The organism is Streptomyces sp. NPDC059906 (assembly GCF_042730645.1).
GTDB classification, from domain to species: domain Bacteria; phylum Actinomycetota; class Actinomycetes; order Streptomycetales; family Streptomycetaceae; genus Streptomyces; species Streptomyces rubrogriseus.
In genome coordinates, this window is record NZ_JBHWKU010000006.1 from 1 (window position 1) to 56035 (window position 56035).

At 72.8% G+C, this 56035-nt stretch carries 51 protein-coding genes and 5 pseudogenes (1 of these 56 cut by a window edge); 26 read left to right on the forward strand and 30 right to left on the reverse strand.

Annotation, left to right across the window (positions count from 1 at the left end; translation table 11 throughout):
- The 3 genes from ACFV9J_RS11520 to ACFV9J_RS11530 form a co-directional block, all read right to left on the reverse strand.
- Positions 1-1613, reverse strand: a 1613-nt coding sequence (locus ACFV9J_RS11520) for an MDR family MFS transporter (RefSeq protein ID WP_385353558.1), incomplete at its 3' end; no start/stop codon positions are given.
- A 94-nt stretch (positions 1614-1707) separates the two neighbouring features.
- Positions 1708-2349: a TetR/AcrR family transcriptional regulator gene (locus ACFV9J_RS11525; protein ID WP_385352928.1), complete on the reverse strand. Its 642-nt coding sequence runs from the start codon at positions 2347-2349 to the stop codon at positions 1708-1710.
- A gap of 83 nt (positions 2350-2432) precedes the next feature.
- Complete coding sequence (locus ACFV9J_RS11530; RefSeq protein WP_385352930.1) at positions 2433-3017, reverse strand: rhodanese-like domain-containing protein; 585 nt, start codon at positions 3015-3017, stop codon at positions 2433-2435.
- Positions 3018-3116: 99 nt separating this feature from the next.
- On the opposite strand from ACFV9J_RS11530, the gene ACFV9J_RS11535 reads away from it, so the two are divergent.
- Positions 3117-3395, forward strand: a complete 279-nt coding sequence (locus ACFV9J_RS11535; RefSeq protein ID WP_003978241.1) for a metal-sensitive transcriptional regulator — start codon at positions 3117-3119, stop codon at positions 3393-3395.
- A gap of 39 nt (positions 3396-3434) precedes the next feature.
- Here ACFV9J_RS11535 and ACFV9J_RS11540 read toward each other — a convergent pair whose 3' ends face one another.
- Positions 3435-4178, reverse strand: a complete 744-nt coding sequence (locus ACFV9J_RS11540) for a sulfite exporter TauE/SafE family protein (protein WP_385352934.1) — start codon at positions 4176-4178, stop codon at positions 3435-3437.
- Entirely contained in the window at positions 4175-5557 is a 1383-nt protein-coding gene (locus ACFV9J_RS11545; protein ID WP_385352936.1) for a rhodanese-like domain-containing protein, read from the reverse strand. Before ACFV9J_RS11545 ends, ACFV9J_RS11540 begins: the two co-directional genes overlap by 4 nt.
- A gap of 447 nt (positions 5558-6004) precedes the next feature.
- On the opposite strand from ACFV9J_RS11545, the gene ACFV9J_RS11550 reads away from it, so the two are divergent.
- A complete protein-coding gene (locus ACFV9J_RS11550; protein ID WP_385352938.1) occupies positions 6005-8395 on the forward strand; it encodes a phosphoketolase in 2391 nt (796 codons plus the stop codon).
- Positions 8392-10767, forward strand: coding sequence for a glycoside hydrolase family 65 protein (locus tag ACFV9J_RS11555; RefSeq protein ID WP_385352940.1), 2376 nt, complete (start codon positions 8392-8394; stop codon positions 10765-10767). The genes ACFV9J_RS11550 and ACFV9J_RS11555 overlap by 4 nt, the downstream gene beginning before the upstream one ends.
- A 39-nt stretch (positions 10768-10806) precedes the next feature.
- On the opposite strand, the gene ACFV9J_RS11560 is transcribed toward ACFV9J_RS11555, so the two are convergent.
- Positions 10807-11265 (reverse strand): hypothetical protein, encoded by a 459-nt coding sequence (locus tag ACFV9J_RS11560; protein ID WP_385352942.1) that lies wholly within the window; start codon positions 11263-11265, stop codon positions 10807-10809.
- Positions 11266-11547: 282 nt separating this feature from the next.
- On the opposite strand from ACFV9J_RS11560, the gene ACFV9J_RS11565 reads away from it, so the two are divergent.
- Positions 11548-11832, forward strand: coding sequence for a hypothetical protein (locus ACFV9J_RS11565; protein WP_356855840.1), 285 nt, complete (start codon positions 11548-11550; stop codon positions 11830-11832).
- A gap of 20 nt (positions 11833-11852) precedes the next feature.
- Here ACFV9J_RS11565 and ACFV9J_RS11570 read toward each other — a convergent pair whose 3' ends face one another.
- The 8 genes from ACFV9J_RS11570 to ACFV9J_RS11605 form a co-directional block, all read right to left on the reverse strand.
- Positions 11853-13115: an arginine deiminase gene (locus tag ACFV9J_RS11570; RefSeq protein ID WP_385352945.1), complete on the reverse strand. Its 1263-nt coding sequence runs from the start codon at positions 13113-13115 to the stop codon at positions 11853-11855.
- A 64-nt stretch (positions 13116-13179) separates the two neighbouring features.
- Complete coding sequence (locus ACFV9J_RS11575; protein ID WP_385352947.1) at positions 13180-14634, reverse strand: basic amino acid/polyamine antiporter; 1455 nt, start codon at positions 14632-14634, stop codon at positions 13180-13182.
- Between the two features lie 73 nt (positions 14635-14707).
- Complete coding sequence (locus ACFV9J_RS11580) at positions 14708-15472, reverse strand: sulfite exporter TauE/SafE family protein (RefSeq protein ID WP_385352949.1); 765 nt, start codon at positions 15470-15472, stop codon at positions 14708-14710.
- 13 nt (positions 15473-15485) lie between these two features.
- A complete protein-coding gene (locus ACFV9J_RS11585) occupies positions 15486-16256 on the reverse strand; it encodes a GntR family transcriptional regulator (RefSeq protein WP_385352951.1) in 771 nt (256 codons plus the stop codon).
- 100 nt (positions 16257-16356) lie between these two features.
- Entirely contained in the window at positions 16357-17220 is an 864-nt protein-coding gene (locus tag ACFV9J_RS11590) for a DMT family transporter (RefSeq protein WP_385352953.1), read from the reverse strand.
- A 98-nt stretch (positions 17221-17318) separates the two neighbouring features.
- Entirely contained in the window at positions 17319-18215 is an 897-nt protein-coding gene (locus ACFV9J_RS11595) for a hypothetical protein (protein ID WP_385352955.1), read from the reverse strand.
- Between the two features lie 155 nt (positions 18216-18370).
- On the reverse strand, positions 18371-18658 hold the full coding sequence (locus ACFV9J_RS11600) for an SCO0607 family lipoprotein (RefSeq protein WP_385353560.1): 288 nt from the start codon (positions 18656-18658) through the stop codon (positions 18371-18373).
- 124 nt (positions 18659-18782) lie between these two features.
- Complete coding sequence (locus tag ACFV9J_RS11605) at positions 18783-20129, reverse strand: helix-turn-helix domain-containing protein (RefSeq protein WP_385352957.1); 1347 nt, start codon at positions 20127-20129, stop codon at positions 18783-18785.
- A 131-nt stretch (positions 20130-20260) separates the two neighbouring features.
- On the opposite strand from ACFV9J_RS11605, the gene ACFV9J_RS11610 reads away from it, so the two are divergent.
- Positions 20261-21436, forward strand: a complete 1176-nt coding sequence (locus tag ACFV9J_RS11610) for a GDSL-type esterase/lipase family protein (protein WP_385352959.1) — start codon at positions 20261-20263, stop codon at positions 21434-21436.
- Positions 21437-21467: 31 nt separating this feature from the next.
- On the opposite strand, the gene ACFV9J_RS11615 is transcribed toward ACFV9J_RS11610, so the two are convergent.
- Both ACFV9J_RS11615 and femY read right to left on the reverse strand, forming a co-directional pair.
- Positions 21468-22169 (reverse strand): type 1 glutamine amidotransferase, encoded by a 702-nt coding sequence (locus ACFV9J_RS11615; RefSeq protein ID WP_385352961.1) that lies wholly within the window; start codon positions 22167-22169, stop codon positions 21468-21470.
- A 43-nt stretch (positions 22170-22212) separates the two neighbouring features.
- A complete protein-coding gene (gene femY, locus ACFV9J_RS11620; RefSeq protein WP_385352963.1) occupies positions 22213-23334 on the reverse strand; it encodes a peptidoglycan bridge formation glycyltransferase FemY in 1122 nt (373 codons plus the stop codon).
- A gap of 270 nt (positions 23335-23604) precedes the next feature.
- Here femY and ACFV9J_RS11625 point away from each other — a divergent pair.
- A pseudogene (locus ACFV9J_RS11625) lies at positions 23605-24609 on the forward strand (Ku protein).
- A 14-nt stretch (positions 24610-24623) separates the two neighbouring features.
- Here the strand turns inward: ACFV9J_RS11625 and ACFV9J_RS11630 are convergent.
- From ACFV9J_RS11630 to ACFV9J_RS11640, 3 genes are all read right to left on the reverse strand, one after another.
- The gene (locus ACFV9J_RS11630; RefSeq protein ID WP_385352965.1) at positions 24624-25472 is read right to left on the reverse strand and encodes an RNA polymerase sigma factor SigF; all 849 of its coding nucleotides are present in this window, start codon (positions 25470-25472) and stop codon (positions 24624-24626) included.
- 129 nt (positions 25473-25601) lie between these two features.
- A complete protein-coding gene (locus ACFV9J_RS11635) occupies positions 25602-26531 on the reverse strand; it encodes an anti-sigma factor RsbA family regulatory protein (protein ID WP_385352967.1) in 930 nt (309 codons plus the stop codon).
- A complete protein-coding gene (locus tag ACFV9J_RS11640) occupies positions 26528-26881 on the reverse strand; it encodes a hypothetical protein (RefSeq protein ID WP_385352969.1) in 354 nt (117 codons plus the stop codon). Before ACFV9J_RS11640 ends, ACFV9J_RS11635 begins: the two co-directional genes overlap by 4 nt.
- Before the next feature lie 182 nt (positions 26882-27063).
- Between ACFV9J_RS11640 and ACFV9J_RS11645 the strand changes: the two genes are divergently transcribed.
- Positions 27064-27420 (forward strand): PRC-barrel domain-containing protein, encoded by a 357-nt coding sequence (locus ACFV9J_RS11645; protein ID WP_003978264.1) that lies wholly within the window; start codon positions 27064-27066, stop codon positions 27418-27420.
- Between the two features lie 64 nt (positions 27421-27484).
- Here the strand turns inward: ACFV9J_RS11645 and ACFV9J_RS11650 are convergent, their stop codons facing one another.
- Together ACFV9J_RS11650 and ACFV9J_RS11655 are read right to left on the reverse strand one after the other, a co-directional pair.
- Positions 27485-28048 (reverse strand): Dps family protein, encoded by a 564-nt coding sequence (locus ACFV9J_RS11650; protein ID WP_159323769.1) that lies wholly within the window; start codon positions 28046-28048, stop codon positions 27485-27487.
- Positions 28049-28142: 94 nt separating this feature from the next.
- Positions 28143-28748, reverse strand: a complete 606-nt coding sequence (locus tag ACFV9J_RS11655) for a flavodoxin family protein (protein WP_385352972.1) — start codon at positions 28746-28748, stop codon at positions 28143-28145.
- A 44-nt stretch (positions 28749-28792) separates the two neighbouring features.
- Here ACFV9J_RS11655 and ACFV9J_RS11660 point away from each other — a divergent pair, with 44 nt between their 5' ends.
- The 3 genes from ACFV9J_RS11660 to ACFV9J_RS11670 all read left to right on the forward strand — a co-directional run bounded on the left by ACFV9J_RS11660 (position 28793) and on the right by ACFV9J_RS11670 (position 31443).
- Positions 28793-29533 (forward strand): class I SAM-dependent methyltransferase, encoded by a 741-nt coding sequence (locus ACFV9J_RS11660; protein ID WP_385352974.1) that lies wholly within the window; start codon positions 28793-28795, stop codon positions 29531-29533.
- Between the two features lie 214 nt (positions 29534-29747).
- Positions 29748-30539 carry a hypothetical protein gene (locus ACFV9J_RS11665; RefSeq protein ID WP_385352976.1) on the forward strand — a complete coding sequence of 264 codons (792 nt, stop codon included), beginning with the start codon at positions 29748-29750 and terminating at the stop codon, positions 30537-30539.
- A gap of 181 nt (positions 30540-30720) precedes the next feature.
- Complete coding sequence (locus ACFV9J_RS11670) at positions 30721-31443, forward strand: FAD binding domain-containing protein (RefSeq protein WP_385352978.1); 723 nt, start codon at positions 30721-30723, stop codon at positions 31441-31443.
- Between the two features lie 29 nt (positions 31444-31472).
- On the opposite strand, the gene ACFV9J_RS11675 is transcribed toward ACFV9J_RS11670, so the two are convergent.
- Complete coding sequence (locus ACFV9J_RS11675) at positions 31473-32315, reverse strand: lysozyme (protein WP_385352980.1); 843 nt, start codon at positions 32313-32315, stop codon at positions 31473-31475.
- Between the two features lie 82 nt (positions 32316-32397).
- Positions 32398-33258 (reverse strand): PhzF family phenazine biosynthesis isomerase, encoded by an 861-nt coding sequence (locus ACFV9J_RS11680; protein ID WP_385352982.1) that lies wholly within the window; start codon positions 33256-33258, stop codon positions 32398-32400.
- 85 nt (positions 33259-33343) lie between these two features.
- Here ACFV9J_RS11680 and ACFV9J_RS11685 point away from each other — a divergent pair, with 85 nt between their 5' ends.
- The 6 genes from ACFV9J_RS11685 to ACFV9J_RS11710 all read left to right on the forward strand — a co-directional run bounded on the left by ACFV9J_RS11685 (position 33344) and on the right by ACFV9J_RS11710 (position 39061).
- Positions 33344-34231, forward strand: a complete 888-nt coding sequence (locus ACFV9J_RS11685) for a LysR family transcriptional regulator (RefSeq protein ID WP_385352985.1) — start codon at positions 33344-33346, stop codon at positions 34229-34231.
- Positions 34232-34509: 278 nt separating this feature from the next.
- Positions 34510-36237 carry a sensor histidine kinase gene (locus tag ACFV9J_RS11690; RefSeq protein ID WP_385352987.1) on the forward strand — a complete coding sequence of 576 codons (1728 nt, stop codon included), beginning with the start codon at positions 34510-34512 and terminating at the stop codon, positions 36235-36237.
- A 173-nt stretch (positions 36238-36410) separates the two neighbouring features.
- On the forward strand, positions 36411-36830 hold the full coding sequence (locus tag ACFV9J_RS11695; protein ID WP_003978274.1) for a roadblock/LC7 domain-containing protein: 420 nt from the start codon (positions 36411-36413) through the stop codon (positions 36828-36830).
- Positions 36827-37183 carry a DUF742 domain-containing protein gene (locus ACFV9J_RS11700; protein WP_385352989.1) on the forward strand — a complete coding sequence of 119 codons (357 nt, stop codon included), beginning with the start codon at positions 36827-36829 and terminating at the stop codon, positions 37181-37183. The genes ACFV9J_RS11695 and ACFV9J_RS11700 overlap by 4 nt, the downstream gene beginning before the upstream one ends.
- A complete protein-coding gene (locus ACFV9J_RS11705; RefSeq protein WP_385352991.1) occupies positions 37164-37802 on the forward strand; it encodes an ATP/GTP-binding protein in 639 nt (212 codons plus the stop codon). Before ACFV9J_RS11700 ends, ACFV9J_RS11705 begins: the two co-directional genes overlap by 20 nt.
- Positions 37799-39061, forward strand: a complete 1263-nt coding sequence (locus ACFV9J_RS11710) for a cytochrome P450 (RefSeq protein WP_385352993.1) — start codon at positions 37799-37801, stop codon at positions 39059-39061. Before ACFV9J_RS11705 ends, ACFV9J_RS11710 begins: the two co-directional genes overlap by 4 nt.
- Before the next feature lie 18 nt (positions 39062-39079).
- Here ACFV9J_RS11710 and ACFV9J_RS11715 read toward each other — a convergent pair whose 3' ends face one another.
- Both ACFV9J_RS11715 and ACFV9J_RS11720 read right to left on the reverse strand, forming a co-directional pair.
- Complete coding sequence (locus tag ACFV9J_RS11715) at positions 39080-40303, reverse strand: cytochrome P450 (RefSeq protein WP_385352995.1); 1224 nt, start codon at positions 40301-40303, stop codon at positions 39080-39082.
- A gap of 92 nt (positions 40304-40395) precedes the next feature.
- Positions 40396-40560, reverse strand: a pseudogene (locus tag ACFV9J_RS11720) (FCD domain-containing protein); the annotation flags it as partial.
- Between ACFV9J_RS11720 and ACFV9J_RS11725 the strand changes: the two are divergent.
- A pseudogene (locus tag ACFV9J_RS11725) lies at positions 40554-40757 on the forward strand (phosphogluconate dehydrogenase C-terminal domain-containing protein); the annotation flags it as partial. The pseudogenes ACFV9J_RS11720 and ACFV9J_RS11725 sit on opposite strands and share 7 nt — an antisense overlap.
- A gap of 5 nt (positions 40758-40762) precedes the next feature.
- Here the strand turns inward: ACFV9J_RS11725 and ACFV9J_RS11730 are convergent.
- Positions 40763-42310: pseudogene (locus tag ACFV9J_RS11730) on the reverse strand (IS200/IS605 family accessory protein TnpB-related protein).
- Positions 42311-42356: 46 nt separating this feature from the next.
- Here ACFV9J_RS11730 and ACFV9J_RS11735 point away from each other — a divergent pair.
- Positions 42357-42566 (forward strand): annotated as a pseudogene (locus ACFV9J_RS11735) (phosphogluconate dehydrogenase C-terminal domain-containing protein); the annotation flags it as partial.
- Between the two features lie 58 nt (positions 42567-42624).
- On the opposite strand, the gene pepE reads toward ACFV9J_RS11735, so the two are convergent.
- Together pepE and ACFV9J_RS11745 are read right to left on the reverse strand one after the other, a co-directional pair.
- Positions 42625-43356 (reverse strand): dipeptidase PepE, encoded by a 732-nt coding sequence (pepE, locus tag ACFV9J_RS11740; RefSeq protein WP_385352997.1) that lies wholly within the window; start codon positions 43354-43356, stop codon positions 42625-42627.
- 38 nt (positions 43357-43394) lie between these two features.
- Positions 43395-44228 carry an IclR family transcriptional regulator gene (locus tag ACFV9J_RS11745; RefSeq protein WP_385352999.1) on the reverse strand — a complete coding sequence of 278 codons (834 nt, stop codon included), beginning with the start codon at positions 44226-44228 and terminating at the stop codon, positions 43395-43397.
- Positions 44229-44382: 154 nt separating this feature from the next.
- Here ACFV9J_RS11745 and ACFV9J_RS11750 point away from each other — a divergent pair, with 154 nt between their 5' ends.
- The 4 genes from ACFV9J_RS11750 (at position 44383) to ykgO (ending at position 48288) form a co-directional block, all read left to right on the forward strand.
- Complete coding sequence (locus ACFV9J_RS11750; RefSeq protein WP_333751011.1) at positions 44383-45336, forward strand: DUF1177 domain-containing protein; 954 nt, start codon at positions 44383-44385, stop codon at positions 45334-45336.
- Positions 45337-45338: 2 nt separating this feature from the next.
- Positions 45339-46742, forward strand: a complete 1404-nt coding sequence (locus ACFV9J_RS11755) for a cytosine permease (protein ID WP_385353002.1) — start codon at positions 45339-45341, stop codon at positions 46740-46742.
- On the forward strand, positions 46739-48067 hold the full coding sequence (locus ACFV9J_RS11760) for a M20/M25/M40 family metallo-hydrolase (RefSeq protein WP_385353004.1): 1329 nt from the start codon (positions 46739-46741) through the stop codon (positions 48065-48067). Before ACFV9J_RS11755 ends, ACFV9J_RS11760 begins: the two co-directional genes overlap by 4 nt.
- A 98-nt stretch (positions 48068-48165) precedes the next feature.
- Positions 48166-48288, forward strand: a complete 123-nt coding sequence (gene ykgO, locus ACFV9J_RS11765) for a type B 50S ribosomal protein L36 (protein ID WP_383619566.1) — start codon at positions 48166-48168, stop codon at positions 48286-48288.
- Between the two features lie 89 nt (positions 48289-48377).
- Here ykgO and ACFV9J_RS11770 read toward each other — a convergent pair whose 3' ends face one another.
- A complete protein-coding gene (locus ACFV9J_RS11770) occupies positions 48378-50270 on the reverse strand; it encodes a DEDDh family exonuclease (RefSeq protein WP_385353007.1) in 1893 nt (630 codons plus the stop codon).
- Between the two features lie 164 nt (positions 50271-50434).
- On the opposite strand from ACFV9J_RS11770, the gene ACFV9J_RS11775 reads away from it, so the two are divergent.
- Together ACFV9J_RS11775 and ACFV9J_RS11780 are read left to right on the forward strand one after the other, a co-directional pair.
- Positions 50435-51508 carry a polyprenyl synthetase family protein gene (locus ACFV9J_RS11775; protein WP_385353009.1) on the forward strand — a complete coding sequence of 358 codons (1074 nt, stop codon included), beginning with the start codon at positions 50435-50437 and terminating at the stop codon, positions 51506-51508.
- A 180-nt stretch (positions 51509-51688) separates the two neighbouring features.
- Positions 51689-53122 carry a WGR domain-containing protein gene (locus ACFV9J_RS11780; protein ID WP_385353011.1) on the forward strand — a complete coding sequence of 478 codons (1434 nt, stop codon included), beginning with the start codon at positions 51689-51691 and terminating at the stop codon, positions 53120-53122.
- 36 nt (positions 53123-53158) lie between these two features.
- On the opposite strand, the gene ACFV9J_RS11785 is transcribed toward ACFV9J_RS11780, so the two are convergent.
- The gene (locus ACFV9J_RS11785; protein WP_385353013.1) at positions 53159-54259 is read right to left on the reverse strand and encodes a DUF475 domain-containing protein; all 1101 of its coding nucleotides are present in this window, start codon (positions 54257-54259) and stop codon (positions 53159-53161) included.
- A gap of 132 nt (positions 54260-54391) precedes the next feature.
- On the opposite strand from ACFV9J_RS11785, the gene ACFV9J_RS11790 reads away from it, so the two are divergent.
- The gene (locus tag ACFV9J_RS11790) at positions 54392-54847 is read left to right on the forward strand and encodes a Fur family transcriptional regulator (RefSeq protein WP_003978301.1); all 456 of its coding nucleotides are present in this window, start codon (positions 54392-54394) and stop codon (positions 54845-54847) included.
- Positions 54848-54876: 29 nt separating this feature from the next.
- Positions 54877-56035, forward strand: partial view of a catalase/peroxidase HPI gene (gene katG, locus ACFV9J_RS11795; RefSeq protein ID WP_385353016.1) — the 5' portion only. It continues 1064 nt past the right edge of the window; the window shows 1159 of its 2223 coding nt (coding positions 1-1159); it begins with the start codon at positions 54877-54879; the stop codon falls past the right edge of the window.

Here is a 56035-nt window from a genome sequence, read left to right on the forward strand (position 1 = left end):
TGGCCATCCCCATCACCACCGCCGGCAACCTCACCGGCATCCCGGCCGAGGACGTCGCCGCGGTGGTCGGCAGGCAGAGCGGGGCCCTCGCCGGACTCCTCGGCCAGGCGCTCCATGCCGCTGGTGGTCTTCAGCGGCTTCTCCTTGATGAACACGACGGCGACCAGCGCGAGCACCGCGAACGGCGTGGCGACGAGGAACAGGTCGGCCGTGGCGACGGCGTAGGCGTGCTCGACGATCGTCCGCAGCGGGCCGGGCAGCGTGGACATGTCCGGGACGCTGCCCTCGCCGGAGCCACCGCCACCGGGGGCGGTGATACCGGCGTTGCCGAGTCCCTTGGCCGTCTCGTCGGCGACCCGGTTGGCGAGGATCGCGCCGAGGACGCTGACGCCGATGGTGCCGCCCATGCTGCGGAAGAACGACAGCACCGAGGTCGCGGCGCCCAGGTCGGCGGCGGGCACGTCGTTCTGGGCGGCCAGCACCAGGTTCTGCATCAGCATGCCGACGCCGACACCCAGGATCGCCATGTAGAGGCTGAGCAGGCCGAAGTTGGTCTTCGCGTCGATCGTGGCCAGCAGCGCCAGGCCGACGGCCATGATCACCGCGCCCGCCACCAGGTACCGCTTCCACTTGCCGGTCCGGCTGATCACCTGTCCGGCGACGGTGGAGGACACCAGCAGGCCGAGGATCATCGGCAGGCTCATCAGGCCCGCGACGGTCGGCGACTTGCCCAGGGAGATCTGGAAGTACTGCGAGAGGAAGACGGTCCCGCCGAACATGGCGACACCGACCAGGAGGCTGGCGACGGTGGTCAGGGTGACCGTGCGGTTCTTGAAGATGCCGAGCGGGATGACCGGCTCGGCGGTGCGGGCCTCGACGAACACCGCCGCGACCAGCAGCAGTACGCCGCCGCCCGTGAGGACACCGGTCTGCCAGGACGCCCAGTCGAACTCGTTGCCGGCCAGCGACACCCAGATGAGCAGGGCGCAGACACCGGCGACGATCAGGAAGGCGCCGAGCCAGTCGATGCGCACCGCGCGCTTGGTCGTGGGCAGGCGCAGGGTGCGCTGGAGCAGGGCGATGGCGAGCAGCGCGAACGGCACGCCGATGAAGAAGCACCAGCGCCAGCCCAGCCACGAGGTGTCCACCAGGACACCGCCGACCAGCGGTCCGGCCACGGTGCCCACCGCGAAGACGGCGCCGAAGATGCCGGCGTACTTGCCCAGCTGGCGGGGCGGGATGACGGAGGCCATCACGACCTGCGCGAGCGCGGTCAGACCGCCCGCGCCGATGCCCTGCACGACCCGGCTGAAGATCAGCAGCCCCACCCCGTGCGAGAAGCCGGCCAGCAGCGAGCCGACCACGAACATGCTCAGCGACAGCTGGAGCAGCAGCTTCTTGTTGAAGAGGTCGGACAGCTTGCCCCACAGGGGCACCGTCGCGGTCATCGCGAGCAGCTCGGAGGTGACGACCCACGTGTACGACGACTGGCTGGCGCCCAGGTCGGCGATGATCGTGGGCAGCGCGTTGGCCACGACGGTGCCGGCCAGGATCGCGACGAACATGCCGGCCATCAGGCCCGACATGGCCTGGAGTATCTGCCGGTGGGTCATCGAGGTGGGAGGCGCGTCGGCGGGCGCCTGGGTAGCGGTCACGGCATCTCTTTCGTGTGGTGGGTCCTGATGGGTCGCGAGCCCGGCGCGGAGGCTACGCGGACGGTGCCGGGAGACCGGCGGCGAGGAGGGTGAACACCTCGTGGAAGACGTCGAGGAAGGCGGCTTCCTCCTGGTGGGCGGACCAGTGGTCCATGCTGGTGCGCACCGCGGCGCCCGCCACCGCGGCCAGCAGTCGCGGGTAGAGCCCCGGCCCGTCCCCGCCCGTGTCGCCGTCCCCGCGCAGGCGCAGGGCGATGGCGTCGGCCAGGTCCGCCTCGGCCGCCATGTGGGCCCCGACGCCGCGCGCCAGCAGGTGCGGTGAGGCGTGCAGGACCTCGGCGTGCAGCCGCCACAACTCGTGCTGCTGTTCCGCCTCGGCCAGTTCCGCCGCCATGGCCTCGCGCAGGGCTGCCAGCGGGGAGAGATCGGCCGGTGCTTCCAGGACGGCGCGCCGCATGCGTGCGCCCGCGTCCGCGTCGATGACCACGAAGGCCTCGTCGCGGCTGTCGAAGTAGTTGAAGAAGGTGCGCACGGACACCCCGGCCGCGGCGCTGATCGCCTCGACGGTGACCTTCTCCGCCCCGTGTTCGGCGGCGAGACGCACCGCGGCCTCGGCCAGAGCGGCACGTGTGGCCCGCTTCTTCCGCTCCCGCAGACCGCCCCCCGCGGCACCCTTCTCCGTCATAAGTTGCATGGTATGCAAAGATGCACGGCATGCAAAATTGGCGGGCGTCGACCCCTTCGTGAGGGATCGGCGCCCGCCGCCACAGGTGTGCCTCAGGCCGCCAGCCGCGCCAGCGTCTCCTCGAAGGACGCGACGTCCCCGGTGGGCCGGTTGTGCGGCAGCCGGGCCAGTGCCGCGGCCATGCCGCAGGTGTTGGTCACTCCGGAGAAGACCAGTCCCGCGCCTATCGCGCCGGACAGCCAGTGCGCGGGGCGCCAGAAGCGTCCGGCCACGAAACCGGCGGCGACGAGCGACCCGGCCGCGAGGCGCACCTGCCGGTCCATGGGCCACGGCGTACGCGCCCCGGCCGGACGGTCGACGGGGTGACCGGCCGCCGCCCAGGCGTTCGTGCCGCCGTCGAGCGTGGCCGCCGCCACGTTCCGCGCCGCCAGCTGGGCGCAGCCCGTGGCGGACCGGTTCCCGGAGGCGCACACGAGCAGCAGCGGCCCGCGCGCGGCGGCCGCCGCCAGGGCGCCGGCGGCCTCGTCGAGGCGCTCCAGCGGAACGTTGTGGGCGCCGGGCAGGTGGCCGCCGGAGTACTCGCCGGGGGAGCGGACGTCGACGACGGTGAACTCGGCCAGGCGGGCCGCCGCCTGCCCGGTGGTCAGCGCGGTGGCGGTTGCTGCGGGGGTGATCACGGAGCGAGACCTTTCTCGTTGTTCGTCCCCCCGCGCGGTAGGATACCCGCGGGGGTATGTGGGGTTCGGTGAGGTATCGGGTGGAGGAGAGGGAGAAGCGTGGAGCTCGACATGTCGGCCGACGAACTGAAGTCGGCGCTGAACCGGCTGCGGCGTGCCCAGGGCCAGCTCGCGGGAGTCATCCGGATGATCGAGGAGGGCCGCGACTGCGAGGACGTGGTCACCCAGCTCGCCGCCGTCTCCCGCGCCCTGGACCGGGCCGGGTTCTCGATCATCGCCACGGGGCTGCAGCAGTGCATGACCAGTGACGACCCCGAGGTGCGCGACTCGGCACAGATGCGGGCCCGGCTGGAGAAGCTCTTCCTCTCCCTGGCCTGACCCGCCCCGGGCCCGGTGCGCAGCGGGGCGCCCGCCGGGTCACAGCACCGCCGTCGCGCCCATCGCCACGGCCACGGCGAGCAGCACGGCACCGAAGACGCGCCGCAGCGTCCCGGCGGAGACCTTCGCGGCCAGCCGCCTGCCGTCCCACGCGCCGAGGACCGCGGCTGCCAGGAACGGCAGGAGCAGGGTGAGGTCCAGGTGTACGGCGGTGTACGCCCGGCCCGCCAGGGCCACCAGCGCGTTCGCCCCGACCACCAGCAGACTCGTGCCCACCGCCGCGCTCATCGGCACCGCGAGGACGGTCACCAGCGCCGGTACCGCGAGGAAGCCGCCGCCGACCCCGAGGAACCCGGTCACCGCGCCGAGCCCGGCCCCGGCCCCGACCGCCCGGGCCCCGGACACGGTGCCGTTCCCGCGCGGTGTGCGCCGGTGCAGCATGTGCAGTCCGGCCAGGGCGGCCACGGCCGCGAACAGCAGCGTCAGCACCGCCGCCGGGACCCGCGCGGACAGTGCGCCCGCCCCGGCGGCGGGCAGCACACCAGCGGCCGCGAACAGCAGCCCGGCCCGCCACCGCACGTCCCCCGCCCGCGCGTGCGCGACCAGCGCGGTGACCGACATGACGACCACCACCACGAGGCTCGCGGTGGTCGCCGCCGCCGGGGTGAAGCCGAGCAGGTAGACGAGTGCGGGCACGGTGAGGATGCTGCCGCCCGCCCCCAGCGCGCCCAGGGACACACCGGCCGCGGCACCGGCCAGCAGTGCGAGGATCAGCGGCGTCATGCGGCGGTGGCGTCCGAGGGCGTCACGAGCGGGAGGCCCGCCCCGGCCGCCGCGGCGAAGCCGTCGTCGATCGCGACCACCTCGCGCCCGGCGGCGTCCAGCACGGACGCGGCGACCGCCGCCCGCATCCCGCCCGCGCAGTGCACCCACACCGTGCCCGGCGGCACCTCGTCCAGGCGCCGGTGGATCTCGTGGACCGGCAGGTGCACGCTGCCCCGGACCCACCCCTGGGCGCGTTCGGCGTCGCGGCGCACGTCCACGACGACCACGTCCGCACCGTCCCGCCGCGCCGCGGCCAGCTCGGCGAAGGCGGCCCGCCGGAACGAGGCCGGCCGCTCCCCCTGTGCGACCCAGTCGGCCGGGGAGCCCACCGCAGCCGCGGCCGGGAGGTCGATGCCCACCCGGGCCAGCTCGCGCTGGGCGCGGGCCAGGTCCTCGGCGCCGTGCGCGAGCAGCGTCACCGGCTTGCCCCAGGGGATCAGCCAGGCCAGATACGTCGCGAGCTGTCCGTCGACCTCGAAGTTGACCGACCCGGCGACGTGACCGGCGGCGAAGGCCACCCGGGAGCGCAGGTCCACGACCCACTCGCCCGCGGCCAGACGCCGGGCTATCTCGTCCGCGTCCGCGCGGCGGGGCTCGGTCAGGTCCAGGGGAGCGGGCCCCTCGCTGTTCACCGGCGCCATGTGCGCGTAGTAGGCGGGCACGTCGTCCAGCCCGGCCAGCAGCTCGCGGACGAAGGTCTCCACGTCCTGGACGAGCGCCGGGTTGGCGGCCCTCTCGGCGCCGATCGTGCTGTGCTCGCCGCCGGTGGCGGTGGCGGAGCAGAAGCTGCCGAAGCCGTGCGTGGGCAGCACGCTCACCGCGTCCTCGAGCCGGTCCGCGAGACGGTGCGCGGAGGCGTGCTGCGCGCGGGCCAGCTCCTCGGTCAGCCGGGGCTCCACGAGGTCGGGCCGGCCCACGGTGCCGATCAGCAGCGAACCGCCGGTGAAGGCGGCCACGGCCCGCCCCGCCTCCTCAAGGACGTACGACGTGTGGTGCGGGGTGTGGCCCGGGGTGGCCACCGCGCGCAGCTCCAGCCCCGCGTCGACCGGCTCCACGTCGCCGTCGGCCACCGCGACGCGCGCGTACGCCACCTCGGCCCCGGCCGGCACCAGATAGCGCGCGCCGGTGAGACGGGCCAGCTCCAGACCGCCGGTGACGTAGTCGTTGTGGACGTGGGTCTCGGCGACGACGGCGATCCGCACCCCGCGCCGGGCGGCCGCGGCGATGACACGGTCGATGTCCCGCGGCGGGTCCACGACGACGGCCGCGTCGGGACCGCCCGCCAGATAGCTGCGGTTGCCCAGTGACCCGGTCTCCAGGACGTCGACAAAGAACACGGCACGCTCTCCTTCCGGAATTACCCCCTGGGGTATCTCTCCCGGCCACCGTAACAGATATACCCAGGGGGGTATCCTAGCCGTCTGCTCACGCAGTCCACCCGTGCCGTCGCGGACCGAGTGCGCCGCCACTGCGGGCCGGTGCCGCCACGTTCGGGCAACTCCGGTGTACGACGCCGAAGTTGGGGTACCCGGCGCCTCGGCACGGTCGGCACCGGGGTCGGCGCCGGTGACGGCCGTGCTGTTCTCGTCGCGCACCGCCGCCCGCCACCCCTAGGGACCGCCGCCCGCCACCCCGCGGCACCGGCGCTCCGTGACCCGTTCGGAACACCACGTGACCCGAACGGCCCTCTCGGGTACCCGCCCGGTCGGCGCAGGGTTGGGATGTGCACGGGCACCCCGTGCCCGCGCGCCCCGACCGGCTGTCCCGACACGGAAGGACCACCGATGTCCGTCGACACGCAGCAGGCGCCCACCGAACTCACCGACGAGGAGCTCGCCGGCCTGGACGCCCACTGGCGCGCCGCGAACTACCTCGCCGTCGGCCAGATCTACCTGATGGCCAACCCCCTGCTGGCCGAACCCCTGCGCCGCGAGCACGTCAAGCCGCGCCTGCTCGGCCACTGGGGCACCTCACCCGGCCTCAACCTGGTCCACACCCACCTCAACCGGGTCATCAAGGCCCGCGACCTCGACGCCCTGTGCGTCTGGGGCCCCGGCCACGGCGGGCCCGCCGTGCTGGCCAACGCGTGGCTGGAGGGCTCGTACACCGAGACCTACCCGGACATCACCCGGGACGCGGCCGGCATGGCCCGGCTGTTCAAGCAGTTCTCCTTCCCCGGCGGCGTACCGAGCCACGTGGCGCCCGAGACGCCGGGCTCCATCCACGAGGGCGGCGAGCTGGGCTACGCGCTCTCGCACGCCTACGGCGCCGCCTTCGACCTCCCGGACCTGGTGGCCGCCTGCGTGATCGGCGACGGCGAGGCGGAGACCGGCCCGCTGGCGACGTCCTGGCATTCCAACAAGTTCCTCGACCCGGTGCACGACGGCGCCGTCCTGCCGATCCTGCACCTCAACGGCTACAAGATCGCCAACCCGACGGTGCTCGCCCGACTCCCCGAGACCGAGCTGGACGAACTCCTGCGCGGCTACGGCCACGACCCGATCCACGTCACCGGCGACGAACCCGCCGCCGTCCACCGCGCGACCGCCCGCGCCATGGACACCGCCCTGGATCGCATCGCCGCGATCCAGCGGGCCGCCCGCGAGGAGGGCGCCACCGGACGCCCCCGCTGGCCGATGATCGTCCTGCGCACCCCCAAAGGCTGGACCGGCCCCGCCGAGGTCGACGGACTGCCCGTGGAGAACACCTGGCGCGCCCACCAGGTGCCCCTGCCCGCCGTACGCACCAACCCCGAGCACCTCGCGCAGCTGGAGCAGTGGCTGCGCTCCTACCGCCCCGAGGAACTGTTCGACGACGCCGGAGCCCCGCGGCCCGCCGTCCTCTCCGCCGTCCCCGAGGGGCCCCGCCGCCTCGGCGCCACCCCGTACGCCAACGGCGGTCTCCTGCTGCGCGAACTGCCCGTGCCCCCGCTGGAGAAGTACGCCGTGCCCGTCGCGGAACCCGGCGCGAGCATCCACGAACCCACCCGGGTCCTCGGCGACCTGCTCCGGGACGTCATGGCGGCCACCGCGGACCGGCGCGACTTCCGCCTCGTCGGCCCCGACGAGACCGCCTCCAACCGCCTCCAGGCCGTCTACGCCGCCAGCGGCAAGGCCTGGCAGGAGCGGACGCTGCCCGTCGACGAGGACCTGGACCGGCACGGCCGCGTGATGGAGATCCTGTCCGAACACACCTGCCAGGGCTGGCTGGAGGGCTACCTCCTCACCGGCCGCCACGGACTGTTCTCCTGCTACGAGGCGTTCGTCCATATCGTCGACTCGATGGTCAACCAGCACATCAAGTGGCTGCGGGTGACCCGCCGCCTGCCCTGGCGCGCACCCATCGCCTCCCTCAACTACCTGCTCACCTCCCACGTGTGGCGCCAGGACCACAACGGCTTCTCCCACCAGGACCCCGGCTTCGTCGACCACATCCTCAACAAGAGCCCCGAAGCCGTACGCGTCTACTTCCCGCCGGACGCCAACACCCTGCTCTCCGTCGCCGACCACGCCCTGCGCAGCCGCGACTACGTCAACGTGATCGTGGCCGGCAAACAGCCCTGCTTCGACTGGCTGACCATGGACCAGGCCAAGGCGCACTGCGCGCGCGGCGCCGGCATCTGGGACTGGGCCGGCACCGAGGACGGCAGCCGCGAACCCGACGTGGTCCTCGCCTGCGCGGGCGACGTACCGACCCAGGAGGTCCTGGCCGCCGCCCAGCTGATCCGCCACCACCTGCCGGAACTCGCCGTGCGCGTGGTCAACGTCGTCGACATCGCCCGCCTGCTGCCCAGCGGGGAACACCCGCACGGCATGAGCGACTTCGAGTACGACGGCCTGTTCACCGCCGACAAGCCGGTGATCTTCGCCTACCACGGCTACCCCTGGCTGATCCACCGGCTCGCCTACCGGCGCACCGGCCACGCGCATCTGCACGTGCGCGGCTACAAGGAGATCGGGACCACCACCACCCCGTTCGACATGGTGGTCGGCAACGACCTGGACCGCTACCGCCTGGTCATGGACGTCATCGACCGCGTGCCCGGTCTCGCCGTGCGCGCCGCCGCCGTACGGCAGCGGATGGAGGACGTCCGGCAGCGGCACCACGACTGGATCCGCGAACACGGTGTGGACCTGCCCGAGGTCGCCGACTGGACCTGGGAGGCCCCGCGGTGACCGCGACCCCGTCGACCTGGGACTACGACCACTACGACGCCGCCGAGGAGCGGCTGCGCGAGTCCCTGTGCACCCTCGGCAACGGCTACTTCGCCACCCGCGGCGCGCTGCCCGAGTGCGCCGCGGACGACGTGCACTACCCGGGCACCTACGTGGCCGGCTGCTACAACCGGCTCACCTCCACCGTCGCGGGGCGCGAGGTCGAGAACGAGGACATGGTCAACCTCCCCAACTGGCTGCCGCTGCGCTTCAGGCCCGCCGCAGGGGACTGGCTCACTCCCGACACCGCCGAGGTGCTCGACCACCGCCAGACCGTGCACCTTGACTCGGGCGTCCTGGAACGGCTCACCCGCTTCGGGCTCGACGGGGTGCGCGTGCTGTCCGTGCGCCAACTGCGGATGGTGCACATGGCCGATCCCCACCTCGCCGCCCTGCGCACCGAGTTCACCGCCGAGGGCGGCCCGGTCGACCTGGAGGTGGAGGCGGCCCTCGACGGCGGCGCCACCAACTCCGGGGTACCGCGCTACCGGGACCTCGACGGCCACCACCTCACCCACGTGCACACCGGCAGCGCCGACGACGACACGGTGTGGCTGCGCTGCCGGACCCGCACCTCGGACATCCGGACCGGCATGGCCGCCCGCACCACGGCCGGCGCGCCGGTCACCGCGGCCCGCGAGCACCTGTGCGTCACCCAGCGCGTCACCCTGCGCGCCGAACCGGGCCGCACCACCACCGTCGACAAGGTCGTCGCCCTGCACACCTCGCGCGACCCGGCGATCAGCGACCCGCTCCAGGCCGCCGTCGACCGGGTGGCCGAAGCCCCCGGCTTCGACGAGCTGCTGGTCAGCCACCGCACCGCCTGGGGCCAGCTGTGGCGCCGCGCCGAACTGGAGGTGCCCGGCGAGGCGGGCAGCATCCTGCGCCTGCACCTCTTCCACGTGCTCCAGACCCTCTCGCCGCACACCGCCGACCTCGACGTGGGCGTACCGGCGCGCGGACTGCACGGCGAGGCCTACCGCGGCCACGTCTTCTGGGACGAGCTGTTCGTCCTGCCCTACCTGAACCTGCACTTCCCCGAGGTGTCCCGGGCCCTGCTGCACTACCGGCACCGCCGCCTGGAGAAGGCCCGCTCCGCGGCCCGCGCGATCGGCAGGCGCGGCGCCCTCTACCCCTGGCAGAGCGGCAGCGACGGCCGCGAGGAGACCCAGCAACTGCACCTCAACCCGCGCTCGGGCCGCTGGCTCCCCGACCACTCCCACCTCCAGCACCACGTGGGCTCCGCCATCGCGTACAACGTGTGGCAGTACTGCGAGGCCAGCGGCGACGCCGAGTTCCTGCACACCAAGGGCGCCGAGATGCTGCTCCAGATCGCGCGCTTCTGGGCCGACTCCGCCACCTGGGACGAACGCCTCGGGCGGCACCGCATCCGGGGCGTGGTCGGCCCCGACGAGTACCACGAGGCCTACCCCGGCGCCGACCGGCCGGGTCTCGACGACAACGCCTACACCAACGTCACCGCCGCCTGGGTCCTCTCCCGCACCCTCCACGTCCTGGACGACCTGCCCGAACCCCGCCGCCGTGAACTCGGCGAGCGCACCGCGCTGGACGAAGCGGAGCTGGAACAGTGGGACAGCGTCTCCCGCACCCTGCACGTCCCCTTCCACGAGGGCGTCGTCAGCCAGTTCGAGGGGTACGGCGACCTCGCCGAACTCGACTGGGAGGGCTACCGCGACCGGTACGGCGACATCCGGCGCCTCGACCGTCTCCTGGAGGCCGAGAACGACAGCGTCAACAACTACCAGGCCTCCAAACAGGCCGACGTCCTCATGCTCGGCTACCTGTTCTCCCCGGCCGAACTCCGGTCGCTGTTCCGGCGCCTGGGCTACACGCTCGACGAGCGGACCTGGCAGCGCACCGTCGACCACTACCTGGCCCGCACCAGCCACGGATCCACCCTCAGCGGACTCGTCCACGGCTGGATCCTGGCCCGCGCCCGCCGCGCCGAGGCCTGGGACTACTTCCAGGAGGCGCTCAAGGGCGACGTCGCCGACCTCCAGGGCGGCACCACGGGCGAGGGCATCCACCTCGGCGCCATGGCCGGCACCCTCGACCTCGTCCAGCGCGGCCTGACCGGCCTGGAGACCCGCGCGGGCGCCCTGTGGCTGGACCCGGTGCCGCTGCCGGAGCTGTCGTCGTACGGGTTCTCCGTGCGCTACCAGGGCCACTGGGGCGTGCGGTTCCGGCTGGAGCACGGCCGGCTGGAGATCGCCGTGCCCGCGGCCGGACCGCTGCCGATCGACGTCCGGCTGCCGGACCGCGAGGTGCGTCTCCAGCCGGGGGACACCTGCCGGCTGGTGCTGCCGGACTGACCGGGCCCGGCCGGACGACCGGGCCCGTCCGTCGGCCGGTCAGCCGGGCAGGGGGTAGGCCACGGTGCGGGGAGACCCGTCCGGCCTGCCGTCGGTGTAGGTCAGGGTGATCCGGGTGAAGTGCCGCTGACCCGTGCCCTGCTCCCCGCCCGTCGGCATGTCGAGCCGCACGGTCACCGGGTAGGAGTGGAAGGCGCCCGCGGCGCAGTACGGGTCGCAGTCGTTCACGGCGTTCGTGCCCCGGCCCACCGCCGCCTGCGGGTCCCAGCGGAACCAGCGCATGGAGACCAGGCGGCTGTTGCCGTCCCCGCAGGCGAGCACGTACGCCTCGGGCCCGATCTGCGGCTGCCCGGAGCAGTCCACCAGCACCGGATCCTGCGTCTGCCGGGTGTGCGCCGCGGGCTGCGCCGACGGTGCGGCGGAGGCCGTGCCCAGGGGTACTGCGAGCGCGGCGGCGGCACAGAGAGTGACCGCTGCCCTCATCGGGTTCCTGCCCATGTCTGCTCCCGCCGTCTCGGGGTCGCTTGTCTCCGCTTCCCGTTTTCCCCGTTCGACCGTACGACCGCCTCCGCGAACGCACCACTCGTACGGAGCAGCCGCCGGGGCCGCGAGGCCGCCGACCTGGGCGTCCGCCCCACCGTCCGGTTCGTGCGACAAGACGCCGATTGCATCCCCCGTGTGGTCCTCGCGCCGGCCCGCAACCGCCGTCCGCCCCCCGGTGTCTCATGCCGTCAAGAACGGCGACCCGACCGGGCGCCCCCTCACGTGGAGGACCGCGGTATGCACCCGACGACTGCTCCGACCGCCGCCGCCCCGACGCACTCGCGCTCCCGCGACACGCGGGGCGACTTCCTGCTCCAGCCGCCCGACCCCGCCCGGCGCGTCCCCTGCCGCGTCGACCCCGTCGACCTGCGCCGCCTCGACCTGCTCGCCCTGCTGACCGCCGCCGGCATCGCGCCCTCCGCCGGGGACCGGGCCGCCATCGAGCAGCTCAGTGTGCTCCCCGGCAGCGTGCACACGGCACTGCACCGGTGGCTGGAGCAGGCGTACGGGTTCTGCCGCTGAGTTCGCCGAGGTCACCGCGATCAGAAGTCGACGGGGTCGCGCACCAGTGGACACGTCATGCAGTGCCCGCCGCCGCGCCCCCGGCCCAGTTCCGCGCCCACGATGGTGACGACCTCCACCCGGGCCTCGCGCAGCAGCGCGTTGGTCAGGGTGTTGCGGTCGTAGGTGAACACCACACCCGGTTCCACCGCGACGGCGTTGTTGCCGCTGTCCCACTGCTGGCGCTCGGAGGCGTAGGCGTCGCCGCCCGTCTCCACCACCCGCAGCTTCGCCAGCCCGAGAGCCTTGGCGACGACGTCGACGAAGGGCGTCGACCCCTCGTCGACCACGTCGAAACCGGGGGCCCGGTCGCCGGGCCGCAGCGAGAAGGTGTGCACCGCGTCCATGATGCGGGGGTAGACGGTCACCACGTCGCGGTCGGCGAAGGTGAAGACCGTGTCCAGGTGCATGGCGGAGCGCAGCTTCGGCATCCCGGCGACGACGACGTGCTCGGCGGCGCCGCTGCGGAACAGCGCGGCGGCGACCTGGGTGACGGCCTGCCGGGAGGTGCGCTCGCTCATGCCCATGAGGACGACCCCGTTGCCCACCGGCATGATGTCGCCGCCCTCGAAGGTGGCCTGGCCCCAGTCCCGCTCGGGGTCGCCCCACCACACCTTCGAGCCCTTGAAGTCGGGGTGGAAGGTGTAGATCGCCTTCATCAGCAGCGTCTCGTCGTGCCGCGCGGACCAGTACAGCGGGTTGAGGGTGAGGCCGCCGTACAGCCAGCAGGTGGTGTCGCGCGTGTACAGGGTGTTCGGCAGCGGCGGCATCAGGTACTCGCGGGCGCCGGTGGACTCGCGGGCCAGCGCGAGGTGCGGGGAGCGGAAGTCCTCGGGCAGGTCACTGGTGGCGAGCCCGCCGACGAGGTACTCGGCGAGTTCCCTCGGCGAGAGGGTCTCCAGATACGCGCGGGCCGCGTCGATGAGGCCGATGCCGACCTGGTTGGCGGTGATCTTCCGGTCCAGGAGCCACGCCCTGGCCTCCGGGAGCGCCATGATCTGCGCCAGCAGGTCGTGCAGCTCCACCACCTCCACCCCGCGCCGGCGCAGTTCACCGACGAAGGCGGCATGGTCGCGCTGGGCGTTCTCCACCCACATGACGTCGTCGAAGAGCAGCTCGTCGGAGTTGGTGGGAGTCAGCCGCCGGTGCGCGAGACCGGGGGAGCACACCAGGACCTTGCGCAGCCTGCCGACCTCGGAATGGACGCCGAGCGCGGGACTCACGGCGCTCTCGTTGCTGGTCACACGGCCTCCTGGAGGGATGCGTACGAGCGGGGGAGGGGCGGGGGGAGAGGAGCGGGGAAAGGAGTCACAGGCTGATCCACCCGGCCACCAGGGCGAGGAGGCCGACCGCCGCGCCGGTCGCGGAGACGGCCAGGACGACGAGCTCCCCGGGCGAGAACAGCCGGCGGCCCTGCTCCCGGCGGGCCATCACGAACAGGACGGTCGCCGGGGCGTAGACGACGAAGGACACCAGCACGAACTTCAGCCCCGCCGCGTACAGCAGGAACGCCGTGTACAGCGTCGCGACGACACCGACGGCCAGCTCGCGCCGCGAGGTGCGGCCGCCCGCGGTGCGCGGGTCGTCCCGGCTGCCGATCCGCACCGCGAAGGCCGCCGCCAGCAGGTACGGGATCAGGGAGAGGGCGCTGGTCAGGTTGAGCGCGAAGTCGAAGGCGTTGCTGGAGAAACTGGTGGCGATCAGCACCAGCTGGGTGAGCAGCGACGTCATCAGCAGCGCGGGCACCGGCACGTCGGCGGCGTCGGTGCCGCGCAGGAAGCGCGGCATGTCCTCGTCCTTGGCCGCCACGAAGAGCACCTCGGCCGCCATCAGCGTCCACGCGAGATAGGCGCCGAGGACCGACACGATCAGACCGACGCTGATGAACACCCGGCCCCAGGTGCCGACGGCCGCCTCCAGGACGCCCGCCATGGACGGCTGGCGCAGGCCGGCGATCTCCGCCATCGGCATGATGCCGTACGACACGATGGTCACCGACGCGAAGACGGCGAAGACGCTGAGGAAGCCGAGCACCGTGGCCCTGCCCACGTCGGAGCGGCGCCGGGCGTGCCGGGAGTAGACGCTGGCGCCCTCCACGCCGAGGAAGACGAAGACCGTCGCCAGCATGGTGCCGCGCACCTGTGAGAACAGGGAACCCGCGTAGTCGGCGCCGCCGAAGTTGTCCGCGAAGACCCCCGGATCGAAGTACACCAGGGCCAGGACCACGAAGAAGACGATGGGGACGAGCTTGGCCACCGTGACGATCCGGTTGATGGCCGTCGCTTCCTTCACCCCGCGCCGGATCAGCCAGAAGAACGCCCACAGCCCGGCGGAGGACAGCACGACCGCCACGGCGGTGTCCCCGTCGCCCAGCTCCGGCCAGATCGACCCGGCGGTCGACATGATCAGGACCCAGTAGGTCACGTTGCCCACGCACGAGCTGGCCCAGTAGCCGAAGGCCGCGAAGAAGCCGAGGTACTCGCCGAAGCCCGCCTTCGCGTACGCGTACACGCCCGCGTCGAGGTCGGGTCTGCGCACGGCGAGGGACTGGAAGACGAGGGCCAGCGTCAGCATGCCGGTGCCCGCGATCGCCCAGGCGATCAGCGCGCCCGCGACGCCGGTCTCCTCGGCGAAGCGCCCCGGCAGCGAGAACACCCCGGCGCCCACCATGGACCCGACGACCATGGAGGTCAGGGTGAACAGACCCACCTTCGCGGCGGGCTGGGCTGAGCTGTCGACGTCGGAAGCAGCGGCCTGCGACATGCCGTCCCTCCGGATGGCCGATCGATTGTGACCACTGTGCAACATGTGGTGGCTTGGGGCATCTTGTTCGCGGTCAGCCGTGCAGGGCGAGGTACGGGGCGAGCGCGAGCAGCGTCGTGATCAGGGCGTACTTCAGGTGGCGGGTGGGCAGCGCGTGTGCGATCCGCCAGCCCAGTAGCACCCCCGCCAGCTCGGGAACCCCGACCAGCACCGCCAGCGGCCAGTCGACGGCCCCCTGGGCCAGGTAACCCACCGTGCCCACACCGGCGATGACGACGGACTGCGCCTGCGCCGAGGCGAGGGACTCCAGCACGGGGACGCCCAGCGCCACCAGCAGGGGCACGGTGAGCATCGGCCCGCCGATGCCGACCACCCCGGCCGCGACGGCCACCGCGCAGCCCATCCCCGCCACCACCGCCGTCGGCGGGTGGGCCCGCGAGGCGGCCGGACGGCGGTGCTCGCGGAACCACACCAGGCCCGCCACGCCCGCCACGAACACGCCGAGCACCAGCCCGAACATCCGCTTGGACACATACGAGTTGACCAGGACGCCGAGCGGGGTCCCGGCGACCGCGCTCACCGCGAGGACCAGTGCCGTGCGCCGGGTCCCGGGCTCGCGCAACTGCCCGGAGCGGGTGTAGGCGGCGGTCGCGAGGATCCCGGTGGCGACATGGGTGACGATGGCCGTTCCGGCCACTTGTGCCGGTGTCAGGCCGGTGAGGGCGAACAGACCGATCGTGGGCAGCACACCGCCCGGCCCGACGGCGGTGATGCCCACCCCGCCGACCAGCCCCAGCAGCCCCAGGGCCACCAGTACGGGCACACTCGCACCGGCCATCACCGGCCTCCTCTCACGGGGTCCGCGGCCCGCCGCGACGCAGCGTGGCGCGCAGGGCCATCCGGTCCGCGCGGATCCGGATCGACTCCGCGTCCACCGGCCGGCCGTCCGCCAGCCGGGTCAGCCGTTCCAGGGCGAACACCGCCGCCCCGGGCTCGATCCCCAGCAGCCGTGCCGTGCCGGGGTCCGCGTTGACCGCGTGCACGGCCACCTCGGCGCGCCCGAGCCGGGCGCCCGCGGCCTCCTCGATCAGGCCGAACACGTCCCGGCCCCGCAGGTCACCGGCGAGCACGGCACGGCCGACGTCGACGGTCAGATAGCTGGTGTCCAACGACAACGGCAGCCCGTCCAGCCACCGCAGCCGCTCCACGTACACACCGCCCGCCCCGGCCGGAACCTGAAGCCGGGCGGCGATCGCGGCGGGCAGCGCGGGGACCTCCACCGCGACCCGCACCTCGTTGGTCACGGTGCCGCGGCCGGTCAGCTCCTCGGCCAGCCCGGTCAGCCGGTCGAGACCGTGCCCGTACTTCGGCAGCAGCACCGTCGTCCCGACCCCGCGCCGCCGGGTGATCAGGCCCTCCTCGCGCAGCAGGGCCAGGGCGTCCCGCACCGCGTTGCGCGAGGCCCCGAACCGGCGGCCCAGGTCCCGCTCGTCGGGCAGCACGCCGTCGGCGAAGGCGTCGTCCGTGATCTGCTGCCGCAGTGTGTCGGCCAGTTCCCGGGCCCGCTCGGCGCGCGGCCGTCCCCCGTGGTGGTCCATGCCGCTCACGGTAACCCGAGTCATGTTTCGCCGAAGTTACGCCACCCTCATTGACCTGCGGAAACGACTGACCTGCGGGTTCGCGGGGAGCGTGGCGCACTTCGCCACCCGGCCCGCGGCGCGCTCACTGCGCGGTGCGCAGATCCGCACCTCGCCTGGCCAGGCTGAGGACACCCACGACGACCAGTGCCACCCCGAGCAGTTGCGGCACGACCCACCAGTGGCCGCGCACGTCCTCGCGGTAGAGGACCACGCCGAGCAGCAGGCTCACCGTCGCGTCGCCCAGGGTGAGGGCGGGCTGGGAGGCGACGAGCGGGCCGCCCTGCATGGCGTGCTCCAGCAGCAGCACGGCACACACCCCGGCCACGGCGAATCCGTAGGTCTGCCAGGCGGTGAAGAAGCCGACCACACCGGCGGAGTCCAGGGCGCGCATGGAGTCCTTCATCAGACCGGCCGTCAGCGCGTAGCACACCGCCGTGGCCGCGCCGAGGCAACCGGCACGGGCCTTGCCGACGGGGCGTTTGAGTCCCGCGGCGGCCAGCAGCACGGCCGCCCCGGCGCAGGCCACCAGAGCCGGTACCCAGCGGTCCAGGGGCACTTCGGCCTCGCCGCCCTCGGGCGCGGCCGAGGCGAGCGCGACGCCCAGCCCCACGACCACCCCGCCCACGGCGAGCCACAAGGCCTCCGGCAGCCGGTTGCCGGTCAGCAGCGAGGCCAGCAGCAGGGCCAGCGGAAGTTCCAGCACGAACAGGGGCTGGACGAGTGACAGCGGCCCCGTCGCCAGGGCCACCGCCTGCCCCACGCCGGCCACCACGACGGCCAGCATTCCGCCCAGCCACACGGGCCGCCGCAACAGGTCGAGGACGAGTCCGGGGCGGAATCCCCGGGACTGCGGCACGCTCAGCGCGGCGCGCCGTTGGAGCACGGTGGCCAGCGCGTTGCTGAACGCGGCGAGGAGTGCGAAGAGCACCGGCAGGACAACACCCATCCACCGATACTCACCCCGAAATCCCCCGGCCGCGCGCCCGCGGCCCGACGGGGACGGAGGGGACGGCGCAGCTGTCGCTCAGATCTCGCTCATCTCGCTCAGCTGCCGCTCCGCGCGGACTGGGTCCCGGCCGCGGGCTCCTGCTTCGGCTCGGAGGCGGGGGCCTCGGTGGCGGTGTAGTAGACCGAGGTGCCCTGCTTGGTGCGCTGCGCCTGGTTCTTGGCGACGAGTCCCTCGAGCGTGGTGCGCACGACCGTGGTCTTGACGGTGCGTCCGGAGTGGGCCTCGCTCAGCGCCGTGGTGACCTCGGCGGCGGACCGCGGTTCCCGCTGCCCGACGAGGTGCTCGCGCACCAGCTCCACCAGGGTGGGCTGGGCGGTGGCCCGCGCCGCCGCCTTCTTCGCGGCGGGCTTGGCGGCGGGCTTGGCGGCCGACTTGGCCGGTGCCGTGGTGGCCGCGTCGGACGCCGTCTTGGCGCCGGTCTTCGTGCTCGGCTTCGGGTCCGCCTTGGTGTCCGCCTTCGTGTCCGCCTTCGTGTCCGTCTTCGCGGTGGCCTTCGTGGTTGCCTTTGTGGTGACCGTGGCGGTGGACTTCGTCGCCTTCTTCGCCTTCGGCTTCGAGGCGGGCTTGGCACCGGGCTTCGGGGCCGCGGCGCGCTTGGGTGCGGTGGTGGTCTTCCTGCCCCGCGTCCGCCTGCCCGGCTCCGACTGCGGGGCGGCACTGCCGCGCGGCGCCGGCACGGTGGCCGCTCCGGTCGAGGAGGCCGGCTCGGGCGCGGGTGCGGCCTGGGCCGGCTGCGGGGTGATGCCGAGGGCCTGCTGCATGTTCACGAGCAGGGCGTGGTCGTGCTGCAGCGCGGCCAGTTGCTGCTGGAGAGCCGTGATCTCCGTGCTGACACGTTCCTGCTCCTTGACGTTGCGCTCCAGGTCGTCGGTCACCTGGACGCTGTACTGCGAGGCCAGTTCCGTGGCGGACTGCATCGTGCTCTCGGACATGGTGTTGACTCTCCTTGGTTCGCGGCCGTGAAGGCTGACGCGCAGCCCCCGGTTGTTGCCCTGTTCGCTGCCGAGTCGGTATACCACGTATGGCCGCCCTCGTGGTATGTGCCGCCGCAACCCCGGGTGTGTGTTCGGACCGCGGAGCGCGTCGTTCACCCGCCCTCGGGCACCTCCACGACCTTGCCGTGTTCGTCGACGGTGTGTGTCTGCCAGTAGGTGTCCCACTTGTCACCGACGTGTTCCGGGACCTTGCCCTCGGGGTAGCGGGTGTAACCCTCGGGCGGCTCCTCGCCGTTGGGCACACACGCGCCGCCGGTGCCCCCGACGGACAGCACCGGGTACTCGCCTCCGCCGCAGGTGGCCTCCTCCATGGAACAGCCGGTCAGGACGGCCGCGGCGGCGACACAGGCCAGGACGAGACCGGGAACGGCCCGCCTCATGCGGACGGAGGACGCGGTCGGCGGTCGGTGAACCGGGTTGCTGGTACGCACGGTTGACTCCCTGTGGGTGACTGGTGCGGCAAGCGTCCCCCGCCGGGGGGAAGCACCTCATGAGTACGGGTACTCAATCGGACGAGCCGTACGACCCGTCACGGCCGGCCAATCGGTCCAGTCGGCCTGCGCTCGCCCGTGCCTCCCGCTCGGCCCCCGCGACGGCGTCCGCGGCCGTTCGGTGCCGCTCCTGCGCCACCCGCCGTTCCCGCTCGGCCCGGTCGAGGTCCTCGCGGGCCCCGCGCAGTCTCTCTTCAGCGGCGGCCACCGTCTCGCGGGTCCGGTCCAGCTCGTCGTCGGCCCGGTGGAGCGACTCCCGTGCGCCACTCTGCTCGGCGCGTGCGTCCCGCAGGTGTCCCGCGGCCCGCTCCGCCTCCCGCTCGGCCCGCTCCAGCTCCTCCTGCCGTTTGCGGCGCCGCTCGGCGAGTTCGTCCTTCGCCCGGGCTCCGGAGGCGGGGCGGGGCGACTTCGGGCGCGGTGCCGGCCCGGGTGCCGTGGTCCGGGCCGGCCCCGCCGCAGCCGTGCCCGGGGGGAAGTCCGAGGGCGGGGTCAGGGAGACCTCCAGGCGACCCCCGGCCCACTGGTCGGCCGCGTCCGGGTCGGCGAGGACCGCGCGCAGGGTCGACTCCACCTCCCGCTGCGCCGCCTGGGACAGCCGGTGCCCGGCCTCACCGGCGAGCTGTGCGGTCTGCCGGGAGAGGGCGGCGACGATGCGCCGGCGCTGCGCCGAGAGTTCCTTGAGCCCAGCGGCGTCCAGGGTGCGGTGCGCCTCGCGCAGTGCCTGCCCCAGTTCCAGGAACCGCCGGGTCTCCTCCGGCCGGGAGCGGGTCAGTAGATTGGCCGCCCAGGCCGCGAGCGTGGGCCGGCGGGCGGCGTGGATACGACGGGCGTCCTCCTTGCGGCCCGCCGTTCTGGCGGCCGCGGCGCGTTCCTCACGGAGGGGGACGAAGCCGGACGGCGGCGTGCCGTAGAGCTCGTCCAGGACCTGCTCGACCCCTCCCGCGTCCGGTCCGCCGGTGTCCCGGCGACGCCCGCCCTTGCGCTGCATGACCTCGACCCTCCGCCGCCGCACACCACCATGCCCTCTGTCTACGGTCACGCGGTCCGCCCCGCGACCCGGCCGGGGCCCACCCGGGAACGATGCCGGGCCGGCGGCGGCGTGCGGGCTGACTCCGGTGGTGCGCTTGAAGCGGTCGCGGAAGGAGGTCGGCGAGCCGAAGCCGACCTGGGCGGCGATGCGTTCCACGGAGTGCACCGTGGTCTCCAGCAGGTGCTGCGCCTGGCGGTCCCGGGCGCGGCCGGCGGGAAGGTGCCGGAGCAGACGGAGGCGATCCGGGTGCCGTTCCCGGCCGCCGTGCCGGGCACGACGACGTGTGCGCGTCCGGGGTGTGCGTGGCGTTTTCCCGTCGAAAGCTGGCACTGCTGGCCACAGGCGGCCGGCCGAACCGCCTGTCTATCGCAATAAGTGATTTGCCTAATGACATTAGGATAATGCACAATCGGCGAAGGAAGGCGCTGTACAGCGAGAGACGCACCACCGCCGGAGGCGAGATGCACACCACGGACGACTGGATCACCACACCCCTCACCCGGGACCTGCTGCGGGGCGCCCTCGACGTGGAGCGCACCGAGCGCGGCCTGCTGCCCCACCGGCTGCCCGCCAGGGCCCGCGCGCAGAACAACGACGGCCAACTGGCCATGGCCGAGTCCCAGCCCTCCGGCGTACGCCTGGCCCTGCGCACCCGCGCCACCGTCCTCGAACTGGACACCCTGCCCACCAAGCGGGTCTACGTCGGCGTCCCGCCACGTCCGGACGGCGTGTACGACCTGCTCGTCGACGGCCGTCCGGCGGGCCGGGGCAGCGTCGCGGGCGGCAACACCCTGACCATCGACATGACCACCGGCACCGCGGCCGTCGAGCCCGGTGGGGTCGGCACCCTCCGCTTCGCGGACCTGCCCGAGGGCACCAAGGACATCGAGATCTGGCTGCCGCACAACGAGACCACCGAACTCGTCGCCCTGCGCGGCGACGCCCCCGTCGAGCCCGCCCCCGACCCCGGCCGCCGGGTCTGGCTGCACCACGGCAGCTCGATCAGCCACGGCTCGGACGCCGCGAGCCCCACCACCACCTGGCCCGCCCTGGCCGCCTCCCTCGGCGGCGTCGAACTGATCAATCTGGGCCTGGGCGGCAGCGCCCTGCTCGACCCGTTCACCGCACGGGCCATGCGCGACACCCCGGCCGACCTGATCAGCGTGAAGATCGGCATCAACGTGGTCAACGCCGACCTCATGCGTCTGCGTGCCTTCGGCCCCGCCGTGCACGGCTTCCTGGACACCGTCCGGGAAGGCCACCCCACCGCCCCGCTGCTGGTCGTCTCACCCATCCTGTGCCCCGTGCAGGAGGACACCCCCGGTCCCCTCGCCCCCGACTTCTCGGGCATCGCCGAGGGCCGCCTCCGGTTCGTCGCCACGGGTGACCCGGCGGAGCGCGCGAGCGGGAAACTGACCCTGAACGTCATCCGCGACGAGCTGTCCCGAATCGTGTCGGAGCGGGCCGCCGACGACGAGAACCTGTACTACCTCGACGGCCGCGAGCTCTACGGACAGGCCGACGCGGTGGACCTGCCCCTGCCGGACGCCATCCACCCGGACGCCGCCACCCACCGCCTCATCGGCGAACGCTTCGCCAAGCTGGCCTTCGCCGACCGTGGCGCTTTCGGCGGCTGAGCTTCACGGCCCGGTTCGCTTGCGCCGCGGCTCACGACCCGATGACAACCGCGGCGAAACGCCGGGCCACCTCGCGCCAGACCGCCTCGGCGGCGGGCTCGTCGAGTTCCGCCCGGCGGGAGAGCTCCACCGGGTCCAGCCCCCGGGCCTCGAGCCGGGCCGCGTCCCACGACCTGACCCGGTCCGCCGTCGCCTCGGGGTGGAACTGCACGCCCCACGCCCGCTCGCCGACCCTGAACGCCTGGTACGGACACCCCTCGCTCGACACGAGCCACGCCGCGCCGGGCGGCAGTGCGGTGACGGCGTCCACGTGGTGCTCGATCGCCGTCACCCGCTCCGGCAGCCCGCCGAAGAGCGGATCGGCACCGGCCTCGGCGCGCACCGTCAACGGGGTGCTGCCGAACTCCGGTCGGCCGTGCCGGCCACGCACCGTGCCCCCGGCGACCTTGGCGAGGAGCTGCCCGCCGAGACAGATCCCGAAGACCGGGGCACCCCGGTCCACCGCCTCGGCGACCAGGGCCCGGACGGGCGCGAGCCAGGGCGCGCGCACGTCGTCGTCGGGCAGGTAGCCACCGCCGAGCACCATGACGCCGTCGTGCTCCGGACGCCGGGGGAGGGCCCCACCGGCGTACGCGTGCACCACGTCCAGGGACACCCCGTCCGCGGTCAGCCAGTCACCGAACCGGCCCGCCCCACCGCCCCGATGGTTCTGCACCACCAAGAGCCGCGCCATCTCCCCACCCCGCCTCACCTCGTCCGGACCCGGCGTCGCCGGCTCAGCGGCGTGCCAGGTACAGGGCCACGGCCTTGTGCAGCACCCTGTTCAGTGGATACTCCCACTCGCCGAGGTACTCGACGGCCTGTCCTCCCGCGCCGACCTTGAACCGGAGCAGTCCCAGCAGGTGGTTGTCCTCGTCCAGCGTGTCGGTGATGCCGCGGAAGTCGTACACGGCCGCGCCCAGTTCACGGGCGTCGCACATCATCCGCCACTGGAGGGCGTTGTTGGGCTGCACCTCGCGCCGCCGGCCGGTGGACGCGCCGTAGGAGTACCAGACGTGCTCGCCGACCGTCAGCATCGTGGCCGCGGCGAGCACCTCCCCGTCGTGATGGGCGAGGTACAGACGCATGCGGTCCGGGTCCTCGGCCGTCAGCGCCTGCCACATACGCTGGAAGTAGGCGAGGGGACGCGGCACGAAGCGGTCCCGTCGCGCGGTCTCCACGTACAGCTCGTAGAAGGCGGGCAGGTCCTCCTGGTCGCCCCGGACGACCTTGACACCGGCCTTGTCGGCCTTCTTGATGTTCCGCCGCCACTGCTGGTTGAAGCCGTTCTGCAGTTGCTCCAGGGACCGTCCGGCGAGCGGTACCTGGCAGACGTGGCGCGGCTGGCCCGCGGCGAAGCCGTCCGCGCCGCCCGGCTCGGTGCGCCGCCAGCCCATCCGCCGCAGCCGCTCGGCGAGGTCGTCGGCCCCGGGTTCGTGCTCGGTCGCCTCCACGTTGCCCAGCCGCCGGGCCCCCGGGTCGGCGATCGCAGCCTTGACCGCGTCGGCGCTCCAGCGCCGCGCCACCACCGGCGGCCCCATCCGCACGGTGAACGCGCCGCGTTCCCTCAGGTGCGCGAGCATCGGCTCCAGCCACCGCTCCAGACCGTCCGCCGTCCAGTCGATGACCGGCCCCTCGGGCAGATACGCCAGGTACCGCTTCAGGCGCGGCAGTGGCCGCAGCAGCACAAGACCGGCGCCGACCAGCTCGCCGTCCTCGTCGAACCATCCCAGGCTCTCCGCCCGCCAGTCCGGCTTCACGTCGCCCCAGGAGGGGACTTGGAGGTGGCTCACGGAAGGCCGGGCCGCGACGAAGCGCAGATGCTCCTCGCGGGTGATCGTCTTCAGACGACAGCTCATGGGGTGTCCCTCTGTTCGCTTCTTTCGACGGTTCGACGGTTCGACGGTGCGGCTGTCCAGCGGTGAGGCGGCCGGGACGCGGGCGCGGTCGCCGGCCCGCACACCTCACAGGGAACAACGACGGAGGCCGATCCGCGCGCTGTCGTCCGCCCGGCCACCCGTGTGCTCCGTCCGGCGCGCGGGGCCGCCGACCGGATGGCAGCGTGGCGGGACCGGGCGGTGCGACGGGCACGGACGGACGGGACGGACGGGACGGACGGAGCGGAGGCCATGGCGCGGGCGATCTGGACGGGTGTGATCACCTTCGGGCTGGTCTCGGTGCCGGTCGGTCTGTTCACGGCGACCGAGGACCACACGGTCCACTTCCACCAGTTGCAGCGCGGCACCTCGGACCGGATCCGCAACCGGCGGGTCAACGAGCGCACCGGCAAGGAGGTCGACGCCGACGACATCGTCAAGGGCTACGAGGTGAGCGAGGGCGAATACGTCGTCGTGGAGCCCGGGGAACTCGACGAGATCGCGCCGGGACGCTCCCGCACCCTCGACATCACCGACTTCGTGGACCTGGACCGGATCGAGCCGGTCTACTTCGGCCGCACCTACTACCTCGCCCCGCGCGGCCAGGAGTACCTCAAGGTCTACGAGCTGCTGCGCACCGCGCTCGCCGACACCGGCAAGGCGGGGGTCGCCACCTTCGTCATGCGCAACCGGCAGTACCTGACCGCGCTGCGCGCCGAGGACAGGGTCCTGCTGCTCCAGACGCTGCACTGGGCCGACGAGGTCCGCGACCCCGTCGAGGAGCTTCCGGAACTGCCGTCCGACCGGGTGGGCCGCGGCAAGGAGCTGGACATGGCGCTGCGTCTCGTCGACGCCCTCAGCGGCGACTGGGAGCCCGCCCGCTATCGCGACACCTACCAGGACAAGGTCCGCGAGCTGGTCCGGGCCAAGGCCGAGGGCGAGGAGGTCGCCGTCGCCGAGTAGGCGCCCAGGGCCACCAACGTCGTCGACCTGATGGAGGTCCTGCGCGGCAGCCTGGAGCAGGCGAAGGGCAAGGGCAAGGGCACGGGTACGGGCGGCAAGCGGGGCGGGCTGCGAGAGCTGAGCAAGGCCGAGCTGTATCAGCGGGCCACCGAACAGGACATCGCCGGCCGCTCGAGGATGAGCCGCCAGGAACTCGTCGACGCGCTCACCGACCGCGACCGCGACCGCGACCACGGCCGCGGCAAGGGAAGCGGAAGCCGCGGCCGCCGGAAGAAGAAGACGACCGCGGCCTGAGGCCCGGGCCCCGCTCAGGCGGTGCTGAGCATGCCTTCCCGCAGCCGGGCCAGCAGCCGGGAGATCAGCCGGGACACATGCATCTGGGAGACACCGAGGCGCTCGCCGATGTCCTTCTGGGTGAGTTCCTCGACGAACCGCCAGTGGATGATCTGCCGGTCGCGTTCGTCCAGCTCGGCGATCATCGGGGCCAGTGCGTGGAAGTCGTCGACCAGGGCCAGGGCGGCGTCGTCGGCGCCGATGAAGTCGGCGAGCGCCGACTCGCCGTCCTCGCTGCCGTTGATGGCAGCGTCCAGGGAGGCGGAGTTGTAGCCGTTGGCCGCGAGACGGGCCTCGACGACCTCGTCCTCCGGCAGGCTCATCAGTTCCGACAGCTCCTGGGTGGTGGGGGTGCGGCCGAGCCGGCTGCGCAGTTCCTCGGTGGCGCGGGCGAGCTGGACGCGTGCCTCCTGGAGGCGCCGGGGCACGTGCACGGCCCAGGAGGTGTCCCGGAAGAACCTCTTGATCTCCCCGACGATGTACGGCACGGCGAAGGAGGTGAACTCGACCTCTCGGGTCAGTTCGAACCGGTCGATGGCCTTGATGAGGCCGATCATGCCGACCTGGACGATGTCCTCCATCTCCTCCGGCCCACGGCTGCGGAAGCGGCCGGCCGCGAAGCGGACCAGGGACATGTTCATCTCGATCAGCGTGTTGCGTGCGTACTGGTGCTCGGGCGTGCCCTCCTCCAGCACGGTGAGCTGCTGGAAGAACAGCTTCGACAACTCCCGCGCGTCCCTGGGCGCCACCTTGGACGGGTCCGCGATCTCCGGCATGTCCGTCGTCGTGGCATGATCGGTGGCCTGCACGGTCGTCGTCGTCATGATGTGCCCTCCCGGTGGATCGGTCGTCGTTGTCACCTTGTCGGCCGACGACCGATCGCCTACCCCGGGTCAGGCCCCGCACACCTCTGGGAGTCCCGCAACTCTCGGCGCGGGCTCCGGACCGGTGCCTCAGACGCCCAGGTAGAAGCGGACTGCGGTGCCCTCGTCGGCCGTGTGAACCCGCACCAGATCGGCGACGTAGTGGACGAGCAGGAGGCCGCGGCCACCGATCTGCCCGTGCTCCGCGGGCCGTCGGCCGGCGAGCGGATCCGTGAGCCGTCCCGCGTCGCGGACCTCGCACACCACCTGACCCGCCTCGGCCCAGACCGCCACCGTTCCGCTGCCGCCGCCGTGGACCACGCTGTTGGTGGTCAGCTCGGCCACCGCCAGTTCCGCGTCCTGCAGCCGTCGCCCGGACAGTCCGAGCGAGGCGGCCAGGCCGACCGCGAAGCGGCGTGCCTCGGGCAGCTCCCCGGACCCGAAGGCCAGGACGCCGGCGTCGGAAGCGCGCCCGAGCGGCTCGTTGTAACGGGCCACGACCGCCCGCCAGTCGTACCCCTCACTGACCCGCTCACTCCCCTCGGTGATGACCGTCGGGTGGGTGACCAGGGCGTCGGCCAGGACGTCCGCGGCCAGCCGGGTCTCGTCGTACGGGCACAGGATCGTCGCCCGGCGGCCCGCGAAGGCCGCGTTGATCAACGCCTCGTGCTGGGCGCACGCCGGGTACTCGGCGTCGCTGCGCCCGGCCCAGACCGGCTCGCCGACGATCCGTACCCGTACCCGAGGGTGCGCGTCGGCGAACGCCCGCAGCACGCCCGGGATGATCCGCCCCGGATTGCGTCCGGCCTCGGTCATGTCCAGGAAGGTGACGTCCCGCGCGTCCGTGCCCAGCCCTGCCCGGACCAGCTCCAGGTTGGGGCCCGGCACGGCCACCGCCACCGGCTCGCCCGCGGCCAGCCCGTCCCGCACGAACGCCACCGTCCGGTCCGTGTACTCGGCTGCCGAACGGTAGAACAGCGCCGGATGGGTGAACGCCTCGTCAGGGGTCGCCGTGCTCATCGTGGCGCCACCTCGAGCCGGTGCAGGGACGGCCAGAACAGGTCCAGTACCCGCGGCAGTTGCGGGGGCGGCCGCTCCACCACGACGCGGCCGACGGGCAGGTTCATGGCCGTGACGGCCAGTACCGCCACCCCGGCCACGTCGACGAACCGCACCGCCGACAGCTCCACGTAGGACACGTCCGTGTGCCGCCGGGACAGCTCGGTCAGGGCGTTCTCCCAGGAGAGCCGGGTGCTCACGTTGATCTCACCACTGGCCCGGATGCCCGGACGGCCGGACAGCGGACCCACGTCCAGCAGGCCACCGCCGTCCGTGCGGGCCGGACCGCCCACGGCGCCTGTGCCATCCACACTCGATCCCCTTCGGAACTGGGCCGGGCATATGTCGGCGGCCCGGGCACTTCTTCCGGCCAGGCAGCCTATCCCGATCGGGCGCCGTACGCCGGTGAGGGGACAAACTGGCGACAGTCGGGCGGATCGGGGAACAAGACAGAGTGAGCGCGTCCCCGGAAGGTCGGAAGGGAAGACTGGGCATGTTTGAAGCCGAGAACATTCGTGACTGGCGTGGCCTCGACGTCGTGGACTACGACGGCCGCAAGATCGGGACCCTGGAGTCCATCTACTTCGACACCCTCACCGACCGGCCCGCGTTCGCCACGGTCACGATCGGTCTGCCGACCCGTCGGCGGCTCGTCTTCGTGCCGGTGGACAAGGCCACGGTCGGACCGTCCTACCTGAAGGTCACCTACGACAAGTCCCTGGTCAAGGACGCACCCGGCATCGACCCGGACGGTGAGCTGGCCGCCGAGGACGAGGGTGCGGTCTTCGCCCACTACCACCTGCCCCACGAGCCGGGCAGCCGCGGCGAACGCCGCCTCGGCCGCCGCTGAACCCCGTGGGCGGTGCTCGGGCCGCGCGGCCCGGGCACCGCCGTCGCGGACCCGGGCGGTCCGGCTAGGCGACTTCCGCGCCGCGGGCCGCCGCCTCCGTCTCGGAGGTCGCGCTGCCCGTCGCAAGGGTGCCGCCGGCGCTTTCGAGATGCGCCCGCACGAACCACTGGAACTGCTCCAGGTCCCTGAGCTGACCGATCAGGAGGTCCTCCGTGGCCGTGTCGATCTTGCCGGCCTCCTCGACCGCCGCGCGCATGCCCTCGACCACGCCGGTGTAGACCACGTCGAGCGCGCCGAGATGGGCGATGGCGTCCGCCCGTCCGATGGAGTAGTCGTCCCACTTCCGCTCGGCCACCAGCGCCCCGGGCGTGCCCTGGGCCACCCCGCCGAGCGCGGCGATCCGCTCCGCGACGTCGTCGGCCATGTCGCGCACCTGGTCGACCTGGGGGTCGATCATCTCGTGGACCGCGATGAAGTGCGGACCCACGACGTTCCAGTGCACGTGCTTGAGGGTCAGGTGCAGGTCGTTGAGTGCGTGCAGGCGCAGCCGCAGTACACCGATCAGCCGTCCGGCGGCCTCGCGCTCGATGCCGGGGACCGTGTACTTCGGGGTCAGGTCGTGCGTCATGGCGGACCTCAGCTCCTCATGCGTTTCGTACGTCATTGCTCGTGCACGAATGCCCCGTATCGGCTCCGGCAGACATGCGCGGGCGGGGCCGGGATCAGGACGGCGGGGCCGGCAGCGGCATCGCGTCGAGGGCGCGCGCCGCGTGCACCAGGTTGGACGCCATGGCGCGGCCGGTGGAGACCGACCAGTCGTGGCCCCGCTCGTCGTCGAGGAAGTCCGGACCCGGTCCCGGGCCGAGGTGCCAGTAGGTCCAGGCCTGGCCGGGAATGGTGTAGCCGATGTCCGCGAGCCCGCCGCCGATCTCGCTGATGACGTGGTGGGCGCCGTCCTCGTTCCCGGTGACCAGGACACCGGCGACGCGGTTGTAGGCGACCGGACGGCCCTCGTCGTCGGTCTCACTCAGCATGGCGTCCATGCGTTCCAGGACCCGCTGGGCCACGGAGGAGGGGCGGCCGAGCCAGGTCGGCGACGCGATGACCAGGATCTGCGAGGCCAGCAACTGCTCGTGCACGCCCGGCCAGTCGTCCCCGTCGCCCATGTCGGTCTCGACTCCCGGTTTCAGGTTCAGGTCGACGGCCCGTACGACGTCCACCTCCGCCCCGTGGCCCTTGAGCGCCGCGATGACCGTGGCGGCCAGCGCCTCGGTGTTCGACGGCTGGGGGGAGGGTTTGAGAGTGCAGTTGATCACGAGTGCGCGCATGCCTACCCGTGTTCCCCGGCGGGCCTGCCGCTATCGTCGGCCGTATGGCTGACGAGTGCTTCCGGCATCCGAGGCTCGCCGCGCTCTACGACGTGTTCGACACCGAGCGCGGCGACCTCGTCCCGTATCTGCGCATGGCCGACGAGTTCGGCGCGCGGAGCGTGCTGGACATCGGCTGCGGAACCGGGGTGTTCGCCCTGCTGCTGGCAGGCCGCGGCATCGAGGTCGTCGGCGTCGACCCCGCCGGGGCCAGTCTCGACGTGGCGCGAGGCCGCGAGGCCGCGGAGCGGGTGCGCTGGATCGAGGGCGACGCCACCGCGCTTCCCGCGTTGCGCGTCGACCTCGCGACCATGACGGCGAACGTCGCCCAGGCGATCACCGGCCGGCCCGCCTGGCAGGGGACGCTGCGCGGCGCGTACGAGGCCCTGCGACCCGGCGGGCACCTGGTGTTCGAGACCCGGGACCCGGCCCGGCGCGCCTGGGAGGAGTGGACCCGCGAGCGCACGCACCAGGTCGCGGAGTTCCCCGGTACGGGCACCGTCGAGAGCTGGTGCCGACTGCTGGACGTGAGCGGCCCGCTGGTCACCTTCCGGTGGACCTACGTCTTCGGCGCGGACGGCGCGGTGCTGACCTCCGACTCGACGCTGCGCTTCCGGGAGCGGGACGAGGTCGCGGCCGACCTGGCCGAACAGGGGTACGTGGTACAGGAGGTGCGCGGGGCCCCCGACCGCGCGGGGCGGGAGTTCGTCTTCGTCGCACGGCGTCCGAAGACGGAGCGGGCCTGACGCCGCCCGCGCCCGGAAGCCCTCCCGGAACCGGCAGCCGACGTAGCCCTCCCGGAACCGGCAGCCGACGTAGCCGTCCCGGAACCGGCAGCCGACGTAGCGCGCCCGGAACCGGCAGCCCACGCCGCCCGCCCGGAACCGGCAGCCGACGCCGCCCGCTCACTGCCCGGCCGCCCCCGTGACGTGGCACCCTCCGGGCGTCCATCCTCACCGCATGGCCCGTTTCCAGCACACCGTGACCCTCGCCCCCGTACCCCGCCGCTGGTTCGAGTCGTGCGTCGCCACGCTGCACGACCTGGCGGAGGGCACGGACGCCGAGGGAGGGCGGCTGACGCTGCCCGACGGACGTCCGCTGCCCGGTCTGGTGCTGGCGGAGGGGCGGCATCTGGCGCCGGGCGCGCGGTACCGGCCGGTGAACGAGAAGGACGGGGAACCGGACGCGGACCAGTGCCTCACCGTCCTCGCCCGGGACCGCCGCGGGGAGACGGCGCTGGAGGTCGTCACCCTCGACGGCGACCCGGCCCACCCCGCGCGACTGGTCTGCGCCCTCGGGCTCACCAGCGTCCAACGGCCACGGGAGGCATGGTTGTCGGCGACGCTGCACTCGGACGGCGGCAAGCGGGCGAAGTACCTGGGCGGCACCGGGCGCCTGCGCCTCGACCTCGGCCGGTGGTGGCAGGCGACGAGCCACGGCCGGCGCCCGTCCCGCGCCCCGCTGAGCGGAACCCTGGCGCACCCGCTCGCCCGCGTCTCGGTGACGGTCGTACCACGCCCCGCCCCCGACGGACGCTGGCGGGTGACCGTGAAGGCGCGGGTCCGGGGCCGCTCCTTCGCCCGCCCGCTGCTGCCCCTCGCCACGGCGGTGCTGGGGCGCCGCGCCAGGCGGGCCTGCGCCGAGGCCCTGGAGCGTGCCGCGGTGGCGTGGAACGCACAGGTCCCCGCACTGGTCCGCAAGGACGGCGAGCGACTGAGCGCCGAACTGGCCGACGCGCTGCTCGGTCCCTGAACCGGCGCCGGGCGCTCGCCCGCGCGGCAGCGTGCGGAGGGCGCGTACAGGGCGCACACGAGAATCGAGTGAGCCCTGTACGCGCCCCCTTCGCGGTACGGACAATCCCAGTGACCGTGATCACCCGGCGGAGGACACGGTGTCGTCCGGCCGCCGACTCCCGGGAAGCAGGTCGATCGCCATGCTCTTGCGTCAGCCCACCACCGTGACCGAAGCGCAGGAGTGCATGGCGCAGGGCGCGGTGCCCGTCGGCGGGGCCTCGCTCGTGTGGGCCACCTGGCAACGCGACGGCTTCCCGGAACTGGCCATGTCGCTGCGTGGCCTGCCGGAGGCGACCGCCGTCGAACCCGAGTCGCTGGGCGCGGCCGTGGTGCTGCACCGCATAGACGACCGGGTGCCCGACGTGTTGCGCCGGGCGGCGGGCTCCGTCGGCACCGGAGCCGTACGCCGGACCGCGACGGTCGGCGGCAACCTCGTCGGCAGCAGCCTGCGCTGCCTGCTGCCCGCGGCCCTCGTGCTGGACGCCCGCGCCACGGTGCTGGGCCCGGACCGCCCCTACGAGACCGATCTGGCCGAGGTGCTGGCGAAGCGTCACCTGCTGCTCGGCCTGCGCTGGCGCACGCCGCTGGCCAGCGGCTACCGCAAGGAGCCCGCCGAGGCCGGCGGTCCGCCGCCCCTGGTGGTCGCCACCGCCGTGCACGCCGACGGCGAGGGCGGGCTCCGGCTGCGGGTCGCCGTGCGCGACGGCTACGACGTGCTGAGCGGGACCACCGGGTGCGGCACGGACGCCGAGGAGACCTTCGACGCCCTGGGACGGACGGACATCGGCGCGCTGCCCGCCGGGGCCCGGGACGTGGTGCGCGAGCAGGTCGCCGGCATCCTGGGCCCCCTCGCCGACCGCTGAACCGGCGGCCGGCGCTCCGTCCGTCCGCGTCAGCCGTTGGCCAGGGCCTTGACCCGGTCCAGCGCGCCGTTGAACTTGTCGTGGTCCCCGACGGTCGGCCCGGACGAGGTGTACTGCCACATCGTGTGGAAGTCCCAGCCGGCCGGGAGGGTCCCCGCGGTCGAGGCGTACCGGGCGATCCACAGCGGGTTGTTCGCGCCGAAACCGCTGTAGTTGCCGGTGCACTGCGTCCACCAGTTGGTGGAGGTGTAGATGGCGGCGTGGCGGCCGGTGCGCTGCTTGTACCGGTCCAGGAAGGCCCGGATCCAGCTGACCATCTGACTGTGCGTCCGTCCGTAGCAGGTGGCCCCGTACGGGTTGTACTCGATGTCGAGGACACCCGGCAGCGTCTTGCCGTCCTTGGACCAGGCGCCGCCGTGATCGACGAAGTAGTCGGCCTGGGCGGCGCCGCCCGCGGTGTCCGGGGTCGCGAAGTGGTACGCGCCGCGGATCATTCCGGCGTCGTACGAACCGCCGTACTGCTGGGCGAAGTACGGGTTCCGGTAGGAGGTCCCCTCGGTGGCCTTCACATAGGCCCACTTCACGCCGCTGTTCCAGAGGGTCGGCCAGGCGACGTTGCCCTGGTGGCTGGAGACGTCCACCCCCTCGGTCTGGGCGACGCGGGTGCCGACGGGGCGGCCCTGGACCCCTTCGTGGGCGAGGACGCCGGTGCCCATGTGGGCGGTGCCCCGAGCGGGCGGCGTCCTGGTGTCGTCGGCGGAGGCCGTGGCCGGGACGGCGGCCAGGGTCAGCAGGAGTGACTGGGCGGCGAGGATGACGCCTGAGGTGAGCAGGCGTGAGTGGCGTCGAGCCACGGCTATGGGTCTGCGCATGGCACCCATCCGAACCGCAGTCGGGCCCCACCGCATCCCACAGTCGCCCAGACGGTGTTGGGGGTGGTCCCGGACCGGCGCCTCAGACCGACGCCCCGGAGACGGGCACGGCCTGTCCGGTGACCCGGGTGCGCGGATCGCGCGGACCCACCTCGATCAGCAGCTCGCTGGTCCGCCCCATGTCCTCGCCCTGGCGGATGGCGATCGTGGCCGGGCCGGTGACCAGGCCCAGTTCGCGCAGGTACCCGCCGAACGCCGCGGCCGCCGCACCCGTCGCCGGGTCCTCCACGACGCCGCCGACGGGGAACGGGTTGCGGGCGTGATAGCGCTCGGCCGACTCGCGCCACACCAGGTCCACCGTCGTCCAGCCGTAGCGCCGCATGACCTCGGCGAGCGCGTCGAAGTCGTAGTCGAGGCCGGCCAGCCGGGCCCGGGACGCGGCGGCGAGCACCAGGTGGTCGTTTCCCCCGAACGCCACGTGGGCGGGCAGGGCGGGATCCAGGTCGGCCGCCGTCCAGCCGAGCGCTCCGAGCGCGGCGTCGCGTTCGGCGGGCAGCGCCGGGCGCGAACGCGTCGGCACGCTGGTCAGGGTGGCCCGCACCGCTCCGGTCCCGTCGACCGCGGTGGACACCGGGATCTCACCGGCGGGCGTGTCCAGGACGACCTCGCCGGGGCCCAGCCGCTCGGCGAGGGCGACGGCCAGCGCCACCGTCGCGTGCCCGCAGAACGCCACCTCGGCCAGCGGACTGAAGTAGCGGACCCGGAACCGCCGTCGCTCCGCGTCGCCGCCGGTGACGAACGCGGTCTCGGAGTAGCCCACCTCGGCGGCGATCGCGAGCATCGCCCTGTCGTCCAGGCGGGACGCGTCGAGGACCACGCCGGCCGGGTTGCCGCCCGCCGGGTCGTGGGTGAAGGCCGAGTAGCGCAGGATCTCCGTCGTCATGGCGGACACGCTGCCAGCCACCCGCCGATCGTGTCCAACGATCGTTCACGATCTCCTCCATCGACGAACCGCATACCCTGGGTCCGTGGACACCCGACTGCTGACGACCTTCACCGTGCTCGCCCGCACCGGCGGCTTCACCGCCGCCGCGGCCGAGCTGCACCTGGCCCAGTCCACCGTCACCGTGCACATCCGCACCCTGGAACGGGACCTCGGCGTGCGGCTCTTCGACCGCCTGCCCACCGGAGCCCTGCTCACCGACGCCGGCCGCCGCCTCCTGGAACGGGCCGAGGAGGTGCTCGACGCCGTGGCGCGGCTGCGGGCCGGGAGCGCGGAGACCGGCGCCGTGTCGGGGCGGGTGGTGATCGGCAGCCCGGAGTCCCTGTGCGCGAGCCGCCTGCCGGGACTGGTCGCCGCGCTGCGCACGAGCCACCCCGAGGTGGACGTCCACCTGTACGCGGCCGGGACCCGGGAGTGCGTCGAGGGGCTGCGGTCGGGACGCCTCGACCTCGCGCTGCTGCTGGAGGAGGAGACGGAGTTCCCCGACGTGACGTCGGAGCCGGTCGGCCGCGAGCCGCTCGCCCTCGTCGCCGCTCCCGGACACCCACTGGCCGCCCGGGAGCGGGCGGCGAGCTGGTTGGAACTCGCCAAGGAGAGCTTCTTCCTGCTGGAGGAGGGCTGCTCCTACAGCGACGCGCTGGCCCGCCGGCTGCTCCAGGTGCCGGACACCAGGCCCCGGCTGACCAGGTTCGGCAGCGTCGACGCCGCGCGCAACTGCGTAGCGGCCGGGCTGGGGCTGACGCTGCTGCCGCTCACCACGGTGACGGAGGAACTCCGCCGCGGGCGCCTGGTACGGGTCGAGGGACCCGGCTTCCCCGCCGCACCGGTACGGCTCGCCCGGCACCGCAGGCGCTGGACGGCACCCGCCGCACAGGAGGTCGCCCGGGCGCTGGTCCGCCATCTGGGCGACTGACCGCCGCTCACCCGGGGCCCGGCCCGAAGCGTCCGCCCGGAACACCTGCCCCAGGCAGAACGCCTGTACCACATCGGTGAGTTCGATGGGCGAGATGTCGGGAAGTTCGCTCCTCGGTGGGGTCCGCGGCCGGTCCGGCATGCGCGGTCAACCCGCTGACTAGCATGAGCCGCAAGCCCGCCGGAGTGATCGCCACTCGCCGGCGGCCCGGCTCCGGCCGCGGTCGACCCAGGTCGGCCGGCCCTTTCCCCGCTCTCAAGGACCCGAGGGACCGCGGAATGTCAGTGTCTGCACCCCCCACCCCGCCCCGGACGCAGAAACCTCACCGCTCCACCCCAGCCGTCCCCCTGCTCGTGCTGCCGGCCGCCGCCGCTGCCGCCGGTGCCGCCTGGGCGGCCGCTCCCGAGACCGCCCGGAGCTGGACCGCGACCCTCGCCCTGACGTCCTGGCTGTGCGTCGCCGTCTCCGTCGTCCTCGGCTCCCACCTGGTCGGACGGGCGCGCCGGACCGCGGCGGCCCGGCGGACCGAGATCGGCGCCCTCAAGGCCCGGCTCGCGCAGGAGAACGCCGGGCTGGTGCACCTGGTCAACGTCGCGTTACCGGGTATCGCGCAGCAAGTGCGCGACGGCACCGGCGCGGACGAGGCCGTCGCCAACACCGCTCCCTCCTCCGGGCCGCACCTGCGTCAGGTCGTCCAGAGCTTCGCCGTCCTGGCGCAGGACGCGGTGCGGCACGCCGCGGACGCCGAGTCCCGGCGGCAGCAGGCACTGGGGGAAACACGCCGGGGCGTCGCGGAGCTGGAACACCTGACCAACAGCACCCTGCCCGCCGCCGTGGGGAAACTGCGGGACGGCACCTCGGCGGAGATCGTCCTCGCCGAACTGGACTGGCCACGCGGAGCACAGACCCGCGCCTGCGCCGAGCTGTTCGTCCGGGAACTGGCCCACAGCGAACGGCGCACCGCCGCAGCGCAGGCCGCCTCCGCCAAGTCCCTCAGCCGCGTCCAGGCCAAGGCCGTCAGCATGCTCGCCGATCTGAGGGACATGCAGGATCGTCACGGCGAGGAGGTTCTCGGCGATCTGCTGCGCCTGGACCACAGCACCTCGCAGCTCGGCCTCATCACCGACCGGCTGGCCCTCCTGATGGGCGGACGCTCCAGCCGGGCCTGGAACAGACCCATCGTGATGGAGAGCATCCTGCGTGGCGCCGTCGGCCGGATCGCCGCCTATCAGCGGGTGCGGATGCACTGCTCCACCGACGCCGCGATCTCCGGCTACGCGGCCGAGGGCGTCATGCACCTGCTGGCCGAACTCATGGACAACGCCGCCAACTTCTCGCCGCCCATCGACGAGGTCCACGTCTACGTGGAGGAACGTACCGCCGGAATCGTCGTCACCATCGAGGACAGCGGGCTGAAGATGGCCGACGCCGCCATGCACCACGCCGAACAGGCGGTGTCGGGGCGGACGAACGACCTGGCCTCGCTGCAGGGCACCCGCCTCGGCCTCGCCGTGGTGGGACGGCTGGCCGCCAAGTACGGCGTCGGCGTGAGCTACCGGCCCTCCTCGCGCGGCGGCACCGGCGTCGTCGTCCTGGTGCCGCCCCAGCTGCTGGCCCAGCAGCGGGACCCCGGGCCCGCCCTGACCGGCCGCACCTTCGGCGGCGGCGCCCCCACCGTCCCGGGCCCCGCCCCGGCCGCGGAGGCCCCGGCGTACCCGCGGCGGGTCCCGGACGTCCGGCCGGTGGAGCGGACCGTCCTGCCCGAACAGGCGCTACGCCCCGGCCCCGCGACCGCCACACCGGGCGGTCTGCCCATGCGCTCCCCGGGCCGCACGATGGCCGAGGCGGAGGCCGAGCGGGAACGCCGCGACCACCACCGGCCGCCCGTCGACCCGGCGGCGCCGGCCTCCCGCGACGCCGGGGCCAGCTTCGGCGCCTTCCACCGGGGGCGCCGGTCCGGGGCGTCCGGCGGCGCGTCGGAGTCCGAACCGCCCGCCCCCGGCTAGGAGGCGGGCAGGACCGCCCCCCGTCGCATCGCACCCGCATCGCACCCGCATCGCACCCGCGGCACGCCCCCGGCGCGCACCGGTGCCCCTCGCCCCACCGCTCGTGTCGCTCGTGAGATTGGAGGAACGGGCCGGTGACCGCAACACCAGGAACCACCGTCCCCGCACCCATCATGCAGACCACCGACAACAGCCTCACCTGGCTCCTGCAGAACCTCCTGGACCGCACCCCCGGTACCCGCCACGCCCTCGTCCTGTCCCGCGACGGCCTCAGGCTCTGCTGGACCGAACACCTCACCCTGGACCGGGCCGACCAGCTCGCCGCGATCTGCTCGGGCATCCAGGCCCTCGCCCAGGGCGCCTCCGTCGAGTTCGGCAACGGCACCGGCGGCGTGCGGCACTCCATGACCGAGTTCCACGGCGGGCTGCTGTTCATCGTGGAGGCGGGCGAGGGCGCGCACCTGGCCGTCGTCGCGGTGGAGGACGCCGACCCCGGCGTGGTCGGCCACCAGATGACCGAGCTGGTCGAGCAGATCGGTGAACACCTGAGGGCCGAGCCGCGCCACGCCGTCCCCGGGGGCAGCTCGTCGTGACGCGCAGGCCCGTGGACACCGGCCCACCCGACCGGCTCTACACGGTCACGGGCGGGCGCAGCCGCGCCGACGACTCCTTCGACCTCGTCACCCTGGTCGTCGCCGAATGCGGGCCGTCGGCCGGCATGCAGTCGGAGCACGTCCGCATCCTCGACCTGTGCCGGCACCCCACGGCCGTGGTGGAACTCGCCGCCGAACTGGCCCTGCCGATCACGGTGGTGCGCATCCTGCTCGGCGACCTGCTCGCCACCGGAAGCATCACCGCGCGCCACCCGCGCCTGGGGCAGAGGGCCGCGTCCCACCCCGATACCGCCCTTCTCCAGGAGGTGCTCCATGGGCTCCGCAACCTCTGACCCGACCGCCTCCGGCTCCACCACGACCTCCGGCCGCAAGCCGCTGACCGACGCCGCGGAGACCGGACTGAAGATCGTCGTCGTGGGCGGCTTCGGAGTGGGCAAGACCACCCTCGTCCGCTCGGTGAGCGAGATCCGGCCGCTCAACACCGAAGAGGTCATGACCCAGGCCGGAGTCGGTGTCGACGAGACCGGCGGGGTCACGTCGAAGACCACCACCACCGTGGCCTTCGACTTCGGCCGGATCAGCCTCAACGACCGCATGGTGCTGTACCTGTTCGGCGCCCCGGGCCAGGAACGCTTCTGGTTCCTGTGGGAACGGCTGTTCTCCGGCACCCTCGGCGCGGTCGTCCTGGTCGACACCCGCCGGATGGACGACTCCTGGTACGCGATAGACCGGCTGGAACACCACCGCACCCCGTTCGTGGTGGCCGTGAACCGCTTCGACGACGACACCGCCCGGCACTCCCTGGACGAGATCCGGCTGGCCCTTGCGCTGCCCGACCACGTGCCGCTGATCGACTGCGACGCGCGGGTGCGGACCTCGGGCAAGCACGTGCTGGTCACCCTCGTGGACCACCTCTACCAACTGGCCCTGGCCCAGGAGAACGCATCGTGACCGACATCGACCCGTCACCCCACCCCGCCGCCGCACCGGGATGCCCCGCCCACCCGGACGCCGTGCCGCTGGCCGGACTGGAGTACCAGCAGACGCCCTCGGAGCTGTACCGAGGCCTGCGGGCCGAACACGGCGCCGTCGCGCCCGTGCTCCTGGACGGTGGCATCCCCGCCTGGCTGATCCTCGGCTACCCCGAGGTCAGCTATGTGACCAGTCACGACGAACTGTTCGCCCGGGACTCGCGCCGCTGGAACCAGTGGGGCGGCATCCCGCCCGACTGGCCCCTGCTGCCCTACGTCGGCCACCAGCCGTCCGTCCTGTTCACCGAGGGCGAGGAGCACCGGCGGCGGGCCGGCGTCATCACCCAGGCACTGGCCGGCATCGACCAGTTCGAACTGGCCCGGGACTGCGGACAGCTCGCCGACCGGCTCATCGCCGCCTTCGCCGGAAGCGGCCGGGCCGAGCTGATGAGCGGCTACGCGCACCCCCTGCCGATGATCGCCGCCGTCCGGATGTGCGGGATGCCGCACACCGGCGCCGAGACCCGGCAGCTCGTCGAGGACCTGCGTATCTCCCTGGACGCGGCCGAGGGCGACGACCCGGTCGCCGCGTACACGCGCGTGGGCGAGCGCATCCACCGACTGGTCCGCCACAAGCGCGAGCGCCCCGGCCCCGACGTCACCTCCCGCATGCTCACCCACCCGGCGGGACTGACCGACGAGGAGATCGTCCAGGACCTCATCTCCGTCATCGCCGCCGCCCAGCAGCCCACCGCCAACTGGATCGGCAACACGCTGCGCCTGCTGCTCACCGACGAACGCTTCGCCCTGAACGTCTCCGGCGGCCGCCTCAGCGTGGGGGAGGCCCTCAACGAGGTGCTGTGGCTGGACACGCCCACGCAGAACTTCATCGGACGCTGGGCCGTCAATGACACCCAGCTGGGCGGCCGGCACATCCGGGCCGGCGACTGCCTCGTGCTCGGCTTCGCCGCGGCCAACACCGATCCGCAGCTGTGGCCCGAGGCCCACGTCGGCGCCGAGAACTCCGCGCACCTGTCCTTCAGCAACGGCGAACACCGGTGCCCGTACCCGGCACCCCTGCTCGCCGACGTCGTCGCCCGCACCGCGGTCGAGACCCTGCTGGAGCGCCTCCCCGACCTCGTACTCGCGGTCGAGCCCGAGGAGTTGACCTGGCGTCCGTCCATTTGGATGCGCGGGCTGACGACCCTGCCCGCGCTCTTCACACCCGTCGTGGCCTGAGCACCGGCGCGCGGTGCCTCAGGCCACGGGTGTGAAGCGGACCGGCAGCGACTGCGGGCCCCGGGTGAACACGCCCCGCTCCACCACCTCGAAGCCGTCCTCCGTCCGCAGGCCGGGCAGCGCGTCCAGGAGCTGCCCGACGCCGATCTCGACCTCGGCCTTCGCCAGCAGGGCGCCGACGCAGAAGTGCCGGCCGAGCGCGAAGGCGAGGTGGTCGGCGGCGGCCGAGAAGGCGGTCGTCGTGGTCAGGTCCTCGCGCATGATGTCGAAGCGGTCCGGATCGCGGTAGCGGCTCTCGTCCCGGTTGGCCGCCCCTATCAGGCAGGTGACGGTGGCACCGGCGGGTATCGTGCCGCCGCTGAGCGTGACGTCGGTCGCCGTCTGACGCATGATCATGTGGACCGGCGGGGTGTAGCGGAGCGTCTCGGCGAAGGCACGCGGGATCAGGCTCCGGTCCTCGCGCACGGCCGCCAACTGCTCCGGATGGGCCAGCAGGTTGGCGAAGATTCCGGCGATCGCCTTGTCGGTGGTCTCGCCGCCCGCCGCGAGCAACAGGCTGCAGAACGCCTTGATGTCCTCGTCGCTCATCCGCACCCCGTCCACCTCCGCGGCGCACAGCGTGGACAGCAGGTCGTCGCCGGGGTTCTCGCGGCGCTCCCGGATGACCGGGAACATGTACTCGGCGAACTCCGTCCGGGTGCGCGCACCGGCCGCCGCGACCTCCTGGTCGCCGGAGAGGTTGCCGAGGAAGGCGATGACCGACGTGTACCAGCCGTGGAAGCGGTCGTGGTCGGCCTTGTCCAGGCCCAGCATGTCCGCGATGACGTTGACCGGGAACCGGGTCGCGTAGTCGGCGACCAGATCGGCGCGGCCGGTGTGCCGGAACGCGTCGATGAGTTCACGGGAGTTGCGTTCGATGACCGGCAGGAACCGCTCCTGGAGGTCGGCCCCGCGGAAGGCCGGGGCGACCAGGGCGCGCCGGACCGCGTGCTCCCGGCCGCTCAGCTGGAGGATCGTCCGGCCGTGCACGGGCTCGATCTGCCAGTCGTAGTTCTCCGTCGTGAACTGACCGGCGCGGTCCTTGAAGACGCGTTCCACGTCCTCGTAGCGCGAGACGATCCAGCTCTGGGTGGCCTCGTGCCGGATGAGGGGCGCGCTGTCCCGCATCGTCCGGTAGGCCGGGTACGGGTTCGCCGCGAACTCGGGGGAGAGGATGTCGGGGACCTGCTGCGCGGTGGACATGGGACTCCTCGGTCGACAACGGCATTGCCGCACCAGGTTATTGACGAGGCGTCGGCGCCGACAGACCGCGCGGCGGGACGGTTGCCGCCGGGTCAGGCCTCGCCGTCCACCGAGGCGCGCAGCCGAGCGCCGGCCATCCGCATGTGCTCGGCCATCGCCCGGTCCGCGGCCTCCGGATGACGGGCCCGGATGGCCTGGAGCACCGCGTCGTGCTCGCACAGCGTGCCGCTGACGGTGCCCTCGATGTCGCGTCGACGTCCACTGGGTCACCGTCAAGCAGCTCGCCGTCCTTGAGCCGACCCTCGTGGAGACCATCGCCTGCATGGTCGGCGCCCTGCTGACCGAGGCCCTGCACGAGACCGTCCACATCGTCGGCGTCCCTGAGAAGGCGGCCCGCGCGATGCTGCTCGGCCACACCCAGGTCGCCCTCGCCAACACGCTGAAGGGCTCCAACCGTTCCTATTCAGTGAGCAGGAGTGAGTCTTGGACCCATTCCTGTTCGCTGCGGACATCCCGAATGGTGTTGGGTGTCCTGGTCGCCCGCGTTCGCGCCGTGTCCGGTGGCACGGATCGTGTCCGTGGTCCGTGGTCCGGGGATACGGGGGCGGGGTCCCTCACGCCCAGGAGTCTCCGGTCCGGCCTGGGCGGTCCGATGCCCGCGTCCATCGCTCTGGTGGGTGCGGGGCGGTGCCGTCCGACGCGTGCCGGGTCGTCCTGCGAGTGGTGCTGGTGAGGGGTTTCTGCCAGTGCTGGGCTCCCCAGCGGGAGGTGTAGGCGGGGGTCGACGGCGATGACGGTGATGCCGGTCTGGTCGGCCATGGAGGTCAGGCGGGCGCGGAGCCGTGCGGTGGGCATGCCGGAGATCAGCTGCCTGAACCGCCGCCTCGCGCCGTGCTTCTCCCGGGTCTTCTCGGCGGTGAAGTCCAGGTCCTCGACGGCGATGGCCTTGACGCCGCTGGTGGTGGCCCAGTGCAGGAGTTGGGTCAGGGCGTGGCGGACCTGCGCGTCGCGATGGGAGGCGGGGCCGGTGAGGTTGTAGGAGAAGCGGCGTGGGTCTCCGATGGGGTTGCCGTGGGTGTCCAGGTGCCAGGCGGCGAGGTGGTCGGCGTTCATGTCGACCCCGATCACCCCCTGCGTCAGCGCCACAGCCAGAGGGACGGTGCGGGTAGCGGGCTGCTGCCAGGACGCGGTCACGTACCAGCGGCCGCGCGTCGTGTCGTGGTGGATGCGGTAGGCGATGGTCCGGTGCGCGGCGACGCGGTCGGCCCACTCCTGCCCCCGGTGCGCGAACCGGATGCGGCCGGTGAGGACGTACCGGCCGTGCGCCGCGTTGGCCAGATGCTGGAGCGGAGCGGGGAGCCGGATACTGGCCTCGCCGTCGGGGCTGATGCGGATGGTCTCGTTCCCGAAGCGTTTGCCGGACTCCCCGTCCGCCTGCACGAACCAGCGTGCCGTCTCCCACCGTTCGCGCCACCGGGCCTCGGTGAGCCCTGCGGCCGTCAGGTGATGCCGCGCGCGGGCCAGCCGCTTGCCACCCCTCACCACGTGCACGGTCCCTGCCTCCCAGTCCACGCGTGCCCGCGCGAGCCGGTCCTCCAGGACGTGCAGGCGCCGGGCCTTGGCATGCCACTCCCGCCGGCTGCGATACCCACCCGGTCCGCGCTTCGCCCCCTTCTCCCCGATCGGGAGTGACAGCCGGTGCCGCAGGGTCCGCACCCCTTCTTCCAACGACTGGAGATACGCGTGGGCACCACGGCGGGCCAGCGCCCACTGATCGTGCGTGGCTTTGGTGATCGCACCCGCCCAACGGGCCGACGACAGCGGCGTCAGCTCCCGCTTGCGCACCGCCCACGCCCCGGCATCATGATCCAGCCCGTCACGACAGCGCGCTGTCAGGTCACGGGACGCGAGTGCGCCCAGATGCGCGCCGACCTGCCGCAGTACCTCCACGTCGGTGGTGGTGAGCTGCCTCAGTCGGGTACGCACCGCCACCCCTGACACACGCATTCGGCAGGCGAACGTTCGTTCCTGCTCGGAGACACAGCCTTCCAACGCCACCGCCATGCTCACCCGAACGCGCCAAAGCACACTCGTACGCAGTCAACGGCCAGCAGTTCCCAACCCCTTCTCGGACGCCTGCCTGATCGCCATGGACTACGGCCGTGAGTCCATCGTGCGCGAGGACTGGAAGAAGGTCTTCGACGACGAGGAGCTGGACAAGGTCATCACGCGCATGCTGAAGATCAAGGAGATCAAGCGCTGACCCACGCCTACGGGGGACGCCGGAGACCCGCACGGGCCTCCGGCGTCGTCGCGTGCGCTCAGGAGTGGGTGCCGGTGTCGAACTCGCCCCGCACGCCGAGCAGTTCGGACAGGTCCGAACCCACCGCCAGCTCGCGCGGGGCCGTGCCCCGCCGGAACAGCCGGGCGTCGCGCTCACCGCCGAGCACGGCCCGGTCGCCCTCGACCCGCAGCCAGGAACCCTCCCGCAGGCCCAGCACGGGCACGTCGTTCTCCTCCAGGAACTCCGTGAGCCGCTGTTCGCGGGTCTCGCCCTTGTGCGTCGAGCCGGGGTCCGGGTCGAGGTAGTGCGGGTTGATCTGGAACGGCACCAGGCCCAGCGTCTCGAAGGACGGCGGCTCGACGATCGGCATGTCGTTGGTGGTACGCAGCGAGGGCGCCGCCATGTTGGTCCCGGCGCTGGCCCCCATGTACGGCAGCCCGCCGCCGACGGCCTTGATCAGCGCCTCCCGCAGCCCCGTCCGGTACAGCGCGGAGAGCAGCCGGAAGGAGTTGCCGCCGCCCACGAACACGGCGTCCGCCTCGTCGAGCCGGGCGAGCGGGTCGCCACCCTCGTGCACGCCCCGCACGTCGATCCCGGCGTCTGTGAGAGCGCCCCGGACCCGGGCGGTGTAGGTGTCGTGGTCGGCCAGCGCGTACGGGACGAAGGCCAGCCGGGCACCGGCGGGCAGGAAGCCGGTCACGGTGTCGAGGGCGTGTTCCAGGTAGCCGCGGCCGTGCTGGGTGGAGTTGGACAGGAGCAGGAGGTTCACGGGGTCTTCCTCGTCGACGGGGGTGGATCGGTGGTGCGTCAGGACGTACGGGAGGCGCGCGGGCGCCGGTGGTGCTGGGGCGGGTGGTTCAGGCGCTGCTCCAGCAGCCGGGCGGCGCGGCGCAGCACCTCCAGGCGGTCCTCGGGACCGTCGGGGAAGCGCTCCTTGGCGGCGCCGAGGCTGAGGCTGCCGTAGGGCTCCGAGCCGAGGAACACCGGCATGGCGACCGTGCCGATGCCGGCGTCGTACTCGCCGACCGTCCACGCGTAGCCCTGCGCGCGGACGGTGCGGAACTCGCGCTCCAGCTGGTCCTGGTCGGTGACCGTGCGCTCGGTGAAGCGCGCCATGGGACGCCCGCGGAAGAGCCGGTGGCGCTGCTCGTCGGGCAGGAAGGCGTAGAACGACTTGCTGGTGGCGCCCGCGTGCGCCGGGTACAGCTCGCCGACCAGCGGGTAGTAGCGCAGCGGTCCCTCCTCGCCCTCGACGGCCGCGACACAGCGCATGTGGAAGCTGTCGGGCAGGCAGAAGAGCACCGTGTCGCCGGTCGCCGTCCGCAGCTCCTGCAGCACCGGTTCCGCGAGCAGCTCCAGGGAGCCCGAGCGCTCCCAGAGGCGGCCCAGGCGCAGGGCGGCCGGGCCGATCCGGTAGCGGCGGGTCGCCGGGTCGGAGACCAGGAAACCCCGGCCCGCGAGGGTGGACAGCAGCCGCTGCGCGACCGAGGTGTCCCAGCCGAACTCGGCGGCGACCTCCGTGACGCCCCAGTCCGGGCGGGTGCGCTCGAACGCCAGCAGCACCAGCAGGGCGCGGTCGACGGTCTGCAGCGCCCCGGCCGGCGTCCTGCGGTCCACGGGCTCAACGGGGCGGCCGGCCATGACGGCTCCTCTCGGTCACATCCCACCATCGCTCATCACCACATCTCACCATGCAGACCGGTATTGCAGATAGCGGGAAACAGTTGCGGACAACGCTAGTCCATCCCGAACCTGCTGTGAGCACCGCCCCCGGTGCGGATCAGGAGAACTGCCCATGTTGAAGTACGTCCTGGATCTCGTGGATCTGCTCGACGATCCCGACGTCGACGGCAAGCGCGTCGCCGCCCACCTCGACTCCGTGGCGGGCCCCGAGGGCTCCGGCGCCGAGGTCACCACCGTCACCGGCGAGCGCGGCTCGACGGACTTCGTGCTCGTACGGATACCGGGCCGGGCGGGCCGAACCCGGGGCGGTGCCGCGCGGACGCTCGGCGTGGTGGGGCGGCTCGGCGGCGTCGGGGCGCGCCCGGAGGCCGTCGGCCTGGTCTCCGACGCGGACGGCGCGGTCGCGGCGCTCGCCACCGCCGCCAAGCTGCTCGACATGCGGCGCCGGGGCGACGTGCTCGACGGCGACGTGATCGTGGCCACGCACATCTGCCCGAACGCCCCGACCGCGCCGCACGACCCGGTGCCGTTCATGGACTCGCCCGTCGACATCGCGACCATGAACCGGCACGAGGTCACCGGCGAGATGGAGGCCGTGCTCTCCGTCGACACCACCAAGGGCAACCGCATCATCAACCACAAGGGCCTCGCCCTGTCGCCCACCGTCAAGGAGGGCTGGGTGCTCAAGGTGAGCGAGCGGCTCGGTGAGCTGCTGGCCGTGGTGACCGGTGAGCCCTTGGTCACGTACCCCGTGACCACCCAGGACATCACCCCGTACGGTAACGGTGTACACCACATCAATTCGATCCTGCAGCCCGCCACGGCGACGGCCGCACCGGTGGTCGGCCTCGCGATCACCTCCGCGGCGGCGGTGCCCGGCTGCCAGACCGGCGCCAGCCACGAGACCGACATCGCGGCCGCCGCCCGGTTCGCCGTCGAGACCGCGAAGGCCTACGGCGGCGGACAGCTCGACTTCCACGACGACCAGGAGTTCGACGCGCTCGTGTCCCGCTACGGCTCGCTCACCCGGCTGCAGACCCTCGGCCGCGAACCCGGGGGGTCGTGATCATGGCCACGCACAAGAACCCCGCCCAGGGAGCCGCCACCGCGGAAGCGGCCACGGGAGCCGTGGGCAGCGACGACTACGCCCTCTCCCGCGTCCCGCGCGACAAGCGCCTGGGCTTCTGGACGATGCTGCTGCAGTGGCTCGCGCAGTCGGGCTCCATCTCGCAGTTCACCCTCGGCGCCACCATCGGCGTCGGCATGACCTTCGGCGACGCCTTCCTCGCGTTCACCCTCGGCGCGGTGATCCTCGAAGTCGTCATCTTCGCGATCGGCCTGGCTGGTATGCGCGAAGGGCTCGCGACGCCCCTGCTCACCCGCTGGGCGGGCTTCGGCCGCAACGGGTCCGCGCTGGTCAGCCTGGTCATCTCGGTCAGCCTCGTCGGCTGGTTCGGCGTCCAGAACACGATCTTCGGCGACAGCGTGTCCGCGCTCGTCGGCGGCCCCTCCTGGCTGTGGTGCACGGCCGCCGGTGTCGCCATCACCGTGCTGGTCATCTTCGGCTTCAAGTACATGGCCGTCTTCGCGAAGATCGTCACGCCGCTGTTCTTCGCCATGGTGGCCTGGTCGGTCACCGACGCGCTCAGCGACCACTCCTTCTCCGAGCTGATCCACTCCCCGCCGCCCGGCGAGACGATCCCGCTCGCCGTCGCCGCGACCGCCATCGCGGGCGGCTTCATGACCGGTGCGATCGTCTCCCCGGAGATGACCCGCTACAACCGCAAGGGCAGCCACGTCTTCCTGCAGAGCGCGTCGTCGATGATCCTCTCCGAGTACATCGTGGGCCTGACCGGCGTCCTGCTCGGCCACCTGGTCGGCAGCGGCCAGGTCTCCCAGATCGTGCTCTCCACCTCCGGTGTCTTCGGCGTGCTCGTCGTCCTGATGTCCACCGCGAAGATCAACGACTGGAACCTGTACGGCTCCTCGCTCGGCGTCGTCAACTTCTTCCAGGTCGTCTTCGGCAAGCGCGTGCACCGCGGCGCGGTCACCATCGTCCTCGGCATCGCGGGGACCCTGCTCTCCGCCGTCGGCATCATGACCCACTTCACCGACTTCCTGTCCGTGCTGGGCGTCGCCATCCCGCCGGTGGGCGGCATCATCGTCGCCGAGTACTGGGTGGTGCGCCGCATGCGGGCACCCCTGGACGCCACCCGCGACGCGGAGACCCTGCCCGCCACGTCACCGACCTGGGTGCCCATGTCCCTGGTCATCTGGGCGGCCGCCTTCTGCGTCGGCAAGTTCTACGACGGCGGCATCCCCGCCCTGAACTCGCTGCTGACCGCCTTCGTCCTCTACTGCGTCCTCGGCTTCGCCGGCTGGATCAGGACGTACGGCACCACGGCCCTGGACGACACCACCGAACCCACCCCGGCCGCCGCCACCGGCACGGCCACCGTAGGAGCACCGTGAGCACCACCGCACCCGCAAGCGTCCCGGCCTCCGAGGAGGCGCAGCGGGAGGTCGTCGACCTGTGCGCGGAGCTGATCCGCTTCGACACCTCCAACCCCACCAGCGACGAGCGGGCCTGCGCCGACTGGGTCGTGGCCCGCCTCGCCGAGGCCGGAATCGCCTCCGAGCTGGTGGAGGGCGCCCCGGGCCGCGCCAACGTCGTCGCCCGCATCCCCGGCGCCGACACCTCCCGCGGCGCCCTGCTGGTCCACGGCCACCTGGACGTCGTACCGGCCGACGCGGCCGAGTGGCGGGTGCCGCCGTTCTCCGGGGAGATCCGGGACGGCTACCTGTGGGGCCGCGGCGCCATCGACATGAAGGACACGGTGGCCGTCATGCTGGCCACCGCCCGCCACTTCGCCCGCACCGGCACCCGGCCCGCCCGCGAGATCGTCCTCGCCTTCCTCGCCGACGAGGAGGCCGGCGGCAAGTTCGGTGCCCACTGGCTGGTGGAGCACCGGCCCGAGCTGTTCGCGGGCGTCACCGAGGCGATCGGCGAGGGCGGCGGCTTCAGCTACGCCCTGGACGACACCCGGCGCCTCTACCCGATCGAGAACGCCCAGCGCGGCATGGCGTGGATGGAGCTGACGGCAGCCGGGCGCGCCGGGCACGGGTCCTCCCCGAACGACGAGAACGCGGTCACCGACCTGGCCGAGTCCCTCACCCGCATCGGCCGGCACACCTTCCCCGTCCGCCTGATCGAGCCGGTGCGCGCCCTGCTCGCCGAGGCGGCCCGCCTCCAGGGGGTCGACCTCGACCTCGACGCCGAGGACCTGGACGCCGAACTGGCCAAGCTGGGCCACGTGGCCGACTTCATGCAGGTCGTGCTGCGCAACTCGGCCAACCCGACCATGTTCACCGCCGGCTACCAGACCAACGTCATCCCGGGCCGGGCCACCGCCCGCGTCGACGGCCGCTTCCTGCCCGGTCACGAGCAGGAGCTGATCGACACCATCGACGCCCTGCTCCTGCCCTCGGTGTCCCGCCAGTGGGTCAACCACGACATCGCGATGGAGACCTCCTTCGACGGGCCGCTCGTCGACGCCATGTGCGCCGCCGTCCGCGCCGAGGATCCCGACGGCCACCCGGTGCCGTACTGCAACCCGGGCGGCACCGACGCCAAGGCATTCACCAAGCTCGACATTCGCTGCTTCGGCTTCAAGGGGCTCAAGCTGCCCCACGACCTCGACTACGGGCGGCTCTTCCACGGCGTCGACGAGCGGGTGCCGCTGGAGGGCCTGCGGTTCGGGGTGCGGGTGATGACCCGGCTCTGGCAGGACTGCTGACGCGCCACGGCCGACGGGAATGCCCCGGCGGCCGCCGGCGTTGTGCGGCGTGACTGACATGCGCCCGCCGAGAAGTGCCGAGACGTGAGGAGGCAGTCGTGAAGGTCCGCAACTCCCTGTGCGCCCTCAAGGCCAGGCCCGGTGCGCAGGTGGTGCGCCGCCGGGGCGTGACGTACGTGATCAACAAGAAGGACCCGCGCTTCAAGGCCCGCCAGGGCTGAGCACCCGCCCGCTTCCCGGCCCGGCCCCGCGATCCAGGGGGCCGGGCCGTGGCGTGTGCGCGGGTGCACGCGCGTGCACGCGGCCGGGATCAGTCGTCCACGTCGACGCCGTAACCCTGGGCGAGGGCGCCCAGGTCGTGGTCGTAGCCCTGGCCGACGGCCCGCAGCCGCCAGCTCTGCCCGCGCCGGTAGATCTCCGCGAGCAGCATCGTGCGTTCCGTGGTGGCGGCGTCCAGCGTGGCCTGCGCCAGGGCCGCCGCACTCGTACCCGGGCCGGAGACGATGTGCAGGGCACCCACCTCCCCGAACGCCGGGGAGCCGTCGATCGCGGCGGCGACGACGACCTTGCGGGCCGAGGGCGGCAACGTGGCGAGGTCCACGCTCACGGTCTGCTCGGTCGGGCCGTCGCTCAGCAGCCGGACCGTGCCGCCCGGGTTCTCCGGGGCGCCGTAGAAGACGAAGTCCTCGTCGAAGGAGACCTGTCCGTCCTCGTCCAGCACGAACGCGACCACGTCGATCTCGCACGCCGTCTGCTGCGCCCAGGACGCGGTGACCGTCCAGCGGTGTTCCGCCCCCCGCCCCTTCGGCAGCGGCAGGTCGACGACGCCACCGCGCGGCAGCACGTGGGCGGCGGCCCGTCCGCCCGCGGTGCCGGGCGCCTCCGCGACCACCGGTGCCACCAGCCACGCGGCGTCGTGAGTGGGCAGGAGCAGCGCGGTGATCCGGGGCAGCCGGCGGTCCGTGCGGCCGCCGTCGAGGACGACCACGTCGGTGACGCCGGCGGAGAGGTTGATGGCCGCGGCGCCGCCGAGTTCGACGACGCGGGTGCGGGCGGCGACCGCATCGGGGTGGGTGCCGCCGAGCACGAGGACCCGCCGCCCGGTCAGCGGCCCGCGCGGCTTCCCGGAACGCTTCCTGCCCAACTGCGCACCGGCGGCCTCGCCCTGCTTCGGCTCCGGCTCCGGCTCCGGCGCGCGTGGCGTCGGCACGGCCGGCAGCGCGGTGGCGGGCTCCGGGGCCGGTGCGGCTTCGGGCGCCGGTACCGGGGCCACCGTCCCCTCGTGGGCCGTGCCGGGGCGGACGTCGCCGAGCAGCCGCAGGAAGGCCGACTCGTCGATCACCGGGACGCCCTCGGCGTGTGCCCGGCGCGCCTTGGCCGAGTCCGCGGCCGGGTCGTTGGTGACCAGGGCGCTGGTGTGCCTGCTGACCGAGCCCATCATGTTGAGTCCCGCCGCGACGCCGCGCAGCACCAGGTCCGCCCGGGCGGTCCGGGTCTCCCCGGTGACGGCGACCTTCATGCCCTGCACCAGCGGCCCGCCCGCGGTGAGCCGCCCCGGGTTGCGGAAGGCGCACGGCGTCTTCGGCGGTGCGGGTGCGAACTGGGCGTCCTGCCGCGGCGGGCACGCCACCAGGGGCAGCGGCAGGTCGAGTTGGGCCGCTTCCCGCAGCGAGGCGCGCAGCACCCCCGCCAGCACCCGCGTGTCGTCCAGCGCGTCGTGCGCCTTGAGCTGGGGCACGCCGTAGTGCGCGGCGAGCGTGCCGAGCTTCAGGTCGTCGGTCGGCGGGTCGACGCGGCGGTTCAGCGCCAGGGTGCACAGCCGCCTGGCCACCGGCAGCCGCAGCCCCGCCCGGGTGAACTCGTGGGCGAGGAAGTCGTAGTCGAACTGGGCGTTGTGGGCGACCAGCACCCGGCCCTCCAGCAGGGCGCCGATCCGCCCGGCCACCTGCTCGAAGGCGGGCGCCCCGCGCAGCCGCTCGGCCGTCAGCCCGTGCACGTGCACCGGCCCCGGATCACAGCCGGGGTTCAGCAGGGTCGAGAACTCGCCGGTCTGCTCGCCGTCGGCGCCCAGCGTCACCACGGCCACGGACAGCACCCGGTCACGGCGCGGTACGAGACCCGAGGTCTCCACATCGACCAGCGCCCATTCGAAGGCGTAGTCGCGCAGGTCGGACAGATCGGAGGCGGCAGACGCGAGAGACATGGAGGAAGGATGGAGGTATATCCACATCTCCTTCAACTCGAACGACCATTGATCCCGTTTTGCGGCACCTGCGACCCGCATCCCCGGACGGGTCGCCGGACACTCCGGGCCTCCTGACACACTGCTGGGCGCGCCACCCGCCCAGGCCCCAGGAGGACTTCGTCATGACCGAGCAGCCGCTGGACCGTGCCGCCCGGATCGAGCGCCGGTTCAACGCGCTCTTCGCCGAGTACTTCGACACGCTGGGCACGGCACTGGACGCCCCGGCCTTCAGCCGGTTCACCCCCGACTGCGTCGGACTGCTGCGCGACCTGTCGCTGCGCGGCGGCAAGCGGATGCGGGTCGTGCTGCTGCACGAGGCGGCGCGCCTGGTGACCGCCGAGCCGGTGGACGGGCTGGACGCCGCCGCGCTGAGCATCGAACTGCTGCAGACCCACGGCCTGGTGCACGACGACCTCATCGACGACAGCGCCACCCGCCGGGGCGGCCCCACCACCTACTACGCCTACCGGGAGCGGTTCCCCGGGCGTCCGCGGGCGGCCCTCGGCCTCACCGTGCTCGCGGGCGACCTCGCCCTCGCCCTCTCCCTGCGCGTACTCCTGGCGGCCGAGCTGCCCGTCGCGGTGCGTCAGGCCATGGTCGAGGTCCAGACCCGGGCGGCGACCGACACCTTCGTGGGCCAGATCGCCGACCTGGAACGGGACTTCACCGCCGCGGTCCCGGACACGGAGATGCTGCACGACGTCGCCGACCACAAGACCGCCCGCTACTCGGTCCTCGCACCGATGCGCCTGGGCCTCCTGGCGGCGGGCGCCGAACCGGGCGCCCACGAGGACGAGCTGCGCCGGTACGCGCGGCTGGTCGGCGTCTGCGGGCAGATGCGCGACGACTGGCTGGACCTGTTCGGCGACGAGGGGACCACGGGCAAGCCGACGGGCGGCGACATCCGCGAGGGCAGGCACACCTACACCGTCGTCCGCCTGCTGTCCGCCGTGAGCGGCTCCGAGCGGGACTTCGTCAACGAGGCCCTGGGCGATCCGGCCTGCACGCCGCAGACCATCGCCGAGATCCGCGCGATCGGCGAGCGCACCGGCGTCGCCGACCGGATGCGTGCCGACATGCGGCAGTACGCCGAGCGGGCCCGACTGGTGGCTCAGGGCTGGCGTCCGCGGTGGCGCGAGGACGCCGTCGCGTTCTTCGAGCTGCTGCCGCGGTGGAGCGTCGAGCGGACCGCCTGACACCTGTTCCCTGCAGGAGACCGCGACGCCCCACACCGAGAAGTCGACGGACGCCACGTTCAACTCACTGATGCGCTACGTCCCCACCGCCGGCCAGGACCACTGTCAGTGGGACCTCGTACGGTGTGATCAGTGGAACCCGCGGAACACGCCGCGGGACCGACCGGGGAGAGGTCTGCCATGTCGAGGACGTACCTGGAGCTGTCGCAGGACGACGGGAGCGCGCACAAGTTCTACGAAGTCACCGTCCAGGGACAGGTCGTGACGGTGCGCTACGGCCGGATCGGCGCGGCAGGACAGACCCAGACGTCGACCTTCCCCACCGCCCAGAAGGCCGAGGCGGCGGCCGCCAAGAAGATAGGCGAGAAGGTGCGCAAGGGCTACGAGGCAGCCGTGCAGGGACAGCGCGCGCCCCGCGCGGTCACCCGCCGGCAGGTGTCCTCCGCGCCGTCCACCGCCCGCGCGGTCGCACCGGTCCTGTGGCGGTTCCGCACCGGCTCCGCGGCCTTCGGCATCCACATCGACGAGGACCGGTGCTGGGTGGGCAACCAGGCGGGCGACGTCTACACCCTCGCCCACGGCGGCGAGGTCCTCGCCCGCTACCAACTGCCGGACGGCGTCAAGTGCCTGGTCGCCGACGACTTCTGGATCTACGCCGGCTGCGACGACGGCCGGGTCTACGACCTGTCGTCCAAACTGCCCTTCGCCGCCTACGACATCGCGGCCGACGTGGACATCTTCTGGCTCGACATCCACGAGGGCGTGCTGAACGTCGCGGACCGCGCCGGACGGCTCACCGTGATCGACCACGAGGACGAACACCAGTGGTCCCGCGGCGGACGCGGTGAGCACGCCTGGATGGTGCGCGCCGACGACCGGGCCGTCTACCACGGGCACACCCGCGGCGTGACGGCCCACTCCCCGGACGGCGGCGCCGAGTTGTGGCACACGCCCACCCAGGGGGCCGTGCTCTTCGGCTGGCAGGAGGACGACGCGGTCTACGCGGGAACGGCGCGGCACACGGTCCAGCGGCTGTCCAAGGCCACCGGTGGCATCGAGGCGACGTACCACTGCGACAGCCCGGTGTACTCGTGCGCCACCTCTCCCGGCGGCCGTTTCGTCTTCGCCGGCGACTCCGCCTCCTCGGTGTACTGCTTCGACCGGGACGGCACCCGGCTGTGGAAGCTGGGCACGGGCGGCGGCTCCGCCCTGTCCATGCAGTACCGCGACGAGCGGCTGTTCCTCGTCACCACCGACGGCTCCCTGGTGTGCGTGGACGCGAGCGAGGCGGCGGTCACGGCGGCGCAGCAGGGCTCGGTGCCCGTCGCCCGGGACGTGAAGCTCGCCGCCACCCTGCCGACGTACGCGCCCGCCACCGCCGCCACCGCCGTGACGACCGTGACCGCGGCGCCCGTGGGCTCCGTCGTGGTCGAATGCGTCCAGGAGCACGGCCGTACCCGGATCCACGTGGTGACGGAAGGGTACGACCGATCGTGGAACGTCCAGTTCCCGAGGGCGATCCGGGAGCCGGGCGCGCGCTACGTGGTCGACGCGCTGCACGCCGCGTCGGGCGGCTTCTACCGGGTGCGCGGTGACATCAGGCGCCTGCAGTGACGGCGCGGGCCCGCGTCGGGCGACCGGGGCCGCCCCTCAAGAGGCGTCCCGCAGCGCGCGGTTGCGGCGCACGGAGGACCAGAAGGAGGCGCCGATGAGCACGACGCCGACGAGGCCGGTGACGATCTCGTTGATCTCGTACTGGATGGTGACGAGGAGGATCAGCGACAGCGCGCCGATGGCGTAGTGGGCGCCGTGCTCCAGGTAGACGTAGTCGTCGAGGGTGCCCTGGCGGACCAGGTAGACGGTCAGCGACCGGACGTACATGGCGCCGATGCCGAGGCCGAGGGCCATCAGGACGATGTCGTTGGTGATGGCGAAGGCGCCGATGACGCCGTCGAAGGAGAAGGACGCGTCCAGGACCTCCAGGTAGAGGAACATGAAGAACGCCGCCTTGCCCGCCAGCTTGACGGGGGATCCGGGCCTCCCCGCCCGTTCCGCCTTCTGCGCCGCCTCCTGTTCGCGCTCCTCCTCGTCCTCGAGGCGTTGCTCGAAGAAGCCGGAGAGACCGCCCACGACCATGTAGGTGATCAGACCGGCGACACCCGCGAGCAGGACCGTCTGAGCCTTGTCGGCGTGCGTGCCGCCGTGCTGGTGGGCGTGGGCGCCGAAGGTGGTCGCGGAGACCAGCAGCACGATCAGGGCGATGCAGACCGACAGCATGTCGATCCTGCCGAGCCTGGCCAGCGCACGCTCCAGCCACCCCAGCCACTTGATCTCCCGGTCCTCGAAAACGAAGTCGAGGAAGATCATCATCAGGAACATGCCGCCGAAGGCCGCGATCGACGGATGGGCGTCCGTCACCAGCTCCTGATAGCGGTCCTTGTCGGTGAGCGCCAGGTGCACCGCGCTCCAGGGACTCAGCCGGGCACTGACCGCCACGATCACCACCGGGAAGACCAGCCGCATCCCGAACACCGCGATCACGATGCCCACGGTGAGGAAGATCTTCTGCCAGAAGGCGTTCATCTTCTTCAGGATCCCGGCGTTGATCACCGCGTTGTCGAAGGACAGCGAGATCTCCAGGACGGAAAGGATCGCCACGATGCCGAGGGCGGTCCAGCCGTCGTAGAGCACGCCCGCTGCCAGGCCGAGGGCCGTGACGGCGAAAGCCCAGCGGAACGTCTTCACAAGCACCGGCCACTCACTCCTGTCGTCGTGCCGTACGGGGCGGCATCACCTGCCAGTTCCCGCCACGCACGTTGTTTACCACGCTGGAGTCGTTCGTTTCCTTGAGCCGTTCGTGTCCCAGGGAGTAGGTTCGCCGCCATGACGGCATCCCGGAACTCCCGGAAACCGGCCACCGCCGACGAGTTGCGCCGCGCGGGACTGCGGGTGACCGCCGCCCGTGTCGCGCTGCTCGAGACCGTCCGGGCGGGGGACCACCTCGACGCCGAGGCCCTCACCTCCGGTGTGCGCCGACGGGTGGGCCACGTCTCCCTCCAGGCCGTGTACGACGCCCTGCACGCCCTCACCGCGGCACGGCTCGTGCGCCGGATCGAACCGCCCGGCAGCCCGGCGCGGTTCGAGGGACGGGTCGGTGACAACCACCACCACGTCCTGTGCCGGTCCTGCGGCGCCCTGGCCGACGTCGACTGCGCCGTCGGCGACGCGCCCTGTCTGACCGCCTCGGACGACCGCGGCTTCGTGATAGACGAGGCCGAGGTCATCTACCGGGGCCTGTGCCCCGACTGCTCCACCCCCGGCAGTTCCCCCGCACCCTGATCCGCCCCGTTCGGAAGGATTTCCCTCCCATGTCCGAGAACCACGACGCCATCGTGACCGACGCGAAGACCGAGGAGACGGACGGCTGCCCGGTCGTCCACGGACGCGCCCCGCACCCCACGCAGGGCGGCGGAAACCGTCAGTGGTGGCCGGAGCGGCTCAACCTGAAGATCCTCGCCAAGAACCCCGCCGTCGCCAACCCGCTGGGTGAGGAGTTCGACTACGCCGAGGCCTTCGCCGCCCTCGACCTGCCCGCCGTGAAACGGGACATCGCCGAGGTGCTGACCACCTCGCAGGACTGGTGGCCCGCCGACTTCGGCAACTACGGCCCGCTGATGATCCGGATGGCCTGGCACAGCGCGGGCACCTACCGCATCAGCGACGGCCGCGGCGGCGCGGGCGCCGGCCAGCAGCGCTTCGCCCCGCTCAACAGCTGGCCCGACAACGGCAACCTCGACAAGGCCCGCCGCCTGCTGTGGCCGGTCAAGAAGAAGTACGGCCAGAACCTCTCCTGGGCCGACCTGCTGGTCCTCACCGGCAACGTCGCGCTGGAGACGATGGGCTTGGAGACCTTCGGCTTCGCCGGCGGCCGCGCCGACGTGTGGGAGGCCGAGGAGGACGTCTACTGGGGCCCCGAGACCACCTGGCTCGACGACCGGCGCTACACCGGCGACCGCGAGCTGGAGAACCCGCTCGGCGCCGTCCAGATGGGTCTGATCTACGTCAACCCGGAAGGCCCGAACGGCAACCCGGACCCGATCGCCGCCGCCCGCGACATCCGTGAGACCTTCCGCCGCATGGCGATGAACGACGAGGAGACCGTCGCCCTCATCGCCGGCGGACACACCTTCGGCAAGACCCACGGCGCCGGCCCCGCCGACGCCGTCGGCGACGACCCCGAGGCCGCCGCCATGGAGCAGCAGGGCCTCGGCTGGAAGAGCACCCACGGCACGGGCAAGGGCGGCGACGCCATCACCTCCGGCCTGGAGGTCACCTGGACCAGCACGCCGACCCAGTGGGGCAACGGCTTCTTCAAGAACCTCTTCGAGTTCGAGTACGAGCTGGAGCAGAGCCCGGCCGGCGCCAACCAGTGGGTGGCCAAGGACGCCCCGGAGATCATCCCCGACGCGCACGACCCGGCGAAGAAGCACCGCCCCAGGATGCTCACCACCGACCTGTCGCTGCGCC

Coding starts and splice junctions, on each gene's coding strand:
- ACFV9J_RS11525 (WP_385352928.1), bottom strand. CDS start 2,349: ATGCAACTTATGACGGAGAAGGGTGCCGCGGGGGGCGGTCTGCGGGAG.
- ACFV9J_RS11540 (WP_385352934.1), bottom strand. CDS start 4,178: ATGACGCCGCTGATCCTCGCACTGCTGGCCGGTGCCGCGGCCGGTGTG.
- ACFV9J_RS11550 (WP_385352938.1), top strand. CDS start 6,005: ATGTCCGTCGACACGCAGCAGGCGCCCACCGAACTCACCGACGAGGAG.
- ACFV9J_RS11560 (WP_385352942.1), bottom strand. CDS start 11,265: ATGGGCAGGAACCCGATGAGGGCAGCGGTCACTCTCTGTGCCGCCGCC.
- ACFV9J_RS11565 (WP_356855840.1), top strand. CDS start 11,548: ATGCACCCGACGACTGCTCCGACCGCCGCCGCCCCGACGCACTCGCGC.
- ACFV9J_RS11575 (WP_385352947.1), bottom strand. CDS start 14,634: ATGTCGCAGGCCGCTGCTTCCGACGTCGACAGCTCAGCCCAGCCCGCC.
- ACFV9J_RS11580 (WP_385352949.1), bottom strand. CDS start 15,472: ATGGCCGGTGCGAGTGTGCCCGTACTGGTGGCCCTGGGGCTGCTGGGG.
- ACFV9J_RS11585 (WP_385352951.1), bottom strand. CDS start 16,256: ATGACTCGGGTTACCGTGAGCGGCATGGACCACCACGGGGGACGGCCG.
- ACFV9J_RS11590 (WP_385352953.1), bottom strand. CDS start 17,220: ATGGGTGTTGTCCTGCCGGTGCTCTTCGCACTCCTCGCCGCGTTCAGC.
- ACFV9J_RS11595 (WP_385352955.1), bottom strand. CDS start 18,215: ATGTCCGAGAGCACGATGCAGTCCGCCACGGAACTGGCCTCGCAGTAC.
- ACFV9J_RS11600 (WP_385353560.1), bottom strand. CDS start 18,658: ATGAGGCGGGCCGTTCCCGGTCTCGTCCTGGCCTGTGTCGCCGCCGCG.
- ACFV9J_RS11610 (WP_385352959.1), top strand. CDS start 20,261: ATGCACACCACGGACGACTGGATCACCACACCCCTCACCCGGGACCTG.
- ACFV9J_RS11615 (WP_385352961.1), bottom strand. CDS start 22,169: ATGGCGCGGCTCTTGGTGGTGCAGAACCATCGGGGCGGTGGGGCGGGC.
- femY (WP_385352963.1), bottom strand. CDS start 23,334: ATGAGCTGTCGTCTGAAGACGATCACCCGCGAGGAGCATCTGCGCTTC.
- ACFV9J_RS11630 (WP_385352965.1), bottom strand. CDS start 25,472: ATGACGACGACGACCGTGCAGGCCACCGATCATGCCACGACGACGGAC.
- ACFV9J_RS11635 (WP_385352967.1), bottom strand. CDS start 26,531: ATGAGCACGGCGACCCCTGACGAGGCGTTCACCCATCCGGCGCTGTTC.
- ACFV9J_RS11645 (WP_003978264.1), top strand. CDS start 27,064: ATGTTTGAAGCCGAGAACATTCGTGACTGGCGTGGCCTCGACGTCGTG.
- ACFV9J_RS11650 (WP_159323769.1), bottom strand. CDS start 28,048: ATGACGCACGACCTGACCCCGAAGTACACGGTCCCCGGCATCGAGCGC.
- ACFV9J_RS11655 (WP_385352972.1), bottom strand. CDS start 28,748: ATGCGCGCACTCGTGATCAACTGCACTCTCAAACCCTCCCCCCAGCCG.
- ACFV9J_RS11660 (WP_385352974.1), top strand. CDS start 28,793: ATGGCTGACGAGTGCTTCCGGCATCCGAGGCTCGCCGCGCTCTACGAC.
- ACFV9J_RS11665 (WP_385352976.1), top strand. CDS start 29,748: ATGGCCCGTTTCCAGCACACCGTGACCCTCGCCCCCGTACCCCGCCGC.
- ACFV9J_RS11670 (WP_385352978.1), top strand. CDS start 30,721: ATGCTCTTGCGTCAGCCCACCACCGTGACCGAAGCGCAGGAGTGCATG.
- ACFV9J_RS11675 (WP_385352980.1), bottom strand. CDS start 32,315: ATGCGCAGACCCATAGCCGTGGCTCGACGCCACTCACGCCTGCTCACC.
- ACFV9J_RS11680 (WP_385352982.1), bottom strand. CDS start 33,258: ATGACGACGGAGATCCTGCGCTACTCGGCCTTCACCCACGACCCGGCG.
- ACFV9J_RS11690 (WP_385352987.1), top strand. CDS start 34,510: ATGTCAGTGTCTGCACCCCCCACCCCGCCCCGGACGCAGAAACCTCAC.
- ACFV9J_RS11695 (WP_003978274.1), top strand. CDS start 36,411: ATGCAGACCACCGACAACAGCCTCACCTGGCTCCTGCAGAACCTCCTG.
- ACFV9J_RS11705 (WP_385352991.1), top strand. CDS start 37,164: ATGGGCTCCGCAACCTCTGACCCGACCGCCTCCGGCTCCACCACGACC.
- ACFV9J_RS11715 (WP_385352995.1), bottom strand. CDS start 40,303: ATGTCCACCGCGCAGCAGGTCCCCGACATCCTCTCCCCCGAGTTCGCG.
- ACFV9J_RS11745 (WP_385352999.1), bottom strand. CDS start 44,228: ATGGCCGGCCGCCCCGTTGAGCCCGTGGACCGCAGGACGCCGGCCGGG.
- ACFV9J_RS11750 (WP_333751011.1), top strand. CDS start 44,383: ATGTTGAAGTACGTCCTGGATCTCGTGGATCTGCTCGACGATCCCGAC.
- ACFV9J_RS11755 (WP_385353002.1), top strand. CDS start 45,339: ATGGCCACGCACAAGAACCCCGCCCAGGGAGCCGCCACCGCGGAAGCG.
- ACFV9J_RS11770 (WP_385353007.1), bottom strand. CDS start 50,270: ATGTCTCTCGCGTCTGCCGCCTCCGATCTGTCCGACCTGCGCGACTAC.
- ACFV9J_RS11775 (WP_385353009.1), top strand. CDS start 50,435: ATGACCGAGCAGCCGCTGGACCGTGCCGCCCGGATCGAGCGCCGGTTC.
- ACFV9J_RS11780 (WP_385353011.1), top strand. CDS start 51,689: ATGTCGAGGACGTACCTGGAGCTGTCGCAGGACGACGGGAGCGCGCAC.
- ACFV9J_RS11790 (WP_003978301.1), top strand. CDS start 54,392: ATGACGGCATCCCGGAACTCCCGGAAACCGGCCACCGCCGACGAGTTG.